This is a genomic window from Paenibacillus sp. 37 (genome assembly GCF_008386395.1).
Lineage (GTDB): Bacteria > Bacillota > Bacilli > Paenibacillales > Paenibacillaceae > Paenibacillus > Paenibacillus amylolyticus_B.
This window is the reverse complement of sequence record NZ_CP043762.1, coordinates 173,015-230,685: the sequence shown is the minus strand read 5'-3', so window position 1 is coordinate 230,685 and position 57,671 is coordinate 173,015. Positions and strand designations below refer to the sequence as shown.

Annotated in this window: 47 protein-coding genes, 2 pseudogenes and 5 CRISPR repeat arrays (2 of these 54 running past the window's edge); of the genes and pseudogenes, 39 read left to right on the top strand and 10 right to left on the bottom strand. The window is 38.6% G+C overall.

Annotated features, from left to right (window positions below; translation table 11 throughout):
• The 10 genes from F0220_RS31115 to F0220_RS31070 form a co-directional block, all read left to right on the top strand.
• Positions 1-420, top strand: the end of a protein-coding gene (locus F0220_RS31115; RefSeq protein WP_149847055.1) for a S1 RNA-binding domain-containing protein. Its footprint begins 459 nt before the window's first position; only the last 420 of its 879 coding nucleotides appear in the window; its start codon lies beyond the left edge, outside the window; it ends in the stop codon at positions 418-420.
• Positions 420-1,565, top strand: a complete 1,146-nt coding sequence (locus F0220_RS31110; RefSeq protein WP_149847054.1) for a hypothetical protein — start codon at positions 420-422, stop codon at positions 1,563-1,565. The genes F0220_RS31115 and F0220_RS31110 overlap by 1 nt, the downstream gene beginning before the upstream one ends.
• A gap of 186 nt (positions 1,566-1,751) precedes the next feature.
• A complete protein-coding gene (locus tag F0220_RS31105; protein WP_091036794.1) occupies positions 1,752-2,018 on the top strand; it encodes a hypothetical protein in 267 nt (88 codons plus the stop codon).
• Between the two features lie 199 nt (positions 2,019-2,217).
• Entirely contained in the window at positions 2,218-3,450 is a 1,233-nt protein-coding gene (locus F0220_RS31100; RefSeq protein WP_091036796.1) for a hypothetical protein, read from the top strand.
• Between the two features lie 677 nt (positions 3,451-4,127).
• Positions 4,128-5,621, top strand: a complete 1,494-nt coding sequence (locus F0220_RS31095; RefSeq protein ID WP_149847053.1) for a hypothetical protein — start codon at positions 4,128-4,130, stop codon at positions 5,619-5,621.
• A 789-nt stretch (positions 5,622-6,410) separates the two neighbouring features.
• On the top strand, positions 6,411-7,736 hold the full coding sequence (locus F0220_RS31090) for a CHC2 zinc finger domain-containing protein (protein ID WP_149847052.1): 1,326 nt from the start codon (positions 6,411-6,413) through the stop codon (positions 7,734-7,736).
• 1,176 nt (positions 7,737-8,912) lie between these two features.
• On the top strand, positions 8,913-9,092 hold the full coding sequence (locus tag F0220_RS31080) for a hypothetical protein (protein ID WP_101314339.1): 180 nt from the start codon (positions 8,913-8,915) through the stop codon (positions 9,090-9,092).
• The gene (locus F0220_RS31075) at positions 9,043-9,831 is read left to right on the top strand and encodes a GNAT family N-acetyltransferase (RefSeq protein WP_180361805.1); all 789 of its coding nucleotides are present in this window, start codon (positions 9,043-9,045) and stop codon (positions 9,829-9,831) included. The genes F0220_RS31080 and F0220_RS31075 overlap by 50 nt, the downstream gene beginning before the upstream one ends.
• A gap of 924 nt (positions 9,832-10,755) precedes the next feature.
• Complete coding sequence (locus F0220_RS32720; RefSeq protein WP_180361804.1) at positions 10,756-10,932, top strand: hypothetical protein; 177 nt, start codon at positions 10,756-10,758, stop codon at positions 10,930-10,932.
• A gap of 604 nt (positions 10,933-11,536) precedes the next feature.
• Positions 11,537-12,340 carry a hypothetical protein gene (locus tag F0220_RS31070; RefSeq protein ID WP_149847051.1) on the top strand — a complete coding sequence of 268 codons (804 nt, stop codon included), beginning with the start codon at positions 11,537-11,539 and terminating at the stop codon, positions 12,338-12,340.
• Positions 12,341-12,445: 105 nt separating this feature from the next.
• Here F0220_RS31070 and F0220_RS31065 read toward each other — a convergent pair whose 3' ends face one another.
• Positions 12,446-13,009, bottom strand: coding sequence for a hypothetical protein (locus tag F0220_RS31065; protein WP_149847050.1), 564 nt, complete (start codon positions 13,007-13,009; stop codon positions 12,446-12,448).
• Between the two features lie 215 nt (positions 13,010-13,224).
• Between F0220_RS31065 and F0220_RS31060 the strand changes: the two genes are divergently transcribed.
• From F0220_RS31060 to F0220_RS31050, 3 genes are read left to right on the top strand one after another with little or no spacing between them, the layout of a single operon-like run.
• Positions 13,225-13,416 carry a hypothetical protein gene (locus tag F0220_RS31060; RefSeq protein WP_144029810.1) on the top strand — a complete coding sequence of 64 codons (192 nt, stop codon included), beginning with the start codon at positions 13,225-13,227 and terminating at the stop codon, positions 13,414-13,416.
• 37 nt (positions 13,417-13,453) lie between these two features.
• Complete coding sequence (locus F0220_RS31055; RefSeq protein WP_149847049.1) at positions 13,454-14,173, top strand: hypothetical protein; 720 nt, start codon at positions 13,454-13,456, stop codon at positions 14,171-14,173.
• 55 nt (positions 14,174-14,228) lie between these two features.
• Positions 14,229-14,543: a hypothetical protein gene (locus F0220_RS31050; RefSeq protein ID WP_101314334.1), complete on the top strand. Its 315-nt coding sequence runs from the start codon at positions 14,229-14,231 to the stop codon at positions 14,541-14,543.
• An 857-nt stretch (positions 14,544-15,400) separates the two neighbouring features.
• Here the strand turns inward: F0220_RS31050 and F0220_RS31045 are convergent.
• From F0220_RS31045 to F0220_RS31025, 4 genes are all read right to left on the bottom strand, one after another.
• The gene (locus F0220_RS31045) at positions 15,401-15,955 is read right to left on the bottom strand and encodes a hypothetical protein (protein WP_101314332.1); all 555 of its coding nucleotides are present in this window, start codon (positions 15,953-15,955) and stop codon (positions 15,401-15,403) included.
• A 24-nt stretch (positions 15,956-15,979) separates the two neighbouring features.
• Positions 15,980-16,618 (bottom strand): hypothetical protein, encoded by a 639-nt coding sequence (locus F0220_RS31040; RefSeq protein WP_101314331.1) that lies wholly within the window; start codon positions 16,616-16,618, stop codon positions 15,980-15,982.
• Between the two features lie 1,764 nt (positions 16,619-18,382).
• The gene (locus F0220_RS31030; RefSeq protein WP_149847048.1) at positions 18,383-19,054 is read right to left on the bottom strand and encodes an SOS response-associated peptidase; all 672 of its coding nucleotides are present in this window, start codon (positions 19,052-19,054) and stop codon (positions 18,383-18,385) included.
• 164 nt (positions 19,055-19,218) lie between these two features.
• Positions 19,219-19,569, bottom strand: coding sequence for a hypothetical protein (locus tag F0220_RS31025; protein WP_091036819.1), 351 nt, complete (start codon positions 19,567-19,569; stop codon positions 19,219-19,221).
• A 531-nt stretch (positions 19,570-20,100) separates the two neighbouring features.
• Between F0220_RS31025 and F0220_RS31020 the strand changes: the two genes are divergently transcribed.
• Positions 20,101-20,514 carry a hypothetical protein gene (locus tag F0220_RS31020; RefSeq protein ID WP_149847047.1) on the top strand — a complete coding sequence of 138 codons (414 nt, stop codon included), beginning with the start codon at positions 20,101-20,103 and terminating at the stop codon, positions 20,512-20,514.
• Positions 20,515-20,635: 121 nt separating this feature from the next.
• Positions 20,636-21,850, top strand: coding sequence for an S-layer homology domain-containing protein (locus tag F0220_RS31015; protein ID WP_149847046.1), 1,215 nt, complete (start codon positions 20,636-20,638; stop codon positions 21,848-21,850).
• A 296-nt stretch (positions 21,851-22,146) separates the two neighbouring features.
• On the opposite strand, the gene F0220_RS31010 is transcribed toward F0220_RS31015, so the two are convergent.
• The gene (locus F0220_RS31010) at positions 22,147-23,226 is read right to left on the bottom strand and encodes an RNA-guided endonuclease InsQ/TnpB family protein (protein ID WP_149847045.1); all 1,080 of its coding nucleotides are present in this window, start codon (positions 23,224-23,226) and stop codon (positions 22,147-22,149) included.
• 5 nt (positions 23,227-23,231) lie between these two features.
• Positions 23,232-23,630 carry an IS200/IS605 family transposase gene (gene tnpA, locus F0220_RS31005; protein WP_101314323.1) on the bottom strand — a complete coding sequence of 133 codons (399 nt, stop codon included), beginning with the start codon at positions 23,628-23,630 and terminating at the stop codon, positions 23,232-23,234.
• A gap of 362 nt (positions 23,631-23,992) precedes the next feature.
• Between tnpA and F0220_RS31000 the strand changes: the two genes are divergently transcribed.
• The gene (locus F0220_RS31000; protein ID WP_149847044.1) at positions 23,993-24,475 is read left to right on the top strand and encodes a hypothetical protein; all 483 of its coding nucleotides are present in this window, start codon (positions 23,993-23,995) and stop codon (positions 24,473-24,475) included.
• 191 nt (positions 24,476-24,666) lie between these two features.
• Here the strand turns inward: F0220_RS31000 and F0220_RS30995 are convergent, their stop codons facing one another.
• Complete coding sequence (locus F0220_RS30995) at positions 24,667-25,854, bottom strand: M28 family metallopeptidase (RefSeq protein WP_149847043.1); 1,188 nt, start codon at positions 25,852-25,854, stop codon at positions 24,667-24,669.
• 478 nt (positions 25,855-26,332) lie between these two features.
• Here F0220_RS30995 and F0220_RS30990 point away from each other — a divergent pair, with 478 nt between their 5' ends.
• The 18 genes and pseudogenes from F0220_RS30990 to F0220_RS30910 all read left to right on the top strand — a co-directional run bounded on the left by F0220_RS30990 (position 26,333) and on the right by F0220_RS30910 (position 47,925).
• A complete protein-coding gene (locus tag F0220_RS30990) occupies positions 26,333-27,073 on the top strand; it encodes an AAA family ATPase (protein ID WP_411157712.1) in 741 nt (246 codons plus the stop codon).
• A gap of 172 nt (positions 27,074-27,245) precedes the next feature.
• Positions 27,246-27,551 carry a hypothetical protein gene (locus F0220_RS30985; RefSeq protein WP_149847041.1) on the top strand — a complete coding sequence of 102 codons (306 nt, stop codon included), beginning with the start codon at positions 27,246-27,248 and terminating at the stop codon, positions 27,549-27,551.
• A gap of 280 nt (positions 27,552-27,831) precedes the next feature.
• On the top strand, positions 27,832-29,043 hold the full coding sequence (locus F0220_RS30980; RefSeq protein WP_149847040.1) for an S-layer homology domain-containing protein: 1,212 nt from the start codon (positions 27,832-27,834) through the stop codon (positions 29,041-29,043).
• A 1,374-nt stretch (positions 29,044-30,417) separates the two neighbouring features.
• Positions 30,418-30,579 (top strand): aspartyl-phosphate phosphatase Spo0E family protein, encoded by a 162-nt coding sequence (locus F0220_RS30975; protein WP_149847039.1) that lies wholly within the window; start codon positions 30,418-30,420, stop codon positions 30,577-30,579.
• A gap of 601 nt (positions 30,580-31,180) precedes the next feature.
• Positions 31,181-31,477, top strand: coding sequence for a hypothetical protein (locus tag F0220_RS30970; protein WP_149847038.1), 297 nt, complete (start codon positions 31,181-31,183; stop codon positions 31,475-31,477).
• Positions 31,478-32,098: 621 nt separating this feature from the next.
• Positions 32,099-32,731: a DNA polymerase beta superfamily protein gene (locus F0220_RS30965; RefSeq protein WP_149847037.1), complete on the top strand. Its 633-nt coding sequence runs from the start codon at positions 32,099-32,101 to the stop codon at positions 32,729-32,731.
• A 39-nt stretch (positions 32,732-32,770) separates the two neighbouring features.
• The gene (locus tag F0220_RS30960; RefSeq protein ID WP_100528644.1) at positions 32,771-33,427 is read left to right on the top strand and encodes a DUF8453 domain-containing protein; all 657 of its coding nucleotides are present in this window, start codon (positions 32,771-32,773) and stop codon (positions 33,425-33,427) included.
• A gap of 71 nt (positions 33,428-33,498) precedes the next feature.
• Entirely contained in the window at positions 33,499-33,891 is a 393-nt protein-coding gene (locus F0220_RS30955; protein WP_149847036.1) for a hypothetical protein, read from the top strand.
• A gap of 321 nt (positions 33,892-34,212) precedes the next feature.
• Positions 34,213-34,539 (top strand): hypothetical protein, encoded by a 327-nt coding sequence (locus tag F0220_RS30950; protein ID WP_149847035.1) that lies wholly within the window; start codon positions 34,213-34,215, stop codon positions 34,537-34,539.
• A gap of 337 nt (positions 34,540-34,876) precedes the next feature.
• Complete coding sequence (locus F0220_RS30945) at positions 34,877-35,698, top strand: nuclease-related domain-containing protein (RefSeq protein WP_149847034.1); 822 nt, start codon at positions 34,877-34,879, stop codon at positions 35,696-35,698.
• A gap of 352 nt (positions 35,699-36,050) precedes the next feature.
• A CRISPR array of direct repeats spans positions 36,051-37,369; the repeat unit is 33 nt; unit sequence GTCGCACTCCGTATGGAGTGCGTGGATTGAAAT.
• A gap of 982 nt (positions 37,370-38,351) precedes the next feature.
• A pseudogene (locus F0220_RS33145) lies at positions 38,352-39,119 on the top strand (type II toxin-antitoxin system SpoIISA family toxin).
• 63 nt (positions 39,120-39,182) lie between these two features.
• A complete protein-coding gene (locus tag F0220_RS32715) occupies positions 39,183-39,332 on the top strand; it encodes a hypothetical protein (protein ID WP_176872959.1) in 150 nt (49 codons plus the stop codon).
• A 132-nt stretch (positions 39,333-39,464) separates the two neighbouring features.
• Complete coding sequence (locus F0220_RS33295) at positions 39,465-39,593, top strand: hypothetical protein (protein ID WP_262928165.1); 129 nt, start codon at positions 39,465-39,467, stop codon at positions 39,591-39,593.
• A 289-nt stretch (positions 39,594-39,882) separates the two neighbouring features.
• Positions 39,883-40,461: direct repeats of the CRISPR family, unit length 33 nt; unit sequence GTCGCACTCCGTATGGAGTGCGTGGATTGAAAT.
• Between the two features lie 1,673 nt (positions 40,462-42,134).
• Positions 42,135-42,323 carry a hypothetical protein gene (locus tag F0220_RS30930; protein WP_149847031.1) on the top strand — a complete coding sequence of 63 codons (189 nt, stop codon included), beginning with the start codon at positions 42,135-42,137 and terminating at the stop codon, positions 42,321-42,323.
• A gap of 1,315 nt (positions 42,324-43,638) precedes the next feature.
• Positions 43,639-44,460 carry a hypothetical protein gene (locus tag F0220_RS30925; RefSeq protein ID WP_101314306.1) on the top strand — a complete coding sequence of 274 codons (822 nt, stop codon included), beginning with the start codon at positions 43,639-43,641 and terminating at the stop codon, positions 44,458-44,460.
• Between the two features lie 738 nt (positions 44,461-45,198).
• Positions 45,199-45,488: pseudogene (gene cas2, locus F0220_RS30920) on the top strand (CRISPR-associated endonuclease Cas2).
• Positions 45,489-45,670: 182 nt separating this feature from the next.
• Positions 45,671-46,518: a CRISPR direct-repeat array (repeat unit 33 nt; unit sequence GTCGCACTCTGTATGGAGTGCGTGGATTGAAAT).
• A gap of 103 nt (positions 46,519-46,621) precedes the next feature.
• Positions 46,622-46,992: a CRISPR direct-repeat array (repeat unit 33 nt; unit sequence GTCGCACTCTGTATGGAGTGCGTGGATTGAAAT).
• A 271-nt stretch (positions 46,993-47,263) separates the two neighbouring features.
• On the top strand, positions 47,264-47,524 hold the full coding sequence (locus tag F0220_RS30915) for an AbrB/MazE/SpoVT family DNA-binding domain-containing protein (protein WP_091036854.1): 261 nt from the start codon (positions 47,264-47,266) through the stop codon (positions 47,522-47,524).
• A 2-nt stretch (positions 47,525-47,526) separates the two neighbouring features.
• Positions 47,527-47,925 carry a type II toxin-antitoxin system VapC family toxin gene (locus F0220_RS30910; protein WP_149847030.1) on the top strand — a complete coding sequence of 133 codons (399 nt, stop codon included), beginning with the start codon at positions 47,527-47,529 and terminating at the stop codon, positions 47,923-47,925.
• Between the two features lie 781 nt (positions 47,926-48,706).
• Here the strand turns inward: F0220_RS30910 and F0220_RS33290 are convergent.
• Positions 48,707-48,829 carry a hypothetical protein gene (locus tag F0220_RS33290; RefSeq protein WP_262928164.1) on the bottom strand — a complete coding sequence of 41 codons (123 nt, stop codon included), beginning with the start codon at positions 48,827-48,829 and terminating at the stop codon, positions 48,707-48,709.
• Positions 48,830-48,951: 122 nt separating this feature from the next.
• Between F0220_RS33290 and F0220_RS30905 the strand changes: the two genes are divergently transcribed.
• Together F0220_RS30905 and F0220_RS30900 are read left to right on the top strand one after the other, a co-directional pair.
• A complete protein-coding gene (locus F0220_RS30905; protein ID WP_149847029.1) occupies positions 48,952-49,236 on the top strand; it encodes a hypothetical protein in 285 nt (94 codons plus the stop codon).
• Positions 49,237-49,704: 468 nt separating this feature from the next.
• Complete coding sequence (locus F0220_RS30900; protein WP_149847028.1) at positions 49,705-50,724, top strand: DUF3298 and DUF4163 domain-containing protein; 1,020 nt, start codon at positions 49,705-49,707, stop codon at positions 50,722-50,724.
• Positions 50,725-51,148: 424 nt separating this feature from the next.
• Here the strand turns inward: F0220_RS30900 and F0220_RS30895 are convergent, their stop codons facing one another.
• Positions 51,149-51,361, bottom strand: coding sequence for a helix-turn-helix domain-containing protein (locus F0220_RS30895; RefSeq protein ID WP_149847027.1), 213 nt, complete (start codon positions 51,359-51,361; stop codon positions 51,149-51,151).
• Positions 51,362-51,720: 359 nt separating this feature from the next.
• Here F0220_RS30895 and F0220_RS30890 point away from each other — a divergent pair, with 359 nt between their 5' ends.
• The 3 genes from F0220_RS30890 to cas3 form a co-directional block, all read left to right on the top strand.
• The gene (locus F0220_RS30890) at positions 51,721-52,077 is read left to right on the top strand and encodes a hypothetical protein (RefSeq protein ID WP_149847026.1); all 357 of its coding nucleotides are present in this window, start codon (positions 51,721-51,723) and stop codon (positions 52,075-52,077) included.
• Positions 52,078-53,064: 987 nt separating this feature from the next.
• Positions 53,065-53,839: a CRISPR direct-repeat array (repeat unit 33 nt; unit sequence GTCGCACTCCGTATGGAGTGCGTGGATTGAAAT).
• 190 nt (positions 53,840-54,029) lie between these two features.
• Positions 54,030-54,917 carry a CRISPR system precrRNA processing endoribonuclease RAMP protein Cas6 gene (gene cas6 / locus F0220_RS30885; RefSeq protein WP_149847025.1) on the top strand — a complete coding sequence of 296 codons (888 nt, stop codon included), beginning with the start codon at positions 54,030-54,032 and terminating at the stop codon, positions 54,915-54,917.
• Positions 54,918-56,599: 1,682 nt separating this feature from the next.
• A protein-coding gene (gene cas3, locus F0220_RS30880; protein WP_149847024.1) for a CRISPR-associated helicase Cas3' crosses the window boundary here: on the top strand, positions 56,600-57,671 show its start. It continues 1,385 nt past the right edge of the window; 1,072 of the gene's 2,457 nt are visible here — the first part of the coding sequence; its start codon is at positions 56,600-56,602; its stop codon lies off the right edge, out of view.

The following is a 57,671-nucleotide window of genomic DNA, read 5'->3' as shown; positions in this document are numbered from 1 at the left end:
TATATTGAAGATATGCGAAGCGAATTCGAGATCGGTGATACTCTCGATATTAAAATTACGAAACTCGAAGCTCCTACAGAGGAAAACCCAAGTGGGCTTCTTGAAGTCAACGCGAAAGTTCTATCGAGAGATCCATGGGGACAAATTGGCGACTACAAAGAAGGCGGATCATACACAGCGGTTATTACTAAAATTCACCCAGAGCATGGTGTGTTTTTGGAGCTTGTTGGTGTATCTGGTTTAACTGTTCGCACGAACTTCCCACCAAACGCGAATCCGGATGTGTTGAAGAAAGGGAAAAAAGTAACCGTTAAAATCCTCGAGATTAATCACCGGGATAGACGAATTAAGGCCATCACTATCCTTCCTCAGAGATCCATCAATGCTGGAAATAGACGCGGCGTTCGTGTGATACACTAATGGTTACAAATTCAAGAGTTCTTCAATTTGAACAATCTGGATCTGATTTGCATGCGAAGCAACATCCTGCTTCATTATTCCAGACAGTACCTCCAGAAATGAATCCTTATGGCCAGGATTCCCCAGGAGACATTGGAGAAATGTTACTGCCAGACGGATCTGAGTTTGGATTATTTAGCGATCCGTATGCACAGCAAGTCTTCATTAAAGCAAATGAAGGGATACGAAATGGTCAGTACTGGTTAGAAACGAGGTTATCAGATGGCCATTTCACTGAAAAAGAAGTTAAACTACTTGATCTGCTTTCTACTATTAAAATAGCAACAAGAAGTCAGATACACAGATCCTTAAATCCAGGTCAAGAAGATGATCGGAGTACGGTTGATTTCATTAAAAAGTGCAGGAAGAATGGAGTTATATGTGCCTTTTCATGGGTTTCACCTTTAACTGGTGCTCAGCAGCGTAAAAAGCCTCAAGTATATGCTTTAACTAAAGCAAGCGCACAAGCAGCTGAACTTATTTTCCAAAAGAGACTTCCAGACAAGTTCTGGCTCCAACCGATCGTTTTCCCACCTGGGCGATCTCCATCTATGGATATTTTCTTTCTGGATTTAGCGGCAAATGAATTGTATAGCGAATTGGTGCGGATTGACCGCTTGGTTGAATGGACCAGACGTCCGCCTATCAAAATCCCCAATGCCCAGTCTAATCATTATCCTTATGCCTCCTTTAGAGTCATTAAAGATATAAATGATTTTAAATTGTTCTGGATAGAGGTATTTCGTCCATCTCGAGACTGGATCAACAAAGTCATTACGAGATTTCAGCGTATGGAACTCGCGTTCACGTTCTTACCCGAACATCAAAGACCAACCCGGGTTATTATGATTGTGGATGGAGATAGCCGGGTTAAGTTTCTTTCTGAATTGCAACGAAAGTATATGCCAAGTGTCGAGGTTCGCTACACTACGGATGAACGTTTACTTTCTGGCATTGGACCAGAAACGTTTATCAATTACCATATGGAAAAGGATTCTTTGATCGGTGTTTCCATACCGTATTTGAAAGCAGGATACAAGGGGATGACGGCTTCGGAGTATTATTCAAATTTGCAACCAGATATTGAAGATGATGACGATATTTAATATAGGCGAGATAGGGTGTCTTCAAAGACAAATAATTGCTTTTTCATAACCTGATGGTTTTAGTTGACAACTTATATTCATTTATTTAGAGTGTGAATATAATTGTTATGATTTGATAATTATTACTTTTAATAATGTAGATACAAGCTGAACTATATAAATAAATTAGAACGGGGACTGAAGAAGATGAGTGGTAATTTTGAGAACTTTCCGGTTGATTTAATTATTATTAGCGATAAATTGGATACTAGAACGAAGCTTAAGTATCTGAAGATGTTTTATATTGAGGAACAAGGTTACGTGGCAGCAAGCACAAGTGATACATCATATAACCTTTTTAAAGTAGTCGAAACCGAAGGTGCATCGTCTGAGCTACATGACATTGTGGATGATTTGGAATGGAAACGAGCGAATGACCATCTTCTTACATATTATAAAGATGTATTGAACTAATAGAAGTGTCCCCACTTTCCTGGCATTCAGCCAGGTTTTTTCATAATCACAATGTTTTGTGCCATGAATCTTAGGTAAATCTTGCGAATTATGTAATTTGGTCGACAGCACCAAGGTTGTAGGGTTTTAACCTATTAAAGATTCGGATAATAGACTTAATGCTGCCGAGCTATTACAATACAAAGGAGAATTCTGCGGAATGAAGGTGAGTAAAGATATGTCTAAATTTAAAGACCTAATATCCAATGAGATTTCTTCCCTTGCTCAAAAAACGGTTGCCATGCAAAAAGTTGGAATAGATTCCGAGAAAATTGAGAGTCTTACTCAGAGCGACTTGCAGATTATCTCAAAAGGGTTTATGAATAGTAATCTGCACGAGTTGAAACCCCTATTGGAGAAATATAGAGATAAAGAGAGGGAGCTATTAAAGAGGTACTTAACGATACAAAGCTCCGGTCAAAAAATTACAGAAGCAGATCGCTTAGAACAGGTGCATCATGATTTAATTATCAAAGCGATTGAACTGGCAATCCAAATGAAACGGGAATATAGAAAACAATATAACTCGCATTCTCATATCTTAGAGAAAAATTTAATTAAAGGCGGACTCTTTCTTAGTGGAACACCTCACGGGATGAACAAACTTACAGGAGGGGATATCCTGGAGTTAGAACGACGTGGTTTCCGTCCTATGATATACAAGAATGATAATGGGGCTTTATTAAATACGTATGATACAAGAGTGTTAATAGGGCTGTTTAAATTGTGGTTGAATCAAGGCAAGAATAAACAAATCAAGTTCGAATTTAAGGACCTTGCCGAGGCTATGATTACGAAACCTTCTGGGGGAGAGTACAAACTAATTCATAAGAGTTTAAAAAATATCGCAGCGACGTGGATAGAGTACAAGGAATATTTTGATCCTGCGATCTCTGAATACTACTCTGCTACGATTCAACATAGACCGATTAAGAGTTTAGCCTGGATTGCACGGACTCAAGAAGAGGAAGGAAAGGAACGAGCTGCAGTAATAACTTTCCATGAAGTACTACATGATTCATTACTGGCTGGCAATTATCTTTTCATTAATATGGTGATTTACAATGAGTTGCCCACCTCCTATGCAAGAATGATTTATTTAAATATTTTAGATGCTATTGAGAATGGGACTACGTCATTCTCGTTGGATCAGCTCATGGATCATATTATTCTGAAAGATGGAAATGATGCGAATTTTAATCGTGCGAGGACCATTCGGACGATCGAAACATCTTTTGCGCACCTGTTGGATGCAGATATCATCTCTGATTTCAAAATGTGCAAAAGCAAACGTAAGTTTACCCATATTGAGTTTACACCAAGTGAGTGGCTTCAGGGTCACCGAGGCAAGACGGGAGCAATTGAACTTGACTCGTCCCAAAAAATGCTTTGAGAGCTGTTGGTACAGGCTCTCTAAGTACAATTTTTGTTTACTATTTATTTCTGGTCCAATGTTCAACATACATTCTACTCCGTAAAATAACATACATTTTACTCCCTAACAAACCATACATTTTACTCCGTCATGGTTTATTTCTTGTTCTTGTTTTTTTACCCTCCAGAATGAAACGCACAAATAGCGAGATGGAAGTTTAAAAACTGTGGATTATTCGGTCGAATATAAAATATATTTCGCGAGAATCACGGAGTAGAATGTATGTTAATGAACGGAGTGGAATGTATGTTGGTGGGAGTAAAAGGTATATTGTAGGGAGTAGAATGTATACTTAAGGGAGTGGAATGTATTATTGAAGGAAGTATACATTCTACTCCGTCATTGATCATACATTTTACTCCGATTGACCAACAAAGATGGTTAATGATAATGTCGAATTAGGTAAAAAGGTAAATCATTCCTTAGACTTGTGGATAAAATTAGAATCTCCATTTTAAGGGGTTCTGCTTGAGGAAAATCATTGTCTTACTGCGTCAAGTTTCATGGTTAACTAGACCAAAGAAATTTCTTTAAAAGCTGTTTTAGTTTTTATATTGCGAATTTTAGCGATGGATCAATCCCATTCTACCACTTACATCATTGGAGTCCATTTATATAGAGAAAGGAGGCCCAACGTGACTGAGATTGTATTTGAAATCACCCAACCTAAAGATAAAGAATCCGGATCAAAGGATATTGCGCTAACCGATGGTTTTATTGATGCGCTTTTTTCAATCTCCGAAAAGATACACACCAGTGAAAAGTTTAGAACACGTTCTAATGGAGTTGGCCGGTTAGTGTGGCATGTGACAGAAGCAGACATCATGCTCATGGTTACACTACACGTGTGTTTTAATTCAGAAGGTAAGCTTGAAAATGTATCAAGACACCAAATCTATAAAAAGCTTTATGATCTCTATGAAGATCCGTGTTGCGATGATCAATTTTACATAGCATTTGAGAAATTTGTACGTTTGGGCCTCATTCAAGAAAAGCTATCTGGCGTCACAAGTGAGTTTTCTCTTACAAACTTTATTAATCCGGATACGAATAAGATTAGTCGTCTGGTTGTCGTAAACCCTTTTGTCTTTTCTAAGGGCTTTACGGATCTTCCTATTTCTGCGCAAAAGTTAGTTTTTGATCTGCTTCGTAAACAAGGTAACGAGAAAGAGAAAGAGGTCTTTTACTGGCTCAATAAAGATAAGGGGATATTAAAACAGCTCCATAAGAAGCATGTGTACGAGTTGAAAAATATACTCCATCTTCTTTCAACGACAACCATACAACATCAGAAGCCACTCATAACATCTTGGAACATCGAGGCTAGAAGAGGGACCACCTCACCAAAATTGACGGTAATCGTCAATGAAGCTTATACAAGCAAATATGTTCCTGGAACCCAATATAGAGATGTCTTGCAAGGCAAAAAGACATATAGAAGGGTTATTAGACATCTCAAGAATCTCCTCTCTAAAAATTTGATTGGAGAGTTTGAGTATCTTAATGATGGAAGTGACTTCTATCAATTAGTTCGCTTGCTGCGTGGGAAAAGTTATAAGTATATGGTTTATGTGATCGAGAAAATCAGGGAATTATATGAAAAGAATCGGATGTTCCCGATTAATATTATGGAATTCATAAGAGATGAGATGCGTCACAAAGGTATGGTGACTTATCTGGAAATCGCGAAGCAAACGGGGGTATATAAGTTTATATGCCCTCGTAAATTAGATGAGAATAGATTATACGAATTTGCAGCTGCAGCAAGTATGTTCAGCCAACGTGAATTTACTAAACTTTGTTTGGCTTCCGTCAGATCCTTAGAAGGTAGTTATACAAGGCCACCGGCATTTAGCCTATATGATTATACTCAATCTAATGAGTTACAGTATTATCTTGATGCGGTAACGATGAGGAATCACGCTTTCTCACTAAGGAAATGTCCTGACAAATATAAAGAACTTGAGATTCAAGCACTTATTCGCTTAGAGAATGAATATGAAACACGAGCAGTGCGAGAGTGGATGATCAACAAAATAGAGATGTTGCCAGCCTGGACTACAATTCCAGATGTTCCTCTCGACTTCAAACTTGAACATCATATTCTAACTAAAGAGCATACCGCCTAGCCTTCTTTGATCAGTAAAAAAAGAGGGCTATTCGTTTTGATGAAATAGTTATGTCTGTGAATTCTTACGACACAGACTATATTGTAATTGTTAAGGGAGAGAAGAGGGTAAACAACGGATCACTACGAACCGTTGTTTTTTTTGACATTGTTCATATAAATACAGAATAAAAATTGAAATCTAATCAGAAAGAAATAATTTTCCTCGTAGAAATACAGAAAGATACTGTAGATAGTTTGATAAGATGTATCATCATCATATAGTTTTCATATAAATACAGAGTCACTTAGTAGATTAAATTCTGTATTGTGGACAATTGCCAAGTGTCATAAGTCAGTTATATTCAAAAGTATTTTCCTCTCCAATATTTTCTGTAATCATATGACTGATTTTTAGTTATTCCTGTATTTATCAGATTCGTATTACCATAGTTCTGTATTTATCTGTTGATAAGTCTTTACACGTATATGGGACGAGTATGTACCCGGTTCTATATCGATCTTTTATTAAGTAGATCATTTAAAAATAGTTTCTCCTACAGTCTTCACATCATTTTATTTGCTTTCTCAAAAGGATTAGCTATGGTAAAATACAGATATACCAACAGCTGTTAATGCCTATAAGTCCTAGCTTGCGCAAAAGGACAATTCTATTTCAATGCACTTCTCTTTCGAGTGACCAACTATCTCATGCTGAGATACCTATTCCTTTTTAGGATGTATTGGTCATTGGAAAGAGTTAGTGTATTTTTTTGTCGTTTTACGAATTTAGGGAAGAGGAGAAACTGTGATGGCTAAATTTATAAGTGAAGAAACGATTGATGAAGTCAAAAATGTTACAGCGTATGAATTGGCTGTACAAATGGGTTACAGCGTAAAAAGTTCAGGCACTTCTTGGGTCACGTATTGTCCCAACCCGAATCACTGCTCAGAAAAAAGACCTAAAACATATATCTCCAAATATAAAGGTATTTTTAAGTGCTTTGATGGAGGAGGTTGTGGTTGTAAAGGTGCAGATGCGATAACCTTTTATTGTTGGAGTCAATTCGGAGAATGGGACAGAAAACACTTTTTTAATTGTATCTTAGGAATCGCAGAGATCATGGGAATTAATGTTGTGTATGAAGATGGTCAATCTAAGCGTTCTGATGAAGATAAAACTCCCAAATATCAGGTGCGACCTTTCATTGAAGAGGTTAAACCGCAATCGGATGAAATATGTGATCGAGTGTACCGCAGATTCCTTTCCTTGTGCCCGATATATGAAGAACATGTCCATGAATGGAGATCTAAAAGAAAATACTCTGATCAAGAAATTGTAGCGATAGGGCTCCGGTCAGTGCCTAAGAGTTACAAAGAATTGAACATAATTATTCGTACATTATTAAGTGAAGGCTTCTCTTTAGAGCGCGTTCCAGGATTTACAAAGAGGCTTCGGAAAGGCGGAAATCCCATTCATGAGGGAGATTGGTTCTGGACTATCTCTGCATCGGGGAAATACTTTATTCCTTTGCGAAATGCAAGAGGGCAAATGATCAGATTGCGTGTATCAACCGGAAGAGATGATAAAAAGTACATGTGGTTTTCTTCTGCTCCTAACATTGAGTATGTTGATGATGTATATGAAATGAGAAAGGCTGGTGCATCCTCTGGAGCACCATTAAACATCATTGCACCTTCTTCAATACTTCAAGCCTGGGAGACAGGAGTAGAAGTCACTAAATATCTTGCGTCAGATGTTGTTGTTTGTAGCGAAGGCGAACATAAATCCTATATATCTAGCAACATACTTCAAAAACTATTAATTGGTATACCTGGCGTAGGTATTTACAAGGATGTGATCCCCCTCCTTCGTCAATGGAGAACCCAAAAGCTAGTGATTGCTATGGATATGGATGCTCTCTTAGACGAAACGAAAGAAGCAGGAAAGAATAAGTACGTATTTGAACATCTGACAGAGTTTGCAAAGCAAGCTTTAGATGATGAGGGCATTGAAGTTGTCATTTGGTGCTGGGATCCACAATTGGGGAAGGGACTCGATGATATCTTATTGCAGTCTATTTTACCCATTGAAATAGACTTACGTACCAAAGCAAGACGTCTAGTTACTTTATGAGTGAGCGTTGTTAAACCTATTCTTTAGTATATGAGAAGGTAAACGCTCGTTGCGACGTTTAAAGTTATTAGACGCAACCGACGGTTGGTGTCACTCAGCTACTTTCTTCGGCCTCGACCTTATCTAACTCTCATATCATGCATAATCAATGTAATTCAATATTATAAATAGCTTCCAATGAAACCAAGAAACTTTAGCAGGCTAAATTCAAGCTCGGTCATGGTAGTGATCTTTTGGTAAAAACTTTTTTCTCTGACGTATTTCTACGATCTGTGTTTTGGAGTTGGGAAGCTGGAATCTACACTCAGTACGGAGCAACTACCGTATCCCAATTTAGAATGAGTGGCAAAATACTAGTACACATTACAGACCTATGTGGGATAACTTCCATTCGTTTTCGAAAGTGTTTGAAAGGACTTGGGAAATACTAAAAATCAATTGTTACTCGATGTTGTGACGCTTTTTGTGACGTTTGAGAAATGGGACAAGCTGTTGACAGGTATGAATTTATAGTATGGACTAATCTCTTTTTGTTGTTCTTTCCTCCTTGCCTCTTATCTTATCTCATCTAATCCTATAGCCCCACTTCTTTTGGCAGAGTATAATCACTTCAAAATTGGGAAGTGAGGTCTACATATGTTGTACAAAAAGAATTTCTATCTAGTCTTTGCACTTGCTTTATATTTTCTGGGATTCGCTTCTGTTCCTTCATTGACTAGGCTTCATCCAGCTCCAAACATTCAAATCATCTCTTTATTGTTGTTCTTTGGTTTGTACGCGTACGAAGCAATGAGATCAACTGATGTTAAAGCAAAAAATGAAGAAGCAGATTTCCACACTAGAATACTCACGAATGAACTAAATAATATGATAACTCAAGAAGAATTTGAAGTTAAAAGAGATAGTCTAAATGTGCAATATGCTAGTCAAGTTAATACCTACATGAATTTCTAAGCACTATTAGAGGAGGGCATACTTTTACATGATAAAAGCTCGCTTAACTTCAGCATTTTTAGTTCGTATAAGTCTTTGTATAGTTGGTAGAAGAGTAGCATATACATTGTATATGTTATATAATTGGTTTAGACCCACTTTTCTAATTTTGGGAATTTGGGTAATTGTCAATATAATAAATAATTAAAAAACTTAAAACACTTGTAGTAGGAGGGATTTAACATGCCAGAAATTAAAGTTAAACCCATTCGTCCAACAAAAGTTATTGTGAGTGACGAAAAAGAGTATAGTAATTTTATCGCTTTCGCAGAGGGTAGAGAAACTTCTAACATTGAAGCTATAAACAAAGTCCGTGAAAGATTGGCAAACCACCAAAGATCTCCTAAAAGAAAGCAGGCTTAACCTTTTGTTAAAATACGATGACATTTCAAAAGATTATCTGAAAAATATAGAAAATTTTAAAATGTTAGATACACCAGACGAAAGAAATGTCGAGAACTTTCTGCGAAATTATGCTTTGGATTTACATGAGAGTCAGACTGCCGTAACTCGACTTTACTTTGATGATGTAGGTAATTTAGTCGGGTTCTTCAGTTTACATAATGATTTAGTTCAAGTCTCCCCCAACCTCATTGTTGAAAGTGGCTGGAATTTACGTACAGAAGGGCAGAGTCATTTCCCTGCAATTAAGCTACATTATCTAGGAGTAGATGCTAGATATCGCGAACAGGGAACTGGGACACATATGCTTGATGAAGCTTTAATCATAGCTGGAGACATTGCTTCCTTAAGTGGGTGTAATTTTTTAACCGTAGAAGCTCTTCATAGTTCTGTATGGTTCTATATTGGACAAGGTTTCAAAATTGATAATAGAACTGATGAGTTTTATAATATGTTATTTCCTTTAGAGGCATTAGACAACCCCGACCTAAAAGAAACTCCATATTTGAGCAAAAAAAGAATACAAGAGATAAGGGATCAAATTAATAGCGCTTTTGCACAATCGGGTGTAAATCATGAAGAAATTGCTGCTTCTTCTGAAGTGAGTGAGGAAATACTAGAGCAAATTGAATATGGTTCAGAGGTTAATCTGGAGCATCTACAACTTGTTTGTAAAGCGTTAAATATTCCTTTTCCTTGAATTTTAATGATATACCGATTTACATAGAAATTAGCATCACAAAAGCCTTATAAATAGGGCTTTTTTTATTTGTTCGAAATACTATATTGGAAATAAATATGATTAAATTAACATGCAGCCCTGTAGTCTAAATTTAACGTGTGGCTTGTAATAACTATTTAATACATTGACAGATTTACTTTTTCGAATCTGACCAACCATCCATATCCTTTATATATTGATTGGCATTAAAATTAGATGAAGCAGCACATGAACAAGTTAAGCGTAACGTTTCAACCTTCATGGCAAATTTGGATGATCACAATATCATTAGACTCTATAATTCTATCGAAGAGTACTTAGCATTCCATAGACAGCATAAGACTCGCCTACCATATAAACGGAAGAATTCTAAACATCATGGAAACAAGAAATTGAAAGATCATATTGACAGTATGGAAGATATTCAGTGATGAGTTGGTTAATTATTTAGATATTAAGATTCAAAAGATTAAAGATTACCATCGAGCTGTTTTAACTCAATAATACGTAAGGATCAGAGGTATAGTTGAATGGAAAGTTGAGAATATGCGTTATAGAACAGAAGCTTATAAATAATACATAGAATATCATAGTAGAAGGCTGCCTCATGTTAGAGGTGGCTTTTTATATGCCCATGAAAGCATACTTTTACCTAGCAGCTTAGGGAATTCAACATCGTATGTGTTTTTAACACACAATTTGTATGAGACCTCAAACACATTATATGTGAGAGTCATCGCACATTCTGTTGCATATACATTGTATATGTTATATGGAAATGTTATATTATTCCTAGGAGACTAGTACTTTATTCAGCTTTCGTAAGTAACTAGTAGTCATATTATCAGGTGATCCAATCATAGAATGAACTGTCTATTCTAAATTAGATAGGAGATGATTGTATTGGCTGGCAAAAAAGTAGGAAAACGAATGGCCGTTAGTCTTCGTGAACGACCAACTCTTGAAGGAAAAGATGCAGAACGTTTTATTAGCAAAATGAAAAAAAATGAAGAGTTTATGAAAAAGCATGCTGCAAGAAAAATTAAGGAGTATCATGACAGACTTTCTAGAGGAGAATGAGAATTATACACTCACACACAAAATCATATCCATAGATGACCTAGCTCATTTAAAAAATTTTAAGTTTCTGGAGAATTAGTTACAATGCTAATAGACTTGTACGATCAAGATTTGATAGAACGATACTATGACGAGTAACAAATGAAATACCAAATTTACATAGAAATTAGCTATGGAAAAGCCTTATAAACAGGGCTTTTTTTATTTGTCCAAATTTTATATTGGAGTTGATTTTGCGTGACTGCCTGTAATTTAATCATAGTGTGTTTCGATAAGTGTGTAGTATATTGTGCAGATACTTTTTTCGTCAGTCAGTCCAACAAATCATAACTTTTATCATATTAATTTACAAGTAAGTAAAAAAGTATCTATGATCTCTTCTTGGACTAGGAACTAGTTAATTTGAAGAAGATTAGAGGCTTTTGACAGAATGTCATAACTGCTGAGTAAAATACAAGATTGATTAAGAAAGCGGGGTTTGATGTGTCCCATATTGTCATTCGATGATACTCCGCTCAATTGTTTATTAATAAACTTTCGTTGTGAGTATTGTCTTTCTATGCTAAAATTCCTTGTGGCATAAAATAACAATCGGAGGTTTATAATGAAACATCGAAAATCAATATCAACACTATTGTCTGTAGCTTTACTTTCAGTATTGCTAACTGCTTGCTCAGTCAACGTTGATGAAGTAAGTAGTGCAGCAGACGAGGCTTTTAAATCAAAGAACTATCAGGTTTTTAACGAGCAATATGGTAAACTGAGTAAAGCTGATAATGATGAAGCTACGCTCTATCTAAACAAAGTGAAGGAAAACCCGATATTCTCTCCTGATACCTACGGATCTAGCACACAACTGTCTACTGGTGTTAAAGAGTTAACAGTAATCGTAGAAGAAGTGCCTAGCCTTAGCGATTACGCTAAAGAGAAGTCTAAAGAATTAAGCAACAAGTTAACTAAGATTAAGACTATATCTAGCACCATAAGGTACATAAATGATTCTCAAGTAGAGGAACTAGAAAGCATAACATCTAAAGCAAATACTTTTGTAATGTTAATGAAGGAATACGAAGACGTAAGGGAGACCATCGCGGCTCTTGAGGATCTAAGTTCAGGTTTGAATTCCCACATTATAGAAGTTGAGTCTATTGAAGAAAAAGACAATAACATTAATGGACTTTTAGATGCAATGAACAGTTTGAAAGCGAGCTTAGACTCTAAGATAAACTATCTTAAAACTAATAGTGCATTGATTACTTCTTCGAACTCTTTAACAAGTGAAGGTAATTTTTATGGGATGGTTAATGTAACTGACATATCAGCTGAAGTCGAGTCTCTTGATAGTCAAATTTCAACCTCTCTCAATAACTTGAAACAGCGCGCATCCAGCTTATCCGCCCAATACTAAAGTTAATACGTGGAATACCTTTTCTTTGGGGTATTCTATTTGTTATAAAATGCATCTTTTACTTAGGATTGGGACTCACTTAAGAGTCCCTGTTCTACATGATGCCTATGTAGCCTTTACTTTTGATTGTAATTTGCTGAGAGTTTCGGGCTTTATTTTGTCCCAGTCAATCATAACTTTGATAAGTGGATTGATCTTTTTCTTGCTTAACTTTTTCTTAATTAAGCTTTTGTAGTAGTATCGATTTAAAACTAATTGAGCTAGCTTTTCATATCTTCCCGGATCGACGATTACTATGTCTTCCCCGAGTGTCGCTCTTAAGTATTTTGGGGTGAGATGCCAAGTATAAAAAGTAATTCTAAGTTTGTTTTCTACTCCAAAAACTAATGACTCACTGACAATCGAAAGGAAGTTTCTTATATCTCCTTTTGCTGTGTTATTCACATGAATTTCCATCTCTTTAGAACTAATTAGGATTGATCTACCAGGAACATTCTTTTTTCTGGTTTTTTGTTTGCGGCGTAAATGTGTCAAAAACACGAAAATGCCGCAAAAATAAAGTGAAAATCCTAATCCTAGAAACCCCATAAGTAGTAATGCTCCACCAATTATGACCAACATAAATGAGCTGAGATTAATTTCATTTGAGCTTATTGTTCTTCTTTGCATACTTTATTCCCCCTCTTTGATTTGATAAGGGAATTGTATAACGAACTTTGAAATTGTCAAATAGCTAACTTGCTTAATAGTGTTCGAGCTATGTTCTATGTAGAATATAAGTTTGAAATAAAAAAACACCACATATGGGTGCTTAGAAGTTTCTAGTCAACAAGCGTAATGCTGATATTGTTGCCTATAAGTCTTTGATCTCTGGTTCCATAAAGTTGAAGCAAGATGAGTGCGATGTTTATTTTCAAGGACAAATATCTTTTTCTAGTTATCCTGCTATGAAAATCGCAAAACTTAAAAATATCGGCTCACTAATGATTGAGTTAGCAAGAGGTATTGCTGAGGATATTAATGAGTCTGTTGCATGTCGTTTCATTACTTTAGAAGCGAAATGTAAACACAATTAACGATAAATGATTCTGTAAGAAAGGGGATATTAAATACATGAGTTATTACGAACTAGCTGTTGAAAGAATTAAGAATATTGACGCGAATCAATACATTGGAATCTCCAACAAAAGATACGAAGAGGTAAGGTCCAGAGGTGAATATGAAGCAGATGCTAGGTTGATTGCTGAGTATTATCGAAGAGTTGGTGTTTATTTACAGTTTATTTCCAAAGAAGTCACAAGTATCTATGTGGGAATGGATTTGTTATTGGGCTATAAAATGGCCGATAATGAATGGGACGAGCTATTGGTAACAGCTCCGAACTACAAAGAAGTCGATTTTTATCTTATGAAATTATTAATTATGCACTATCTACGATGGTGTAATCTGCTTGATAGTGGCAACAATATTGGACTTCAGTTTCCAGACATTTATGAACCCATGATAAAATTGTTCGAAAGAGGTGGCGGGCGGATTAGTACGCATCATCATGAGTTGGTTGTTGGATTTGGAGCTTTTTCTCGTTCAATTGACGCAAGAAGGGGAGACATGAAACCTTTTGATATAAGTGATAAAGCTCTTGAGCATATAATTAAAGAGGTAGAATTTGCAGAAGCCTATGTGGTGGAGTTTAAAAGAGGTAATTTATCAGAAAAAACATGTATTAGATGTGGGAACAGATTATTAATTCAATCCCACATAACTGAGCGTGGTTATCAATGGTACAAAATTAAATGTGAATCTAAAGGTTGCTTTGATAATAATTTCTCATAAGGTTACATAATAAAAAGAGTTTTTTTAACCATACGGAGATCGGAGATTGTATACAATGAGTCAAGGTTTGGTACGACTTGAATTGAATGAGAACAAATTAATATTCTTTGAGATCAATAAAAAAAAGGTGAAATTGATACCTGATATTATCCGCGAGGAATTTAATGAAGCGCAAGTGATTAATGAACACAATAGTGAAGAAAAAGTGATTTACCAGGTGTATCTAATTGAAAACAATATTGAATTCACAATCCGAATCATAATGTCGTTTTTCAATGATTCGATCACTATTATCGCAGATGAGGCGAATATAACAATGAGAGCATATCAAACACTGAATAAAAACCTTGTAAGGAGCTCATCGACTTAAAATATTCGTAGTTGAATGTGTAAGTGGAGTAAGTGAAGTTAGTCTTTCATTAACCATAAGTACAGGTAATTAATGAATATTGTAATCACAAAACATTTCAAATTATTTCAACGCCTGAGATAGAGCAAAAAATTGTTTATGAAAATAAAGGCTAGACCACGCTGGAGCAATTACCACCAGGCAGCCCATATAAACAGAACACAAGACTAATAGGAATGCGATTAATATATCAAGTTGTACTAATAGCGGAATAGCGCTAAGGTTTTTTTGTGGGCGAGTCGCACATCTTAACGAAAAAATCAATGTGTCCACAACTAGAAGAGTCATTGCCTCCTCTAAGGCTATAGGTGTTAGATGTATGAGCGGTTGCGCAATTGTCCGATAGAAATATTCATGACATCAGAAATGAAGGTCCAGATGTATTAGGTTCGCTGTTGGCTCTTTCTTGGATAAATCAGATGTCTACGAAGGAGGGTTTCAGTTTCTATTAGATAACATTCAAATATTTAGCAGATTCACAATTGACTGTTACATGTACCTTAGATTCTGAAAGATCAATAAAACCAAGAGATGTGCAAGTTGTCCCTGTAATTATCGATTTTGATAGATTGGAAATAACGGTATAAACAATATTAACCCTTGAATTACACTCAACTTTCATAAGGAGAGTGGAACAGGCGGGACGTGGACAACAGAAGAGAAATGAGAGCAGAGGAAACATTTGGCATTAAAGTCATAGAGACATTATCGAGTGATATCAATATCAATCGGGAGATTAGAAGACCTATTCGAAGGATTGATGATTTAACAATATTTAAAGACTCTACCAACATAGATTCGGTAGAGTCTGTTTGATTTCAGCGTGACAATTCACCTGAACCTACATATTTCTCCTTCTTACTATTCCACTTATAATGGGCTACAGCAGCATCCCATCCTCCTTCAGGCAAATGACTTTTCCACACTTGTCTGATCTCACCTGATTTTAAGATCTTAATACTTACATCACCAATTATGGAGAGTTTCTTTTTAAGTGTTCCATCATGATACTTAAAAACAAATAGTTGAGTGTTTGAAGGTGGATAATCTAACGTTACAGCAACATGTTTCTCTTTTGAGGAAATATTAAGAATATGGAAAGTAGGATCTTCTTCGTTGTAATAATTTGTATCTATAAGTACGATAACACCTTTAGAGTTGATGAGGTAAAAGTTGCCTGAGTCAGTGATTAATAAATGTTCCTTCTTATTGTCTCCGTTTAGATCTACTGATTTACTGACTGTTACACGCTCCCTAGGGAATTTCTTTTCTAACAATGTCTTTGGATTTACAGTAGCAGCATCAACCAGAGTTATTGGTAGTAACCCCAAAAAAATTGATATTGAACATATCAATAGAAAGACTTTTTTCATGTGGGTTCTCCTTTTTCACGAATATCATTTCACTTGCACAAATTCGTCAACAAACTTTTGTCGATCATTTTCATTAAAGTATTTACTACTTAATTTCGATTTCCAAGCTTCGGGATCAGAATGAAGAGTATTGAAATCTACATTGAAGTAAGTTTCGGCAACAGATTTCTTCAAATTAACAGAGTATGTCTTTCCTTCGAATGGAATAGTTATCACAATGTTATCTGCATCGGTGAATTGTTTTAAAAGGCGTACTGATTCTTCCATGAGTATCTTATTGATTTCATCATCAGTAGCGAAGTATTGAGTATAATCTTCTTCTGAGACTTCCGATTCAGGATTAGCTGACTTGTAGTTTACAAAAGTATTATGAAATTCTACATTTATGTTATGATCACCGACTAAAACTTCTTTTACAAAGGTACGCCCTCTAATGTTAGCTGTATATGCGAGTACAGCATCTTTATCCAGTGCTTGAGCCTTATCGTTAGCTTCGTTTACTTCGTCGACGCCTCCTTTATCTATTTGTTCCTCGGTCGCCACAGCTTGACTATCGAGTGCGGTTTCTTCGGGCTCTGGCTTTTTTTCCATGTTACCGATCGCTGCAATAACTACCACAATAACGACCCAAAACCACCACTTTTTGTAGAAAGGCTTTTTCAATTTTCTTCCTCCTGATATAGAAATAATTAACAACAGAACATAGTCTATCAGACCCAGGTGAAATATTCTATATAAATGTATGAGTGAGGTAGAAAGAGTACATTTATATATTTCACACAGATATAGAGTATCTCGCTGCAGCCTGAATACAATCTGGGGTAGCAATCTCGCATATATTAGACACCGAGAGCACATCGGTAACTATGTTAGACAGTAGAAGCGTATAGCACAGTATCCATTAAGATCATGGGGAAGAGGTACTTTCGAAATACATTTGAGTCTAGGGTACAAAAATAGGAGCCTTGTAAGGCTCCTATTTTTACTGAATATTCGATTAATTCAAGTATGTTCGGATAAAAAAAAGTACCTCCTCATCTTCAAAGAAGAGCTGGAGACCATAAAATGCCCCCAACAAAAATCCACATCCGGCCAATAAACAGTAAAATATAGAATTACCAACCCTTGATCTACCATAATGTTGCCCGCAGTGTGGGCACATGAAAGCGTCCGCAGAAATCACACTTTTGCAAGATTCGCAACGCATTAAGTTGTTAGCATTAGGTTTGAACTTTCTTTTTATATTTCTAAACATTGCTTTAAAAGCTAGGATTGCAAGTACAAACATTGCGATAATGATCCCTATACCGAATAAATTACCTATTACATTATTTATGCGCTCGAACATGACGTTCCTCCAACTATGTAATCAATCCAGCACAGTCTATCAGACCTAGATATAATTTTCTATAGAAATGAATGAATTTTAGAAAATGAATACTTATCGAGTATAAGAAAAGCATCAACTAAGTGCATAGACGGTAGGTACTTCCGTAACGCGTTTGAATTTAGGGTACAAAAATGGGAGCCTTAACTAGCTCCTTCTCACTTAATTACTTATCATTAAACATCTTCATAAGTTCAGCTAATGCTATAAATCCACCGCCAATGCAAATTACGAAACCAACGAATGACCCGAAAATTGAATTGAAAGCTCCATTAGATCTACCATAGTGGTGGCCGCAATTAGGGCAAATGATAGCTGATATTGAGATAGTATTACCACACGATTGGCATTGTTCTAACTTTCGGTTAGATCGACCTTTGATCAATCTGAAGATATTGATAAAAAATGCTATTAAACAAGCCATACCAAATATAAACAAACAAGTAGTGATGAGACCGGCAATACCCAGAAGTGAGTAAGATGCCATATTATCAAACATTTTATTCCTCCATCTATGTAATAATCCATTTTATTTTATCAAACTCGTTTATCTATTTCCATTTATTTCTTTACATCTAAAAGACTCTGTGCAAATGAGCACATATCCATGTAATTAGTTGGTCGTATATTCACTTATCTCAAAGTCAAAATATTACAAAATATCACGTAATCAGTACGCTTGTTGAATGGACCTTTGTTGTTGCTGTATTTGTTGATAGCAAACTTGGCAGGGCCAGTTCCAGCCTCGCGATCATCGTTCCATCTGAGGAATGCATTTACATCACTCATCGGAAGATCGTTTCTTTATCCCAACCTGTTGTCAGGGTTACTACAAGGATGGCGCGGTCTCCAGATGCTTGTACTGGATACTCTGGGCTCACTATTTCTTATAGCCCAGATTCATTACCACTAAAATCACCTGCCAGTCTATTTTTGTATAGGATTTTTCGATATGAATAAGAGTTAATTTTTAGAACAATAATGCACTTTTAAATATGAAAAAGCTTTACCAACCTAAATAAGTCGATAAAGCTTTGCCACTAAACTATTTCTTTCAATAAGTCCACGCTGTTATTTCTCACATTGCCCACTTCCTTCGGCACCTCATACGCTCGCATCTCAGATGCTTGATATGGCTTAAGAAAACCGATCAACGATTGGACATCATCATTATCTCTTCCAAGCCACTCAGCCTCATCCTCAGGGCGCAAGATGACCGGCATACGATTATGGATAACCTCCATAAGACTATTTGGTTCCGTTGTAATGATGGTGCAGGTACTCAGTCTGTTTCCATCTGGATCTGTCCACGTGTCATACAATCCTGCCAATGAAAAGATACTATCGTCTTTCATCAGAATTCGCATCGGTCGCTTTGTTGATTTTTCTTTCTTCCACTCGTAGAATCCGTTCGTGGGGATGATACAGCGTTTGGAGCTGATCAGACGTTTAAAGGATGGCTTCTCTGCTAATGTCTCTGCTCGGGCATTAATCATTTTATTCCCGATCTTATCATCTTTTGCCCAAGTGGGCACCAGACCCCAGCGCAGAGCGCCTAATCTATTACCGTTTTTACTTCCGATAATAGTTGGGATGTACTGCATGGGTGCAGCATTATAGTTAGGCTTGTACTCAAATCCATCAGCAATAGATGCATAGTACCTGTCCAAGATAGAGTCTAAAGGGTCAGTAATTGTAAATCTACCGCACATACAAAACACCTCCTGTATTGTGCTTACAAAATATAATCATACACTGGTGTACGGGGTAATCTTGAATTATGGAGATGTACATAATAACACCTCAACCTAATTATAGCGGTTTGCTATAAAGGATTGAGGCGGTAAGTTATGGAGAATACGACGACATGTGTTGATCAGTTCATATAAGTTCGTTCAAACCATTCAACGGACTCTGTTAGACTCGCAATTCCTAATACGAAAAGACCTACTCCAAAAAGAAAACAGATAAATATGGAATCACCTAATCCGTTCATTTTACCGTAATGTTCACCACAGTACGGGCAAATAATAGCAGTGTTTGAAATCGAACGTCTACATGTTGTACAAGGCGTCATTCTGTCTATTTTTACACCTTTTAATCTTCTATAAATATTGATAAAGCTCTTGATAATAAACATAATTGATAATACAAAAAGTGATAATGTTAAAGCACCTAAACAAAACACACCAACGTAGTCACTAATTTCGTTAATCTTTTTACTCATAGAACAGTTAACCCCTCATTCAAATTTAAACTCTTTTAATGGGTAGCAGCATCCGGAATTCTTCCAACTGGTTGTTTACCTAGCTACCAGCACCACGATTTTCTGATGGACTTATGTATTGGATATCTACACCTTCTCAGCCATTCAAAGCTCGACCTAAGTTTAATTATTCGGCAACTCCTTAAAATACTCCTTCAACTGACGCTCAACAAGTATTGGCGCTTGATTTACCACTCCCTTACTTTGTACGTTTCTCCAGAAGTGGTAACCGGTTTTGTATAGCGGTCTTTTGAAGAGAACTATGCCTAATGGTTAACTAAACCAATCATTATCGCTATCCAATAAGATCATTTGGTCCTCCGGGGCGCATTATCTCAGATGCGACAAATTTAAGTTTGAGATAAACTTAAAGGATAATGGTAGTGTGCAAAATGAAAGGAGCAGTTTGCCGTCGGCAGCTGCTCCACATTTCGTTGAGCTAGCAACATAAGTTACTTTAGGTGCGTCTGTGTAGCAAAAAGGAGGAGGAACATGAGGATAAAAATATGTATTCTACTAGTGCTACTCATGGGGTTTGCGATCGTTGCTTGCAGTAAACCTCAAGCTGAGAAGCTGACCACAATGACATTGCAAGAACTCTATCCAGGGGATATTGCGAATGTGGATTCCATTGAGATTACGGATGGTAGCTCAGGCGAGCGGAAAATGTTCTTTAACCAAAAACAAATCCTAGAGTGGATTGATCAAATAAAAGACATGAAATTCGAGCCTGATTCGAACCAAGAGGAGAGAAGTGGCTTCCTGTACTCGGTATCTTTGCGGGAAGGTCACATGAGTAAGTTGGGATTCACTCCGAATTCGCAGGGCGGACATTATTACATCCACAACGAGGAATTGACATTAAAAATTCAAAAGTTGTTTGGAAACATGGATTCCCATAAATGAGAGGTGAAGGCGTGTTACGAGTCTTAAATCGGTGCTATTTTACTATTATTCTATACATAATAAGCCAAGCACCCGATAAATAATTATAGTTACGATTAAATCCTAGAAGGACGGTACGATAATGAAAAGTATTACACGTATGACTGCTTGCTTGGTTTTAGCCGCATCACTATTGGGTTCTACAACTGCAATAGCCGAATCCGAGATGCAGGAGCAGAATGACAAAGATATAGCCACTTTGACGTGGAGAGGAATTCCAGCAGTAGACATGAACGAGCACTGGGCCAAGCGTCTCTTTCAATGGGGTATCTCTGAAAATATAATTAATGGATATTCGAATTACAACCTTAAGCCTGATCAAGTAATAACAGAGGCTGAATTCCTCAAGATGTTATACAGAGCAATGGGTATGGCTATTCCAAATGCAAGTGCAAATAGTGCATATCTACCCAGTGAGAGTTGGACAGAAGGTCTCTACAGGGTGGCTAAACTATACAACCATCCGACAACGGGAGAAAACAACTTTGCGATGAGAATGCAGCCCATTACTAAACTACGTGCTGCAGAAATTATCAGTGCAACTCAAGGCGTTCATTATACTGGCCAATATGCTGTTGCCTATCTGATCGGACATGGATTATCCAACAGTGAAGCTAATTCTCCAGAGCAGTTTGATGAGGAAAGTACGCTTACGAGAGCAGAAGCACTTCAATGGATACGTCAGCTTGCTTTTCATGGAAAACTTAAGATCGATGTGAGACCAAAAGTTCCTACAGATCTTAGTCTTCTTCCTGATCTAATGGACATAAATTCTGAAGTGATTCCTGATTTTAGTACGGAGCCCGTTACTGATGAGGATTTTAGTTTGTACATTCTTGGCGATGTTCCAGAACTTAGATTTGGAGACTCGAAAAAATCAATTGATGAACAATTCGGAGAATCTAAAGGAAAGAATATATTTGATTCTGATACATATCCGTTATTCACCGCACACTTTAACCAGAGTGGAGAGTTAGATGGTTGGAGTATTGACTCATACATGGATGATTCCCCTTATAGAGCTTCTTCACTACTCACAAAAAAAGGGATTGTGTTGGGTGAAAGCACCTTGTCAGATATTATAGATCGATATGGGTCAGCTGGAGTGAGCGGCAAAGGGATCATAGAGTATTTTTATAAAAGGATGAGCGATGGCACCTATGAGGATATTTCAATTTATGATCCGATCCAAAATATTGAAGACGTGTATACGATCTCGTTTATTGTCGATGATGAAACCCAAGTACTCTATCATGTAATGGTGACCTCTTTTAAGGTTGCTTTCGGTTATACCTAAATCCTTGTGTTATTAAAATCACGGAAAACCAAAGAAGCAGCTGATGAATATAATCGGCTGCTTCTTTGATTCAGCTAACAGGAAGATTAGCGTAACTCACCATTATTTGTTGGGGTTTAGGAGATGGAGCTCATAAAGAGTGAAGAGCCATTGACACTCCCACCCCTAAAGGGGCAAGATCACTAAAGTGATTGGGATTCTTAGCTAAGCTTAACGTCCTCATTTCATTTCTGCTTTGGACAGATGCTAAGATTAGGGTATGCCATTACCCCTCCTAAGACAGTGCATATAGCACCTTAGGCTGATTGACTGTTACCGCCAATCACAGTTGCGTAGCGAATATTCATCGCCCCAACGATATCACGATGTTTCTTGAATCCACATGGGCACTTATATCTTCTATCTTGCGCCTTGTTCTTTTTTGAACATGCTGGACAGGTTTGACTTGAATATGCAGGGTTCACATATTCCACTTTGATCCCTGCCATATTTGCTTTGTATTCAATGAATTGTGCCAAACGGTAGAATGACCAACGGTGTAGATTCTTTTCGTTTTTACGACTTGTTCTTGTCGTCTGCCTAATATTCGTTAGTTGCTCTAAGCGAATGACAGAAGTCTTATTTTCGACTGCGAAATTAACGATTTCACGACTGACTTTGTGGTCTTTGTCTTTCATCCATCGTTGTTCTTTATCATCTAACTTGCGAATAGCGTTCACTTTCTTTTGTTTTCCTAGCTTTTGACGAACACTACGAAACTTCCGTTTCTTGTATTTGTTTTCTCGCCCATTCCCAAAGAAGCGAGCGCGATCATGATCTGTTATGGCTACGGCAGGGATTTTCAGCCCTAAATCAACGCCCAAAATCCGCATCCCCGTTTTTTCAGTTGTTGGCATGGTGACAGCAATTTGGGCTATCCACTTACCTGAGCTTTTCGTGACACGGAGCGTACCAAGTTTATGCTTCAAAAGGTCAACGTTTCGATGGTCTTTGTCGATGAACAATGCACGAATTTTTAAACGCTTAGATTTTCCCTCTACCATGAATGGAATGGAAATGTGCGTGAAGTCCAGAGAATAATTTTGGTTATTCCATACGCAAATCGGTTTCTTTAGGATCGGTATGATTGCGTATTTACTTTTCTTAACTTTGGTAGAGAAGACACTATTCGCATCTTTAATCGCTTGATTTTTTACTGCACTTGGTAGATTAGCAGGAATGTCTTTTGTTGTCTTCTTCAACCTTTTCTTTTCTTCTACCATCTCGGCCACGAGTGTATTAACAACTCGGATATATTCATGACTACTTTGTTGCAATAGTTGGATCTGCTCTTTAGTCGGCAGCAGCTTTACCTTAACCGTTAGGGTCTGAGACAGTTACTTCACCCCCTTGTCTTTTGTTGTTCAACATAACGCTTGATGGTCTCACTTGATACATTTCCAGCGGTAGAAACAAAATAGGAACGTGTCCACAAACTGGGCAAATGCAGAAGGTGTGGAAACTCTTCTCGTAGTTTTTTTGATGTGACTCCTTTTATTTTGGCCATGATATCAGCAGGGCTTAATGTTGGAAGTGCATTGAGAAACATATGTGTATGGTCTTTGTCGCACTCCATGGCAACAATCACAATGTTAAGCTCTGCACATACCTCATGCACCAGTTCCTTGAAGCGCTGTTCTACCTCTAATTTGAGAAATATCTTTCTTCTGTATCGTGGGCAGAACACAAAATGATAGTTCAACAAAGTTACGGTTGTGTTTGTTCTTCTATATTCATTCATATCTATATTGTATCAGTTTAATAGATGAATTGAAACGAGCTAAAAAATTAAGAACGCAGACATTTCGGATACTTGAAGCATCACAATAGTGATACTCCGTATCCGACCTCACTTTTATCCCACATCTAAAGAATTGGGCTTTCTCGTTCGGGGTTTCTGTAAGTATACGAAGTGAACACTTGTGAAGATGTATTCTAAAGGAGTCATAATAGTAATTTTGTGGTTATTATGATTAGTGTATCGGCTAAGCCTGTTCTATCCCAATTTACAAATGCTAATGATACGATGAATCAAAGCCATCGTGATATAATTACGAAAATTCAACGCTATTAATGAGATATACATATGGAGTGCAGCCAAAGATGAATAAGAATCTAAAAGATATAATTTGCAGGTTAAAGATAAGCTTGAAAGAGGATCCAAATGGGATAATAGTTGGTGAGTTAAATGAGGGGATCTCTGGTATTCAGTTTGAGTTTAATTCTGTTCACCTCACTCAGTACATTTCATTTCTAGAAAAAACAAATGGTGCACGCTGTGGGGCGATTGATTTTTGGACCTATGAAGAATTACCTGATAATCAATTTAGGGTAAGCGAATTCCCTGAGTTTATAAATAGGTGGCTTGAGATAGGACAAGTAGTGTATAAACCGCTTTTTATAGACAAGTTTTCTGGTTCGTTGATTCTAATAGAAGAGGAGGGGAGGTTCCAAGAATTCGAAAATTTAGATACGTTTCTTTTAAGTTTTGTTTTCGGTAAGAGCTATCAATTAATAGTTCCATATGTTGAAAAAGAAGAATGGATTCAGTTTCTTATAAGAAATGAGCCTATGAGTTTTCTCTAATAGCCTTATGACAAGACAGCATACCTACATACAGGTTTAAAAGTAAACATCGTGACCAAACGTTCAATTTTTGGCGGCTAAAATTACATCTCAGAGTCGAGAAAAATCAAACAAAAACAGTTACAGGCGAACTAAGCTCCGAACAATTCGGAATCATAGCTCCCTGTAACTGTTTTTGATGTAGAGTACTTTTATTGACCAGGTCGGAGTATTTTGATGTCTGGCTCCATCAGCATTTTGTTCAACAATGGTCCGTACACATTGTAATGTGCCAATGAACGTCCTGGAAAATAAGCTTCTAGAATTTTCATCGTATCATGCTCTTTCCCTCCTGAAATGTAGAAATCTCGTTGAACGAAAGATATTAATCCTTCATTTTGAGCTTCAATTAAAGTACCATCCATGCTTTTTGCAAACCAGTTTGAGGCTTGGAAACTTGCATAAGGTATCCCTGCTTCTACAAAGAGCATATGACTTCTACTTATTCCATTTGAAGGAGAAAGTTCAGAATACTTTACGCCCGGAGAAGGATTTGAGCTTGTCCATGGGTTGGTATATATCGTATTTTCGCTAATTTCGGGACCTTTGCCATGTGTGTTGTAATATCCATCTAGCGCCTCTGTATCAAATACATTAATTCCTAATTCTAAGGCTTTGGAAACGGCTAATTTATATGCTTCCGTATGTTCAACAGAGTTATTATTTGGATCGGTTATGCCTCCATAAACATTGGGGTAATCACCACGGGCGATATTATCGATATTGAGTATGAAAAGAGTATTCTTCTTATCTGCTGCAGTCATTTTCTTTGCATAGTACTCTGATCCCTTGTCGAATCGCTCAATGTCAAAAAAAACAAATTTTACGGTATACGGCAATTTAACTGCGTGAGGAGATTTCTTGTCTACTAGCTCCTTGATTTGAGCGAGCATTAATGCTACCCCCGAAGCGTTATTCGAATAGCCTGATCCGTCATAATGGGCACTAACAATGATTTGTTTGCTAGGATCTTTCCCTTTCAGTGTGACTTCAATATTCGAGCCTTTAAAAAATACATGATGTCCCCACGGCGCAGAAATAACGCCAGTAGTGTCTTTTTGTGTGTTGAAATTTTGCTCATAAATATATCGAGAGTCTACGCCAATTTCTCTTAGCGTGCTCCTAATCCATCGTTTTGTCTGTCCATGAACTTTACCATTTCCCATGGAATTATCTGTAGGAGAGGCTGAACTATCTTTAAGGTGTTCACCCATATACTCCAGATATGTTTGTGCATTTGTTGCGATGGAAGAAGAGCCTGAAGCCAATGCATTTCCAGGAACCACAATAACCAGCAGAATAGCCAATAGAATACCCTGAACCTTTAAAATATTTTTCATATTTCCTCCTCAAATCAATTCGTTCTTCAAGTTCTACAAAAGCCTTACACCGTACGTTCTATTCATACTTAATTACCGTTAATTTTTGAGAGCGGCCTCCCAAAAACATACTCTATGTACTAGCAATGTTTAGTACCTAGCTTGTTACTCTGATAATTCACCTCACAATTTAGAAAATGTAATTCATCTTTTCATTAAAGATATCCATCTAACACTGGTAGGATTAGGAATATTGTATCACATATCATAGTTCTTAAGAATCACTGAATTAACTAAGAAATGGGGAGGACGGTGGAGAACTATATTAGATAGGCGATACTTGTTAAGCTAACGGGCAGAGTAGTTTCGGTATGTGGTATGATTTGATTGATGGAGTAAACTAAAGGTGCGACATGAGTCAGCGTCGGCCAACAAAGGTGAGGATAACGATTAAGGGAGTGAAACTATATTGAATGTACAGCATTCCTATTTACGACAAATTCAGCTCAAAAGGCACCAAGTCCCCACTTATAATCGTTACCCCTTTAATTTGGCAGTCATTCGAAGTCTAAATACTCTTGATTTTCACCCCAAGGTAACCTATATCGTAGGTGAAAATGGGATGGGCAAATCAACACTGATGGAGTCCATTGCTGTCGCATGGGGGTTTAACCCGGAGGGTGGGACGATCAACTTTTCCTTCTCAACCCAGGCTACCCACTCGAGCTTATATGAATATATACAATTGATCAAAGGTCCGCGACGCCCGCGGGATGGCTTTTTCTTCCGGGCAGAAAGTTATTATAATTTAGCCACGACGATCGATGAGTTGGACAGTCAGCCTTCATTCGGTCGCCCTATTCGCCCTATTAAAGATTCGTACGGTGGCAAGTCCTTGCATGAGCAATCGCACGGAGAGTCGTTCTTTTCCACGTTCATTCATCGATTCGGGGAGAATGGATTATATATACTGGATGAGCCTGAGGCTGCATTGTCTCCCCTTCGCCAAATGGCGATGCTGACACGAATCCATGAATTTGTTTTGCAAAACTCTCAATTTATTATTGCCACCCATTCCCCAATCCTTATGGCATACCCAGATTCGATTATTTACAATTTAAAGCCGGATGGTATCGAGGTCCAAGTATTGGAAGAAACCGACCATTTTATGATGATGAAAGAGTTTGTGAATAACAAGGATAGGATGCTCAGAGAATTATTTGAAGAAGGTCAAGATTAAATCCACTGCTATACCATGGAAACCTACAGCCTAAGTTAGGTCGCTTTAAAGGAAAAGATCTATTGTGAAGATTAAGCAACAGGCAGTATAGTTCTAGTTATGTGGTATATTTCGAACTAAGGTATGACTCGTCATGCTTGAAAGACTATTGTGTTTCAGGAGGGTCATTTGTATGGGAAAGACATTCCGCAAGAGAGCTAAAAAGATAATGGTAAATGGTTATCAGTTTCACTGTGTCATTAATGAGATTCCTAGTAATACGTTTGTTAATTTTAAGGTTTATTCATCTAAAACCTCATATTTTGAAGTGTTATTTACATGGGAAGGTAGTTGGCACTTTAACCCACACAAACCTAGGAATTGCGAACTTTTAATAAGGCACGCGAATGAAATTGGTTGGGCGTTTAAACAAGAAAAGAACTCATTGAAAATAGAAAAAGGTGATTTACTCATTAGTAAACTTGGACTAACTGTATGATTGCTTAATTCCTATTTATCGAAACGTTAGCTTAATAAAACTTAAGAAGGCAACACCGAGATCAACTACTGTTTTCACTAGCGGACTGACAATAGGGATCGTTGCGGAAATGCTCAAGATCTTTTTTTGTGTACCTTTAGGGATCGTTCAATCAAAGTTTTAGATACATAAAATCCAACTTGGTTTTTGCAGGTATTTAATCGCTAAGCCTATGGTGACGATAATGAATATTGAGGAGTTTTCTCCTAAATCAAGAGCGCCGAATCAAAGGAGAGAGTTCATGAAAAAACAGTTTATCAAAATCGCAGGAATCACACTGACAGCAGCGCTTATGTTAGGTACGATGAGTATCACAATACCTAACGCGCAAGCCGCTAAAACTCCATTTTCCGACGTTCAATCGACCCACTGGGGCGCCGGTGCTATTACTAATGGCGTTTCCAAAGGTTATGTCGATGGATATACGAATGGTACCTTTAAACCAGACGCCAGCGTCACGCGCGCTGAATTCATGAAGATGGTCGTCTCGGCCATGGAGCTTGAAACCACCCCATCCAGCGGTAAATGGTACACGGAATACGTTGATACCGCAAGCAAAGCAGGTCTTTTCGCAACTGACGATTTTAACGATAACGAAGCGGCTTGGGCGAAAGTGATGACACGCGAAGAGATGGCCCGTGTTGCAGCTCGTGCGATCGGGGAAACAACAAAGGAAGATGACAAATGGATGTATCTCGCTACGAAAGCCGGTCTCATTAAAGGGGTAGGTATAGGGCAGATCGCTCCGAAAGGACTGACCACGCGTGCGCAGGCAATCGTTGTAATCGAACGTATTCTTACCAAGAATACCGGCGCTTCCCTTGACGTCGACAGGTATGCGGTCGGTAGTGCAGAAATCGCATGGCATGGTACCAACATCTTCACCGTGATGCCAGAAATGTGGGTTACTCCGGAATCCGATTGGAAACAAGCCGGTAAGTCTTCGGTCGAAGAAATGTGGAACGAAAAGCTTATGACCATCACATCGAAAGATGGACTGTACCAAGCTAAACTGGACGCTCTTATCGCTATCGACTTGGCTGATCCTAGCGACCCGAACCTTGGACTGATTGCGCCTATCAATACGCTTAAGTGGTATAATAACCGCCCTTCAATCACTAATTTGATGATTAAAGACCAGAAAAACAGTTACGTCCTCTATTTCAAAGGTGGGCCGGTATTTAACAAAGATACAAAAAAATATAACCCTAACACAAAAATTCAATTTCGCGTTGATGGATTTAATAGTCCCGATCGGGAGGCCTTTTTCCAAAAAGGTGTGCTGAATACAGTTGCACGCGTTTATCGCAATAGCCGGACAGACACCACTGCTGTGATTATCCCTAAAACAGGAACTATTCAACTAACCGATCTTGTAATCAGACTTCAAACACCAGCAGCTGGATCGAACTTCAGTGAAAGCATTCCGCTCCGTCTCAAAGGTATCCAATAAAGAAAAAGCACTCAACATACTGCTCCTAATGAGCGAATGATGGGTGTTTTTTTTGGTTTAGTTATGTATCACAAACAAAGGTCACCTGCAAATTGCAGAGGGTCTCTTAAATACATTTACGTATACACGTAAACATATACGTAATGTATACGTGATTAATTAAGTGAATGTATTTAGCTCGTTGTGCCATAGGTTCAGCAAATTTTTGTTGTTTCATCACAATTTAATGTGTGGCGTTACGTCTCGATCTCGTTCGTGCTGATATGAGCCATATATGGATTGGAATTGATACTAAAGAGTACACGCTGAACATTAAATTGAATATCGTCTTATGCTGGAAATTTTGTGCTTGGATAGAGTTGAAAGATAAATACATAAGTATTGCCTTTACGAGAACTTATTTGTTATATATTTCTCGGTTCCTACTAATTCGTATCATTACCGCATGGAGACACGTCATAAAAGATAAAATGGCTATAGTGATGAGGCAATCATTCCTTCACACTGCCTTCTAGTAATTGTATAGCCAATATTGATGTTGTAGCTCTGTATACATATCATCTCTTCAGATTCAAGGTCAGATTAGATTAGTAGTTTAAGATACATTTAATTTCAATCAACAAATACCAGGGCAAGTTTATTTACACATAAAGCTAAGAGATGTAGATATAGCGGGGGTATTCCCGCAGTTCACCGTCCCTAAATCCCAAGCGACCCCAGATAAGTCGTCCGGGTTCCATTGGAATTCTTAACGGGACTAGCAAGGAAGCTAAAGACTTGGGGCAATGCTCATACATCATGGGCAAGACTTCGCTCTGTTTCACTCCACTTCACAATACCCACCATGTACTACGAAGCAAATAAGGAACCATGACTCCATTACGCTCGCTTCATTCCTTCATCGTTCCAAAACCGCCTGAGTAGACCTTTGACTCAAAACCTTTGTTGCATATTCGAAGAAGAAAAAAGTCACGTTCGCATACCTTGCGTGGAGCCTTACCCTATTCCGTTTTTCAAAGAGATTATTCGTATTCCGTAGCCATCTAACCGCATGGGATCATATAGAACCTCTCCGGGCAAGGCGACAAAATTATGTTGAGAAAATCATTCCACCTAATTTTGTCGTCCCTTCGGGCAGCCTTGCCCTGCGAGAACCTATATGATCTTAAATCTGCGACGGCTACGGTATACGAATAATTTGTTTCTTTGAAAACTTCATAAGGTAAGGCAGGTCAGCTAGTAAGATAACTGCTCATCAACCTTAAAAGATTCCGCTCATCGCCGCTAGGGCTAGACAGGCAAACGGTGCCGAATGAGGTTTAGGGTAAAAAAGTCTGTTCTAATTAAAGGATGTATAAAGGAGGAAAACTCAACATGGGTACGGAGGCGTTACGTATTCAAATTGAAGTGTTGCGAAAAGAGCTTATTGATTTAGCGCAGCGGATGGGTTTAACAGCAGTGGAGGTAGTGGAGAAATCGCAGAAGTTGGACAACATACTGAATGAATATACTCGACAACATCAACGAAAAAAATAAAGCCCGTTTGTCTAGGAAAACAAACGAGCCAGGGCGAAGATTTGGACCCCTTCGCCCCTTGATTATACCACATACAGGAGAGCTTAATACGAGGGGGATTAATGAATTAACGATAATCGTACGGTTTATCGTCCCTCTAATGAAATGGTGAGCAATGGGGACGGCGATACTTTGAAGAGTGGAATGCCTGGAGATTATCTATAGCCTATGGATAAGACTGATGAGGGCGGTTAGTGACGTAGGTTTAAAGATGAAATGAAGGTAGTCGTATAAGCAGCAGGACAGGCAAAAAAAGTTACAGTACTTAAATTAGGCATACTATTTCAAGACGCCTTTACGAGTAAATAGTACGATCTCTGTATTTTCTTTGTATAAAATTATTTTGATAAAGTGCCATATAACGGAGTATGCACGTACAATGTACGTTGAAAGGAAAAACAAGTGATTCCCATGTATACCCATAGCATGTTGAGAAATGGTAGACTATATAAGAACCCGTTGGGGGAATAGGATTCATTTGAGATTGTCTTTACTTGATTTATAATGATAGGATTCGGTGTGGTTGATTTAATCGAATCTATTTAATAGGAGGTTTGGGTGAATGGAAACTATAACAGAACTTTTTAAGAGATTGGAAAAAGAAAGAGAAGAAGGATTAAAGCTAAACCCTAGATACGATATTGATAAACTTGCAGATGAAAACGGCGAAGTATCTATCTACTTTCATTCAAGTATAGAGTACCAAATGTACTTGGATGGCAATAGTGTCATTGGCTCAACGGAGCGTTTTCTCCATTCAGATATATTTCGTAATGTACATAAAGATAGAATTGAAAAACTGACAGATGGAAGAACTTTGGCGCATATTCCAGCTTTATCTGCTAATGATGAAGTGTGAGCTTGTGATAAGGAGTGTACGATGAGTTCGTATTGAATGAACGTGAGTTAAGATTGGTGTTGAGAACGATGGAGAAAATGAGTATGTGAACGTGAACTGTAGTAAGAAAATGATATTCCAAGTATCTATATCACGCACTAAAAGCTATCTGAATCAGGATTTGCTTGCAGATTAGTTCCAGACATTGGGGAGTATCGCAACAGCCCGTTACAACCCGTTTTGATTGGGACGAAGGAATGTTGAGTGAAGGTGGGCAAACGAAGTACATATGAATTTGATTTCAATCGACTAAGGAGGGGGTGGAGATATTAAAAACACATTGGGGCAAATATGTAATTCTACTAGCCATTATTTTACCGATCTCCATTGTTGCTATTTTTACGCTCCCTTATGATAAACGATATATGGCAGTTGCTATATTCCCGTTACTATTCTGGGTATCGTATTACTCGTGGATCGCATTCGAGAAGAGAAAGAAAGATACATCAAACAAGGCTTTCTTTAGGAAGGGGTGAGGAATAGTGAAGATACATCATCGGGAAGCCGTATTGAGAACCGTTTCGGGAAGCATTAACTTGCAACTTAAATGATGAAGCATCAGATAGGGATGTCAAATACTTTGTGTTACCGAACTTCAATGATTTGTATACAGGATCTCTATATAAGAACTTTCAAACTTCAACGACAGAAGATATCGAAATTCATGATGTTAGAAAGTTAGAAAAACTACTGACCAATTCAAATCTCACCTTCCTCGAACTTCTATATTCCGTAGAAGTAGATACCTTTGGATATGCTGAGATCGAGCAACTTCTTAATTACAGAGATAGGATTTCAACAATTAACTTAAAGAGTCTGTTCAATAGTTGTTTTGGCATGTATAGAGGACAGATGAGGGATCTTACCAAACCAAACTCTGAAACACAGAAAAGCATGATCGCTCAATATGGATATAACACGAAAAAGGCGATGATGTCCTTACACTTTCTACTCTTCTTAATCCGTTTTCATAAGTCTGAGTTTAAGGATTTTAAAGGTGCGATTACATATGAAGGAACGGATAGAGCATATATGCTTGGATTGAAGCATGGTGAGCTTTCACTGGATGAGTTCAAAAAAATCACAAGTTTAAACGAGGAAAATGCTCTGAAATTGGAGCAAAGTTATTATGAAGTTCCGCTTGATAAGGAAGCGAGTTATTACCTGAAGACTCTCTTACAAACTATTGTTAAGAATCACATCAAAACAATGTGATGAACGTCTACATGTATAAATCATAAGGAGTGCCAAGGAATGAATTTTAACCAATGGGCTTCAGAGAATATCAACATCATTGGCGTATTTAATATTACACTCACTATCCTATTGACCGCTCTCAACGTATGGTTTGCTAGAAACTCTCAACGGTACAGTGCTGAATCATTAAAGCAAAACGAAAGAATTCGTCAAGAAAATAACACGCCCAATGTTATCGGTTATTTTCACTCAAACGATCTTCAGCTGGTTTCATTTTTGTTGACCAATAAGAGTGACAATGCGGCCAAGAATATTAAGATACATTTGAAACCAAGAAATGGGGAAGAAGTTCCTAAAGATTTAATAAATGCATATATGCTTAATGAAGGCGTTGCATTTTTAGCTCCAGGTCAAACCGTTAACGCTTTGGCAGGTAGTTTTATAGAAATCATGGATGAAAATAAAAACTTCCCTATTTTTGATATTCAAATTGATTATCAAGATATAGATTCAAATAATTATTCAAGATCATATGTACTAGATATGAACATGTATAAAGGGAATTTCATGATTAAAGAGAGAGGACTAAAAGATATCTATGTTCAGCTAGATTTAATGGAGAAACATATCAGAAAAGCTGTTCGTCTCTATGGAATGCAGGACAAAAGAGAACAAGAAAAATTGAAAAATAAGCCAAGAAGAATTAGAAGATGAATAAACTTGAAATCTAACGACACGTAGAATATCAGCATCAGAGACTAGTAATTAAAATTGGAAGTTCTAGCGTGCTGGATGAGACAAGTTTATCGGATTCAAGTTTAGATTATATCTTTCAAAAGGGTGGAATCAGGGTGGAGGACTGGAGGTTAAGTAAGGCAGAATACGATATATTACTTTCCTACATAGGTTGTGGTGATATTCTTAATGCAGATATTTTAGTTTTCGGAAATGAAGAGGGCACGGGTGGTTATACTGTAACAGAAAACGTTAAAGCCAGGACGCGATTGATTACAACTGATGAATCTTCGGATATAAGGAATTATTGTATTGAGGCAAACAACTGGCGAGAGGGATTTTATTATCCAGATTCAGCAAGTATTGAAAAAAAACAACCTAACGATTTTACTAAAGGCGTTTTTAATGGAGCTATTGCAAGGCTTTGCCTAGCACATGAATGAAGCACATACTACTGGTTTCAAAGTGCTACTAATACCGCTGCATTTGGTGTAATCAAGGAATACATTGGCGAGAAGCTCTACAAGCCAAATACGGAGGGAATTCAAACCGCTTTAATTGACTGGAGACCGCTTCCCAGATCAACAGAGAGAAAATGGTATCCAAATGAGTATGGAGCAGTAGCTCTATCTCCTGAAGATAAACCAAATCAAGACAACCCTTATTTAGCAGCGTTCAATAAATCAAAAGGTAGATTCAAGCCCCAAAAATACTCCACATCGAGTTTTAGTGACTTCAAAGAAGATACGAATCTCAGAGCTAGAATGATCAAAAATGCTCTAACAAAATCTAGGGCACAAATTCTCCTTGGAATTGGCGGAGCTGCTGGCTTTAAGAAGGATGCTCTTGAATTAATGTTTGGAAAAAATCTATTCTCATCCATCCCATTCTCTTGTGATATGAGGAACAGTAAGGGGCAATTACAAAAAGCCTTTAAGGCAGAAATTTCATTAGATAATAGGGTCTTATACATTTTCTTAATACCCTTCCCATCTGCAGGACTAGGATTTATTTCACAAGAGAATGCGTTAGGCATGCTAGCGGAATTATCGGATAAATATCTTAAACCAATATTAATGAACAAAAACTAAATTCTCTAATTAAATTTTATCGTGAAGTGATTTGCATAATAGAGTAGAGCATGAAAAGAAGGAGATGATTGATTATAACAACTGTTTAAATCGGGCCTAGGAACATAATGAATGATTGAATTCACGATTTATTTAATAAATATCCCTATTGTGTATGTGATGTGTACTGCACATACAAAACGATGAAGCGAATACTTCCTGATCGTAGAGCTAACAAATTCATATAGCGAGATGTGGTCCCTATAACTTGACTCATGTAGGAAGTAAGTTTAATTAGATGTACAGAACCATTCTATGAATAGGTCAAACTAAGTTTCTAAATGAGGGTGATAGATAGGTGTATTTACTAACAAGAACTGCAACCATTGTGACGTGGATTTTTGATCACCTTGGACTTGTTGTCGGGATTTTGTTTGGAATTGTAGCTTTAATAGGCTTACTTAGTGGGATATTCTCAAGCCGCACCCCCATGAATCGCTCGCTTACCCATGAAGAACAGAAAAGAAGCATAGACCGGGGTGTAGAAAATGACGAGGGATGGGAAGGCGAGCAAAGTAGCTCATTTGTAGATACGCCAGTAGTCTTTTTAGATAAGGGGCAGCAAGGAGAAGCGATTGTACTTGATGCTCTCCGAAAAAGTCACCCCCATATCAAATGTCTTTCATCTCTTTATGTACCAACAAGCAGTGGACAATACACTGAAGTGGACTTAGTTGCCATCCATAGTACTGGAATCTATGTAATTGAATCCAAGAACTATCGGGGAGTAATTGTTGGGAATGAAGATGAACGCATATGGAATCAAGCGTTTATTGAGGATCGAAATGAATTTTACAATCCAATTATGCAGAATGCGGGGCATATTCGAGCTATTAAGCTTTTTTTGGGTGAACGCTATAAAGACATACCGTTCCATTCCATTATCGTATTTAATAATGATTCAAATATCGATTTGATCAAAGTAAAATCAAAAGGCATTGTTATTACGAAACATATGAATCTAACAAGCCAATTACAGGGTTTATTTCACATCCTTCCTGATGTTTTAAATGAGGAAAGTACGACAGTCGTTTATGAATCTCTGCTGCCACAAACAGAGGTGTCTGAGGACATAAAAAGGAAGCACTTGGAATTCGTTCAACATCGTAAAGATGCGTAGTGTAAAGTTAAATCAGCTTGAATCCAGTTTGCGAAGGATTCACGTGATGGGTTCCAAGGTATGAAATAGTATGCGGAAAGGAAGTATGCTTTCTATTGTTTGGCTCGAGGGAAGCTATGTTATAAGCTACTTGGATAATCGCCAGGTAGAGGTGCGAATGCCAAGCTCACATGATTTCCCTGGGAGATTCGCACCTCGAAATTTGTCGAAATCTTCAATTTTGTGACCTTTTGGTAACAAGAATATTGAGTTTATATACTGTTGTGGGATATAGTGGAGCTATTATGTGGAAAAAGTATCGGAAATACGTATTAAGGTATTTTAAACATAACTTGATACGTGTATTTCCGCTGTCGCACTCCGTATGGAGTGCGTGGATTGAAATTTAACAATTAAACAATGCTGTTTCAATATGTATGGTCGCACTCCGTATGGAGTGCGTGGATTGAAATTGATCTGAACCTTACGATGAACTTGCGGTGCGATTGTCGCACTCCGTATGGAGTGCGTGGATTGAAATTAATACAGCATAGTGTGCTTCTCTTTCCTCTGCGTCGCACTCCGTATGGAGTGCGTGGATTGAAATTCGTTACGAGTCCGGGTAATACTTGCCCACTACCTTGTCGCACTCCGTATGGAGTGCGTGGATTGAAATTGCTGATGAGATTATACAGGAGGGCAAGAGCCTGAGTCGCACTCCGTATGGAGTGCGTGGATTGAAATCGTCCAGGTACACCCTATATCCGTCCAAATCATTTGTCGCACTCCGTATGGAGTGCGTGGATTGAAATAAGCCAAAGCTACAGAAGCGCGGCAAGAGACACTGGTCGCACTCCGTATGGAGTGCGTGGATTGAAATCCGCCAGATTAAACGCGTGTTTATCGTCGAGGCAGTCGCACTCCGTATGGAGTGCGTGGATTGAAATTCCCGCCAGGTATTCGAAGGAGTCCGTAACCTCGTCGCACTCCGTATGGAGTGCGTGGATTGAAATCGTGACCCGCAGCGCGGTTTCATTCCAGTTCGAGGGTCGCACTCCGTATGGAGTGCGTGGATTGAAATTGATAAAGGTATGACGTTTGAAGAACTTAAAGATGTCGCACTCCGTATGGAGTGCGTGGATTGAAATCAAGCACCGGTGAACACGCTCTTGACGACATTGAAGTCGCACTCCGTATGGAGTGCGTGGATTGAAATTTTGAAGAGATCCCGAGTGCCTGCGCGATGCTGGCGTCGCACTCCGTATGGAGTGCGTGGATTGAAATACGTTAAAGTTTGCCTTATCTTTTGGAGCACACTGTCGCATTCCGTATGGAGTGCGTGGATTGAAATACCGCGCACATCAGATGCAAGAGAAGCTGAAGCGGTCGCAGTTTGTATGAAGTGCATGGATTGAAATGTGATGTTGGCCCGTTTGGACTTCAGGTTGTCATAACGTCGCACTCCTTATGGAGTGTGTGGATTGAAATTTCTGGATCAAGGTCCATCAGGTCATAGTCGTCAAGTCGCACTTTGTATGGAGTGCGTGGATTGAAATCAGGCTTCGTTGTATTCATCCGGGTTTTTAAGCTCGTCGCACTCTGTATGGAGTGCGTGGATTGAAATTGCTGCTTGCTGGGATTGAAGGTGTTGGTGTCGCAGTCGCACTCCGTATGGGGTGTGTGGATTGAAATAAACCACCGATGATTAGTCGCCTAATCTTCTGCAACAATTGGGCGTCTGATTCTGCTTGGAACGTTGGTGGACGGGGACAAGTATTACAGAACCTGTGCTTTATGGTAATTGTCAAAGCATCAGTGAACTGGTGTTTCTGATTTATTGATGGTTCCCCCAGAACAAGACTAACGAACAGGTCTTCGCTCGGAGAGCTTGGCTTTTGGTCTTCAACAAGATTGCCTTCGTCCGCTTTGTTCCATTTGAGGATGGGGAGCATTATTCCTCAACGATAAATTCATCTACAGAATTATTCAGAACAAGGATACGGTCGTTCAGTTCTTGCCAGTAATTATAATTGCTAAAAGAAGGTGTTTTCTTCCAATCCAAAGTATTCTTCGCTAAAAGCTGATTCAGTAGATATATTTTTAACTGTACTATCTCCTTTAATGTAAGGCTTGTAAGGTATTTACTATGAATATATTTGAGAGCGGGGTAGCAAGTATCGACACTTTTTTAAAGAAATCAAAAAAAGACCAGATGCTTAAACACTTGGTCTTTTCAAATGAGATATTAAATTGAGTGGTCGCCAGTAGCAGTATTGCCAATAGCGATGCTGTGTCTATACAGACCAAGATTAAAACAATAATCAAGTCTGCTTGAAACAACAGCCAAACTTATCCATAAATTTGGAGTTGTATTGACCAGCAGTAGGCATTTAAGCAATAAATCCTCTCGTCTGCGTTTTGCTTTGGTTGATTTCATTTGTTCTTCTGTCAATCTCTTAATAGGCTTAGGTCCAGGTAAAATAAAAGCTTATAATTGGTCTGGTCATGAAATTGTTCGTGATGAAACGTTTCAGCAAACTATAGTGTCCGACCAATAAGTAACAGGAGAATGGTATGTTGTATTTAAATATGATTTATGAATTCAATAGAGTTTATATGTTGTATACCATTCTGAAGTCTACAGTGTTTGGAGAAACTACATGTTTTATTTCGGATGGATGGCTATTTTATGGCCATAGCAGGACTCGCAACGGCAATACACTGGTACAATCGTGGTTGGTATGAAAGCAATTTGTTGAACATCCGTAAAACGTCCTATGCCATTATGGCACTTATTTATTTTGGGATGATTTTAGCCGGTCACATTCTATTATATGATTGGGTGCAAGCCGTACAATTCGCCAGTATAGCTATCTTTATTGACCTGGCTATTTTAGAAACGCCAAGTATTCAAAAGATCGGAAATACTGAATTCAAAAAAAATGATCAAATTATTGAAAACACAATACGGGATAATGAACTGATCATTCTCTCTAGTTTTCAGAAAACAGCTCAGTTTACTGCAGTTGTTCAGTACTCACAACATCATCTAACCGAGCTCACAGATGAGCAGAAGGATCAGTTGCCAGAGTAGGATTTGTACTCGTCTATGTTAAAAGAGTATCTTCGATATTACACGGATACCTTCGGCTTACAGATCTCTACTACATTGATTCAATTCGACAGCGACATAGAAATACGAATGACTAAAATAAGGAATTCTCTCTCTCAGATTGAAAGAAGCAACAGTATCCTGATCCCTGAAGAGAACAAAGAGGAAATGAGTAAAGAATTAGCAGAAGCAGCAGTTTACGTGGTAGAGGAAGGAAATACAATTTGTGTACCTTTCTTCGGATCTACCAATAGTTTCATTATCACTATCCAAGCAGCGGAATCTGGAGCCATATTGAATGGGATTGATCTAATAATATTGTTAATCTAGTCCAGATATTTGATTGGTTCATAGATAGGTAGTGTGGTATATTAAGTATATGAGGTGATAGTTATGACACTTTTTAAACAGTCTAAAAAAGTTGATGCAACCCCGGATAAGGTTGTTGTTCGTCGACCTAAGACCACGATTGAAAAGAATATGGGCCTAGAGAAAATTTTGAAAGCAAACGATAACGTGCTGAATATCCTTAAAAATAGATAATTACTGTTTATGTGCTCCAAGATGCTCTATGAAATATCATAGAGCATCTTTTTTTATTTCTTCTTCTGATAGTTTAAAAGTCTACAATAAGGCCAACCCTTGTTAACAAAATGATAGGGGAGCTGGATTATTGTGAGAGAAAAAACACTTATAAAACCTGCAGGTAATCATAAACCTAACACCACAGTGCCCAACTGGGGAATTAAAAAAATATTAGACCAAAATAAAAAAGTATTGGATCTTCTCAAGAAACGAAAATGAGAAACTTGTAGGACGGGGGAGAGGATAGTTCATCCTTGATCCATTGGTAGTAATGAATTGCGAAAGGCCATGAAGTCAGCTGAAACAGGTGCGAACCCAAAGCGCACATGAATTCCCAGCGAGATTCGCACCTCGAAATTTGTCGAAATCTTCAGTTTTATGACCTTTTGGCAACAAGGATATTGAGTTAATATGCTGTTGTGGGATATAGTGGAGCTAATATGTGGAATAAGTATCGGAAATACGTATTAAGGGATTCTTAACATAACTTAATACGTGTATTTCCGCTGTCGCACTCCGTATGGAGTGCGTGGATTGAAATACCAAATGTCGGATTATAACCGTAACCGACTTAACCGTCGCACTCCGTATGGAGTGCGTGGATTGAAATAATCAATCATTTTGCAGACCAAGGATTGGGGTGTAGTCGCACTCCGTATGGAGTGCGTGGATTGAAATACGGAAACGGTTGTCTCCTGGTTCTGAGTGACGACAGTCGCACTCCGTATGGAGTGCGTGGATTGAAATTTACCGATTATGATTACAAGCGAAGCATTGATGAGTCGCACTCCGTATGGAGTGCGTGGATTGAAATCCCGCTGCATTGCCGTGGGGGAATCCTGGAATTATCAAGTCGCACTCCGTATGGAGTGCGTGGATTGAAATTTCTCCAGATACGCATCCTCGATCTGCTCAAGGGTGTCGCACTCCGTATGGAGTGCGTGGATTGAAATAACTGATCAGTGGAGAGAAGGGTAAGGAAAACCGGTCGCACTCCGTATGGAGTGCGTGGATTGAAATATCGCAACAGTTAACTAATGCGGAGAGGTTCGCCGTCGCACTCCGTATGGAATACGTGAATTGAAACTAGTCTTAAATGTTCGCATATGTAATGGGCACCTTGTCGCACTCTGTATGAGTGCGTGGATTGAAATTAAGTCCAGTATAGCCAATGGAGCTGCCTTACAAAGTTGCAATCTATATGGAGCATGAATTGAAATTCTTGGCTTTATGCAGTTCTTTCCGATAGTAGCGTGTCGCACTCTGTATGAAGTGCGTGGATTGAAATTCCTCCTTCAGCATGTAGCTCTTTCCACCGTTGACGTCGCACTCCGTATGGGGTGTGTGGATTGAAAATATCAAAGTTTGTGTTTCTTATCTGATGGTATGCGTCGCACTCCGTATGAGGTGCGTGGATCGAAATTCGTCCTGGTTAATGCCGAGTATTGAGTTACGATATCGCACTCTGTATGGAGTGCAAGGATTAAAACTGTACATTGATATTATCTCTAGTAAAATTTTTGATGCACTCCATATGTAGCGACTCGGGTTAATTCCGAATGGCTTGCCGTTAGTTTTGTGATCTTTGATCTATATCGGTATCGTATAAATAGACAAACACCTTTTTTTTCGCTAGAATACCTCCCGTTACTTATTCGACTTAAACGTAAGGAAACGACACGTTTGCCCGCATTTCCCTGCTCTACGCTTCATGGGGTGGGCTGCACAGGATATCGTCAACCCTTATATCATTGAACCACCTCGGCCAAGGCATTTTATGATAAAGGTGATGCATTATGCTTCAAGCTCATCTTGATCGGAGATGCGGTTCGTTACGCCAAGAATATTGCGGCTTCGTTGACCCAGGCACAGACAGGTGGTATCGGAGCCTAACGTAAGGCGTTCGAACTAACAGACATTTTTCATGCAGATCAGTATGGACCCATTTGGAAACAGGGGTACTTTGAGATGAACAGAGCTATACCTGAAAATAATTCTTTCCGTCCGTCCGCTGCAAGAACAAGCTTCATGGTGCGCCGTGCATTGGTGACTCCTGTTCAGATACGTCGAGGTTGGGCGCTGATACAGATGATTGTGTTTTTACCGCAATCATTCGGGGTATTACGAAAAGAATTCAGTTGTTGACGAAGTGTTACGGAGGAAATATAAACACATATGTAGCGATGAGGGTCTGTAAATTGGCAAATGAGATTAGCCTACTTCTTTCGGATTTATATCTGAATGAGATGCATCGATACTCCAGTCGAAGAAAAGAATCTTAGTAACAATGAGTCAAGCGGCGGCAGGGTTAACCGAAGAATAACTAATTTTATTTAACACTCCCTTGACAGGAACAGAATACCTTGATATAACTTTTCTTGCAAGAGGTGTTGCTATATTCCCCGCCAACGGTGTTGGTTGTGGCGATTATCTGATGTTTATACAAAAACGCCGTTACCTTATGGTAATTGTGCTTGAAAGGCCTCCTTTTGGAGGCCTTTATTCTTTTTATTATAGAGATTATATAATACAAGCTTAAGAAGTAAATTAGGTGATTTAAACATTGTTATAGTAAAAGAATAGAACATGAAAATGTTGAATGAGGTTCAGTAGATATGGAACTTTCACATTGATAAATCAAATGATAGAGCGTTGTTACTGATGCTTCGAAGTGATATTATCGAAGTAAGAGAAGTATATATTTCATGGTTTTCTGTTTAATTCTTCGAAAAGAACTTCTAAAAAAGGAGGTAACACTCCATGACAGAATCCATAAAACCACAGAAGGTTGAATTACATTCACAGCGTGAGATACTTACCTCAAACCGAAAAAAAAGAGAAAATATGGTCAAAATATTTCAACATATAAGAAGAACGAACAAAATGATTGATGATTTCACGTTAGTGAGTACACATTTTAAAAAAGGTAACTCTAAAGAAACTCGGTGATTATACCGAGTTTTTTATTTCAATTTTTTAGGTTTAAAAGCAGGATAGAAAAGAAATGATGTTACTTGAAACTCGATATGTGGAGGCGAGTACATAATAAAAACAAATAAAATTTTACCGTTTCTGAAGAAACCTCAGAAGGTGCCTCATAATGATCAAGAGCAAATCTTTAGAGAGAACCGAGCAAGAAGAGAAAAATGTTAAAGCAATTTGATCAAAGTAAAAAAAATATTTTAGATTAGTTTAGATGCTCTCTGAATGATGATTGCTAAGCCCGTTACTAATGGTGGTGATTCATTGTCTTTCTCTCAATACTCCTCATATATAGGAACCTAGTTAAGCGCATATAGTATGCCTTACGAGGTTAATTCTTCTAAGCATACAGGTGTTGTTCAATTGCTCTAATTCATGCTGTGTGGAAGGTTCAAACAAAAAAGTGGAAGAAAAAAGATGTCGAGGTAAAAGAACTTGTACCGATTACCGGAATGGACAAGAACATAGTCTAATTTCCAATTAAATATATATCTAAACACATTTAAGGAATACACTAAAAACACATAAATTGCATAATAAATTGTTCACTTGGTTATAGAACAAATGAAACGGTGAGAGGTTTAATACCAGCGGATAGGTATTAAAGCAGCGTAATATTGTACTGTAACTTGCGGTTGAGAACAAAAACTTGTACCCGTTTCCGAAATAGAAAATAACATGTACGCATTTCCGATTAGATAAATATCTAAGTGTGGGTAGTGAGTCTCTATTGAGCGACCAACAGGGTAAAGCCTGGATTATGGACAAGAGAGCAGATCCAACGCTCGGAAGTAATCCCACTGAAACAGTAATCCCATTTGAAATGGATAAAACAATCTCGTCAATAACCATTGAACCGTATTGGATAACAACATACTCCTATTAAGAATAGGCGAATATCTAATCGTTATTTGCGCTAATTCATTAAGCTACACCAGCTAATCGCTTGTTTAGGGACCAGGATCCATCACCGATCCATTGGGAACATATCCATACTGGCAAATCACTGAGAATGATTTTGGATGAACAAGGACAAAAAATCGAGTATGAGGCAGCGGAAGAGTTGGAATAGAGTCCTAAGCTTTCAAATTACACGAAAAATGGTAGGCAATTATCTGGCCGTTTTTTATCGTAATTATCGATTGGAATTAAAATCTATAATTAACATTAAGTTTACGCAATGAATACAATTATGCATATTTAATGTTATAAAATAGAAAATATAGTCATTTAGGGAGTGTTTCTCAACTAAACACTTGAAAGTCGAAGGGAGATTCTATCTGTGAAAAAATTAATTACAGCTGCATTATCCATCGCACTGTGCCTTGAAGTTGTTGTTCCTACGGTGATGCTTGCAGCTCCAAATGCATTAGAAGCTAGCGTAAGTCAACTTTCACAAGAAAAACAAGACTTTATTTTCTTAGAAGGAAAGCCGGGAGACGCATATCTTGTATATACGTACGAAAGTAATGGAGATACGTATAAAGTTGAAGAAAGAGCTAATAAGGATTTTACTGAGGTTAATAGTACAATATATGTGAAGAACGCTGAAGGGGAATTTGTTGAGCATGCAATTCAAACTGCTATTATCGATACCCAAAATTCTCTTTTCCAAGTTACTACTAATGAGAATGGAGTAATTGAAACAGAAACACAAAATTTTGGTGTCGATACAACCGATCTCTCAACTATCCCAAATATTCCTGTGCGTCCTGATAGAGGCGATTTGATAACCCCTTTTGATAGCTATATGGGAGGTGCAGTATCTGCCTGGTACTATGGTTCCTGGACGAATGGTAGCAGCAAAATAGAAAGATATACTGTCACTGCCGTGACAGCATTACTTATTGGGTTAGCAACCGCTGCAAATCCTTCTGCTGCAGTGGCGACATCAGTTATAGGTACTATGGCTCTTACCATTGTTCAAGATCAATATCCACTTGTATATTATAAACGGCGGTATGCAGAAAAAAAATCCTTGGTCGCTACAACTGTCATTGTCGGATCTAAATGGGATACTATTTTTTATAGTGATTCATCCCGTACGAATGAATTAAATCGTACAACCGCAACAAAATTTTTGAACGGGTATGTGGCGGATTAAAATGAATTTAAAAATTTTCCTTCAAAACTTCTTAGGATTCTTCATACTCTGCAGCTTAGTATTTATTGGATTCAATATGTTAATACGACATAAATCGTGGGATGAAATCGATCATATGTTAAATTTATTCAGCGCAATTATCATTAGCTTAGTAGTAAGTCTTTCAAAGGCGAGGAAGTAACTTTCTCTACGTAATCTCTCTAAATGACTATAAAACTCGTGACTTCACTCATTTATTATGCGCCTTCGGCGCTTTTTTATTTTATATGTGGGCTTTTATGTATGGATACTTGAGTACTCGTATGCCACCTCTACTAGTGATATGTTAAAATGGAAGGACATGCAATACCAAAGAAATTCCACAATGAACATAACCTCACTCTAAGTGGCTTATTTTATAAACCAAGGATAAACAAATTATTTAATCGCTTGCAGACATAACTTGAAGTCATTAGATGGTTCCGTAAACAGCGAATAGATTAATGAACACTTTTGATAAAAATACTGCTGCATTTATGTCCTTTAAAGAATACAAAATGATAGTCAATCGATATATGTGGAATAAGGAATAAGGAAATAAATGGTAATGGGGTAGGCCTTCCTTTATCTATTGGGGCTTCCCGGGATTTTAAGTGGCTAAAAACAACTTCCGTAATTAGCTGCTCCTATTCAGCCATTATTATTTGCCAGATATATACGCGGGGGACATCGATGAGTATGTGGAAGTAGGTGCAATGATTGCTTATTTTGATTAAGTACGATGTAAACACGATAGATAGTGAGGGCAGAAGACGGCTATCTAAAGTGGCAAAGAAGTGTGTAGATCACGGACAACGTGTACAGAATTCCGTATTTGAATGTATATGGACGTTACCCAGTTTAGACGATTAAGATTTGAACTGGAAGAATTGATTGATAAGGATTCAGATAGTCTTCGATTCTATAACTTAGGTGATAAGTACAAAAGTAAAGTCCAACGGGTTGGAGCCAAAGATTCTTATGATATCGATGATCTATTAATACTCTAGCAGGTGCGAATGCCAAGCTCACATGGTTTCCCTGGGGGATTCGCACCACGAAATATGTCGAAAAGGTCTTTTTTGTGACCTTTTGGCAATGATTTTATGTCATAAGAGTTTTAAAGTAGTAGAAATATCGAAAATACGTTAATAGCTATCCTTGAAAACTAGTTTTTACGTCACTTTTCGCTGTCGCACTCTGTATGGAGTGCGTGGATTGAAATCGTCTGGCGATCCGTTAAGCCGGCGCTGTTAATAGGTCGCACTCTGTATGGAGTGCGTGGATTGAAATTCCCGGAGGATTGCGTAAAGCTGCAGCGTAGCCTCGTCGCACTCTGTATGGAGTGCGTGGATTGAAATATTGGTAAATAATGAATCGGTGTCACAGTAGTAGTCGCACTCTGTATGGAGTGCGTGGATTGAAATAGTACAAGATAGATACCGATAAGGATACCGATACCGTCGCACTCTGTATGGAGTGCGTGGATTGAAATCGGTTCGCGTCCCGGTGGTAGATATTCGAATGTGAGTCGCACTCTGTATGGAGTGCGTGGATTGAAATTCTTGGGTGTTGTTGCACTGTGATATTGCTTACAGGTCGCACTCTGTATGGAGTGCGTGGATTGAAATACTCTGATCAGCATGAACCCGGATACGATAATAACGTCGCACTCTGTATGGAGTGCGTGGATTGAAATTCTCGTAAAGACCGCAAGCCGGAGACCGTACCAGAGTCGCACTCTGTATGGAGTGCGTGGATTGAAATACAAAAAGGAAAGTACTTTGCATTGAATGAAGGTAGTCGCACTCTGTATGGAGTGCGTGGATTGAAATATAAAAAGGGGAGCAAGAATGAATAGTATTCAGGTCGCACTCTGTATGGAGTGCGTGGATTGAAATTCCGAAGTGACGGGCAATGAATGCTGAAGCTATGGGTCGCACTCTGTATGGAGTGCGTGGATTGAAAAATCCCTGAACATGATCTGATCAAGCATAGTAGGCATGTGTCGCACTCTGTATGGAGTGCGTGGATTGAAATAGTAAAGCAATACTTGCCCTTTTGGGATCAGTTACGTCGCACTCTGTATTGGAGTGCGTGGATTGAAATGGAAAACGGTGCAGCGTAATCGCTCATGAATTCCAGTCGCACTCTGTATGGAGTGCGTGGATTGAAATAGCACGACAATCATCACGATAAACAGTACGAAGATGTCGCACTCTGTATGGAGTGCGTGGATTGAAATATAGTAAAAGAAGCCACAGATTCAACGGTTGCACTCGTCGCACTCTGTATGGAGTGCGTGGATTGAAATCAGTACATGACGCCGCCACTCAAGACGCTAAACGGGTCGCACTCCGTATGGATTACGTGGGTTGAAATCGTGATGGTGCTAAATTGTCGCGTCTACGAATAGTCGCATTCTGTATGGGGTGCGTGGATTGAAATCTCGCTGTAGTACTCACGAGTCTTCTGAGCACCGTCGCACTCCGTATGGAGTGTGTGGATTGAAATATTGTCCATAATGACCAGTATAATAGGAAATAACTCACATTGAAGAAGTACATTGGAACGGTGAATACCTACTTGTGAGTGAGAAAGTTATAGGACACATGAACATGTAAAACAGCTCTGGGCTTACATGCTGACGCTGAAATCACTAAGCATTAGAAATGCAATTTCAAATAACTTTACTTGGAATGTATATTACCTGATATGAAAAGTAATACTTGAATATTAAAGTAATACATTATAACATAGGTAATAAAGTAGGAGGTAGTAGTGTATGAGTGTGTATGAATCAGGTAAGGTAACTTCAAAAGGACAGGTTACAATTCCAGTTGAGGTAAGGAAACAACTGGGTATAGCTACAGGCGACAAAATCATTGTGATTATCCAAAATGGGGAAGCAAAATTAGAAGTTAGGAAACAGAAAAAGTTAACTGATCTTGTAGGGATCTTAAAGACGGGTCAAGAACATGATCTTCAGGAAGCTAGGAAGTCAGTGATAGACATGGTGGGAGTCAGTTACAAAAAAGGGGAATAGCAATGGATTTTTTGGCTGATACAAACATATTAGTAAGATTGTTCACTCAAGACGATAAGGAGCAGATTGAAAAAGTTTCTGAAATGCTAGATAGCGGAGATATTCAGATGATGGTTTCATCACCAGTAATTATCGAAACATGTTGGGTACTGAAATCACATTACAAGCATCCTAATGTTGATGTAGGAAATGCCCTGCTTAATCTATCGCAAATTGATAACATTATCTTTGAGGAAGTTTACATGAAAGATGCGTTAAGGCTGTTTGTGGAAAAGGGTAACGTTGACATTGTGGACTGTTATCTTAGCGCAAAGTCAAAAACAATTAACATGCCAGTCGTAACATGGGACGGTGATTTTAAGAAGCTTGGGTGCGAGTATTACAAGCCAGATCAATTTTAAATGTTTGGGGTTATATGCGGGGACCTCAGGTAAGTGGAACCAGCAGAAGCAGTAACATTACAGGTAAAGAATGATGGTACAAGTAATCTAAGTTGCACTTTATGGAGTGCGTGGATTGGAACTGTTTAGCAAGTTTCCAATACCAGAATGCGTTTTGGTCGAAATCTGTAAGGAGTACGACCAAATAATATTCAGCAGCAATAAAAAACGTTATTTACAACTACTTACACTCGCCAAAAGTTTGGTGCCTGAAGTACATGGAATCGTTCGATCAACTGCTTCCCGAATTATTTCTAACCTAACGATGTCTATGTTTTACTGTGTCACTATCTATAAAGCTTCATAGGGACGATAAAAAGAAAGCGAACGATTTGTTTGCACTCTCGTCTGATTAACCCTCTACAGTTACTCCTTTCCCCTAATTATTCCATGTCTGCAAGAGCAATTGTCTTCTTCCTGCTATAAAATTGAACTTTCTCTATCCACATTATGTATAACGATATTCTCCGTTTGCTTACTGATTGGTTGCACTAGTAGAGTGATGCTCTCTATAAACATATGCCTGCATGACTGCTGCCTCTCGCCGATTGAAACCGATCTGTCGGTACTACCGAAAAGTCTCAGTATATTCCTCCAAAGCGCGTAGAGCATTGCTCCATTGTTTGAACTACCTTACCCGTGTGAATCCCCGATATTGATCTTCGATAAGATATGACTTGCCACGCGGAACAAAATTACTAGGTTCTACTCGCAGAATGTCGTAACCCGTCTGGACCGATCCTTATTTCACTAATTCCTTAGCTGCAGCAAATACTATAATGATCTGATGGATGCGGCAGCCGGTCCGGATCAACGGTGCAAGCTTCTGATCGATCAGTTGAATTACCTTCTGTGAGATGGCCATTTCATAAGCTCCTTTTTTTCAGCTGCCGGTGATAAGACAGTCCACGTAAGATATGCCCCGTCTCAGCATCAAATCTTGAATCTTCTAATCTCATTAGACGTAATAGATATTGAGGTGAAGAAATGAAAATAAAAACAGTGTGGAAATGGACAAAGATTAGTTGGGGATTACTGTACATAGGCTTTGTTGTAATGTTTGTCATAGTCCTAGGTTTTTTTATGGCTGGAATGCTTCAAGATCCAAAAGCATTAATTGATACCGCCGCAATGAGTACAATCACTTTGTTACTTGCTCTGATTTCACTACCAAATTTATTAGTCCAGCTGTTATCCCTTCTCGATTTAAATCAAAAAAAACATTTACTGCAACAAAGAAATGTCCCAATTGCAAACATACTATTGTCCTGAAGATGACTGAAGATTAGTAGATTAAGTACATACGTTCTGTTCGATGAATGTAGTAGGTCACCCCGGCCAACTTTCGACTGGGGGATGCTTCTATTTGGATGTCTAAGCTATCCCGCTACCTGCCATGGATGAAATGACTGCAGCGGTAAGCTACAGAAAGAGCTGGATCTGGTAACACTCCCTATGAGTGCGTGGATTGAAATCGCCTACCCAAACAGCAGCTCCACAATATGCAATTTAAGGGGCGGGACAAGGAATCCCTTGATTATTAGTCGCACTCTGTATAGAGTGTGTGGGTTGAGATATTTAGAGAAAGTGTGGTGAGGTAATGGCAGATGGTCTTACTCCGTATGAGTACGTGCATTGAAATATCAACATCATCACTAAGGGTTTTGTAAACGATGGGTCGCACTCTGTATGAAGTTACCATTACCGCAGCCGATGTGGAGTTAACCGAGGAGAATAGAAATGAGAAAGTATTTATTATCTATACTAGTAGTGTTGTTTTCGTTATTCATCGTTTTTCCGTCCAGCACAGCTTCAGCAGCCAATGGTAAAGTCACCTTGAAATCTTACAGTTATAAGGGACAACCATATGTACAAGTTGTAAACCACCCAAACAAGAATGCTGCATCTAAAATGAACAAAGCATTAAAAGCTCATGCTGTTAATGCTGCTTCTGTAGCTAATAGTAGTGATATCAAGCAAAACAAAGATTACTATTACAAGACGAGTGTCCAAACCGCTTACAACAAGCAAGGTGCCTTGTCTGTTGTTTATTATTCTTACGTCTATACCGGAGGTATACATGACATGCAATGGGTAGAATCTTTCAACTTCAATTCCAGCAATGGTAATAGAATATACATGAAAGACTTCTTAGACAGCAGAACAAAAATAGTAAGAGCGAATGTGTATCTCCAATCAATTCTTGAAAAAAGAAGTCAAGCTAACCCTGGATCAATTTTGTACACAGATACGATTATAGACATCCAAAAGGGGACGTTTTTCTATAATGACAAAGGATTCACATTAAGATTCAATCCGTATGAGGTTGCTCCATTTTCAGAGGGTTTTGTAGATGTATACATCCCTTATGATATTATCGTAAACGGACAAAACACAGCACCAGTAAAACCGCAAAAGCCACAGATTACTCAGGTTTCCGGAGTGTTAGCATCTGATATACACGTATACTCAAACGACCTCAAAACTTTCTTAGGAACCTTATCAACCAACACTTATGACAGAGACTCTATCTTCAATGAATACGGAACCTACGGAAGCCAGTACAACAGATTAAGCATATGGAACAGTTACGGAAATTACGGGAGTTCATATTCATCAGAGAGCGCGTTTAACGAGTACACTTCTACTCCGCCAGTGCTCGTTTATAAAGGAGAAGTTTTTGGATATGTAACATCAAATACGTATCTCACTAATGGGATTTTACCTTCAAAACTTTTAACGTTTGCTGAATCGTTATAATTCGTAAGCACCCTTCTGGGTGCTTTTTTCATTCATTAAGAATTCAATTCCAGTAAACAGCATAACCGTATAGCCCTGGCGGTCGCACAAGATTCGGGGGCATTGTATTTGTAATCTGGGCGGTCGGGGGAAAATAAAAAAGACACTCGTCGTAGTATCTGTATACTGGTATACTTTTTTAAAGCGGATTTTTGATGGGGATGTTCATCTGCTGAGGGTTGTGTTTGAAGAACTTCACTTTCTAACAAGTTATTTCATTCTAATAAACACCTTTATCGCAAACTGTCTATTCGTATATCTTAACTAGTTGTCAGGTAGAATCAATAATCTAAACAGATGTGCGGCAGGGAATCTTAATACCCTTATGTAAAAGAGTTTTTCAGAGAATTGCAGCATAAAAGTGTCTTATAAATAAAGGTTCTTTTTACTGAATGTATTCCAAGAGGTCACCGGGTGTAACATTAAGTCCTTTACATAATGCACCAAGAGTTTCGTAATCAATACGCTTAGTTGCGTTGCCTTTCAGAGAAGTAATAGTATTTCGACTTACACCAGTCAGTTCTACAACGTCTTTATTTTGTAATCCACGTTCTTTCATGATGTCGCCAAGTCGACAACGGATAAGTAATTCGTTCATGGTAATGCCTCCAGTGAAAAAATATAATGCACAACATGTTGACATATAGTCAAGAAGATACTATGATGAGTGTAATGAATGCTAGTCAACATGTTGACATTTTGAAAAAAATCCGATTATTATGCCAATCCTAGCAAAAGGGGCTGTCTTTAGCAACTACAAATAGTCTAATTAAAGAGTGTAATTGATTGTGAAAAGCTAAATTATTCGCAATGTACCTCGATTACAGGAACTGAGTACAAATAGGAGGATAATGCAGTGATCCTACATATTGATGCTTTTTATTCGTATAACAACGTGTTTATGAATTATGAATCGGGGCTTATTTCAGATTGTAGTTCTTATAAGGTAGGGAAGCAATGAGACCATCAAAAAAATTAAAACTTGCTTCGTTGATACTTGGCTCTATTGATGATGATGAGAATTTTAGCTTATTTCAAGGATACGTTATGAATGAAAGTTATTTCATCTTTCTTGACGAAGGTGCGTTATGGTTGCGCCATGTGTACAAGGTCGATCGCGTAGGGAATATATACATCAATGGAGATGCTGGAGGGATAATTCTCGCCGAGCAAACTCAAGGAGATGCCAGGGTATTGATTGAATCCATTGTGGATCAATTGTCTGAAATGGATGCGTTGACCTTTCTTACGGATGTCCTGTTATGGACTCCAGAACGTGTTGATATGAATTTAAGGCTTGATCGTTTCCAATAAGAGTGCGAAAGAGAAGCTCACATAAAATTCCTGGGAGAATTCCATCTCTAAGATGTTGTTTCCCTATTTTGTATCATTTTGATGACGTCTTCTAGAAAGTAAATATTAGGATGAAGATATTATCTATAGTAAGATAGCGGAATAACACTTTATGGTCACACTCTACGATTGAAATAGGATCTGAATCCGGTAATCCTGGTACTGGATCGTCGCAACCGTATAGAGTACGTGGATTGAAATGGAACAAACACGGTAATGCCGCAATTTTGTGCCTGTCGCACTCCACATGGAGTGAGTGGATTGAATTGGCGTGGATCGAGGAAGCTGAAACCAGTAATAATGTCGCTCTCTGTATGGAGTTACCATTACCCAGCGGATACGGGGTTAACCTCGGAGAATAGAAATGAGAAGTTATTTACTATCTATATTTAGTAGTGTTGTATTCGTTTTCATCGTTTTACCATCTAATACAGCTTAAGCAGCCCATGGTAAATTCACCCTGAAGTCTTACAGTTGTAAGGGACAACTATATGTACAAGTTGTAAACCATCCAAACAACGTTGTTTACATATCAATCTACGACGTATACGAGGGGGACATAAGAAGAAAACGACTAATTATTCAACAAATATCCAAGTAGAGAGGTGGTTATCACCGAGGTAAGGAAAAGGGTAGAAAAGATGGATGTGGATGCCCATTATGTGATGAGTATCTCATCCTGCTGCAGGGAGCAAGAACGAACCTCAATTTGCCCTTTGCGAAATGTTACGAAGTTATCTGAAGCAGGTGCGAACCCAAAGCTCACATGATTTCTCTGGGAGATTCGCACCTCGAAATTTGTCGAAAACTTCAGTTTTATGACCTTTTGGCAACAGGGATATTGAGTTTATATGCTGTTGTGGGATATAGTGGAGCTAATATGTGGAAAAAGTATCGGAATTACGTATTAAGGTATTCTAAGCATAACTTGATACGTGTATTTCCGCTGTCGCACTCCGTATGGAGTGCGTGGATTGAAATTGTCCGTTCTGCGGCACCAAGTTGGAATAGAAAAGTCGCACTCCGTATGGAGTGCGTGGATTGAAATCTACCATACATGAGCTAATGAACAAGACAGGTAAGGGTCGCACTCCGTATGGAGTGCGTGGATTGAAATTGGTAACTCAGTCACATTGAATCAAACGACACTTGTCGCACTCCGTATGGAGTGCGTGGATTGAAATAACCGTAGGTGATGAAGTGTCGTCTATAAAGATAGTCGCACTCCGTATGGAGTGCGTGGATTGAAATGAGTGTTATTCGTGGTGTTTTTGGTGCGGATTGTGTCGCACTCCGTATGGAGTGCGTGGATTGAAATACTGATGTATCCAACGTCTTCTACTCTTCCATTGTGTCGCACTCCGTATGGAGTGCGTGGATTGAAATATCGATGTCCGGGCCAAAAGCGGTCGGATCGGAGTGTCGCACTCCGTATGGAGTGCGTGGATTGAAATAGACTGTGACACATATCTGCTAATCGTGGACCCGGTCGCACTCCGTATGGAGTGCGTGGATTGAAATCTCTATTTGATTAGCTCTATTTCCATCAATACCAAGTCGCACTCCGTATGGAGTGCGTGGATTGAAATAATTGTTGGATGCAGTTCAGCATGCGCTTAAAGGTCGTACTCCATATGGAGTGTGTGGATTGAAGTAGAAGAGTAAAAACATTGTTTCATGGAATAGATACTTCGCACCTCGTATGGAGTGAGTGGATTGAAATTCGTCCTGGTTAATGCCGGGCATTGGGTTACGATATCGCACCCTGTATGGAGCGCGAGGATTAAAACTGTAGATTGATAGTATCTCTAGTAAAATTTTTGACGCACTCCATATGTAGTGCCTCGGGTTAATCCCAAATGGTTTGCCGTTAGTTTGTTAATCTTTAATCTACATCAGAATTGGAGCATCGTATGAATAGACAAGCACCTATTTTTTCGCTGGAATACCTCCCGTTACTCATTCGACTTGAATGTAAGGAAACGACACGTCTGCCCGCATTTCTCGGCTCTACGCTTCATGGTGTGACTGGTTGGGCGCTAACTCGGCATTCGGAATCCTATAGGTATATATTCGAGAATCGCCGATGGGGCGGAGCTGCACAGGATATCGTCAACCCTTATATCATTGAGCCACCCCGGCCAAAGCCAGTTTATGATAAAGGTGATGCGTTATGCTTCAAGCTCATCTTGATCGGAGATGCGGTTCGTTACGCCAAAGATATCGCGACGTCGTTGACTCAGGCACAGACATTTGGAATTGGAGCCGAACGTAAGGCATTCGAACTCACAGACATCTTTCATGCAGATCAGTACGGACCCATTTGGAAACAGGGACAATTGAAGATGAACGCAGCTACAACCGAAAATATTGCTGTTCATGCGCTGCAAGAACAGGCTTCATGGTGCTCCGTGCATATGGTGACCCCTGTTCGGATACGTCGAGGTGGGGCGCTGGTACAGACAATTGATTTTCCTACGATCATTCGGAGCATTACGAAAAGAATTCAGTTGTTGACGGAGCGTTATGGAGGAAGTATAAACACGGATGTAGCGATGAAGGTATGTGAATGGGCAAATGAGATTAGCCCGACGTCTTCCGGATTATATCTGAATGAGATGCATCGATACTCCAATCGGAAAAAAGAATCGATAGATTGGAGCGGCATGCTGGGTTCACTAACATTTAAGGGGGAGCTGTCTCCATTTATCCCTTGGCTGAACGCTGCCCGTATTTTGCATATCGGAAGGAACGCCACTTTTGGTTGTGGACAGATCGATTTGGTCTACAGGTCCATGTAATGTGAAGCAGTCTTATCCATTTAAAGAGGAGTTTGATGGGATTGACGAGGATATGGGCTAGGAATCCTTTGGACGGAGGGTATCGTTCATCCTTGATCCAGTGATAGTAATGAATTGGGAAATTCCATGACGTCAACTGAAGCAGGTGCGAACCCTAAGCACACATGTTTTCCCTGGGAGATTCGCACCTCATAATTTGTCGAAAGCTACAGTTTTATGACCTTTTGGCAACAAGGATATTGAGCTTATATGCTGTTGTGGGTTATAGTGCTAATTTGTGAAAAAAGTATCGGAAATACGTATTAAGGTATTCTAAACATAACTTGATACGTGTACTTCCGCTGTCGCACTTCGTATGGAGTGCGTGGATTGAAATTCAAGCACACCCGCGTTCATGTCTTGCATGGAACCGTCGCACTTCGTATGGAGTGCGTGGATTGAAATTTCCAATAAGCCTTTTGCTCCAGTGCGTCAGCTTCGTCGCACTCCGTATGAAGCGCCAAGTCATCTTTTTATGGGGCTAAAAAGAAAAGCTACGAGAATTTTAGACAAACTATGTATATGGAAGTACCCTTGGGCAGAAACATAAAACCGTATCACTCACCGTGAGAGGAACAAGTGATGGCTAAGAATGATTCCTGGAGTGCGTAGATTGAAAATGCCAAATTGTCATTGTGAAGTTTTGTTGTAAAAGGCGCATCCTTTAAGAGGGCGCGCAGGTTATCATTAGAATAGAATTGTGAAGTACATAAATTAGAGGAACACAAAAGAATATATGTTTTACTATCCTATTAAGAAATCAAGGAGGAAAACATGATCTGATTCTAAAATTCCGAGTATTGATCGGTTTAAGCTTGCTGAAGAAATGACAGAGTTTATTGATAAACATAGGGGTAAAGTGCTTGCATCTAATAATACGTATAATCAAAATACAGGTGATACAGGCTATACAACATGCACCAGCTTGGAATGATTAATTTAATACAATTAATAGAAAAAGAACTCGTTCAAAGGAATGAAACAGGAATTGTTATTCTCAAAGGGCGCGACGAAGAGAGAGCTTTTATAGTTCAAGCTCTCCGACAGGAGAAGACCAGTGATCGTATATATAATAGCTCTTTCCTTCAGAACCCATTCAGTTAGATGAAAACGGTCTTTTTCCGATTTAAATACGGATATGCAACTCGGAAAGCAAATAATAGAGAATTAATAGACCTATATCAAAAATAGTTAGCTCCTTTGTCCCCAACAGCATGGGAATATAGGTGAATAAAATTAAGGGAGCATACCAATGTACGCTCCCTTAAAGTGGTCGAACCAATGTGCGGCCACATATATATTTCATTATGCACAATACAAAAAAGGGGAAATTCGTGTTATGTCCGACCAATGTACTAGTTAACATGAAGTTTCCCTTATCGGAAAGTTAATTGGGTCGAACCAATGTGCGAGTCAATTAACTTTATCTAATCAATATTATACTCTGTAACTAAATTTGAGTCTATGATATAACAATTTTAACACAGCTTAATGGAAATAGAAATCAAGAATTTTCTTGAAAAATAAAAAGGAGTTTGTCGCCTGAAGTCGAAATGTTAATAATTAAGTATTTTTCCTAATTAATGAGTGTAGAGAAGGAACCGGATTGGGATCTCTTTTCTGAAAGGAAGAAGTGAACTTGTATGACCTATATTGCTCATATCCGTCAGAAAGATGGAGAAATTCAGACCGTTCAAGACCATTTGTTGGAGGTTCAACAAAAAGCGGAGCAGGCTGGAGAGAAAATTGGTGTCAGATATTTGGCGGGGATTGCTGGCCTATTACATGATATGGGGAAGAATACGGATGCTTTTCGAAATTACATTCAGGAAGCAGTAGCTCATCCCGATGCCCCTCCCCGTAAAGGTTCTGTAGATCACTCAACTGCCGGTGGCAAGCTACTGCATCATCGTTACCATGTCAGTGGTGCAACGGCTCAGGACAAGTATACCGCAGAGTGGATTGCCAACTGTATTATCTCGCATCATCAGGGTCTAAGAGACTATATCTCGCCTGATAAAATTTCACCATACCTGGAGCGTGTTGTTTCCAAGGAATTAGAACACTATGAGCAAGCAAAAGAAGAGTTTTTCAAGCTGAATCCTCCTGAACGTTTGGACAAGTTATTCGAATTAGCCACCTCAGAGCTTCAACAATACATACAAATTATCAATAAGCATAAACTTCCACGCATTGCGGGTTCACTGCTCATTAAATATATCTTTAGTTGCCTGATCGATGCAGATCGAACCAATACAAGACAATTTGAAGAAAATGAACCATTCACAGAAAAATTAGATTACAAGTCTTTCTTTCAAACAAGCCATGAGCTGTTATCTCGACATTTAACCAGCCTTGAGCAAGGAAGTAAAGCAAACACACCCATTAATCGATTACGACGGGAAATGTCCAGCCAATGTGAAGAGTTCGCCCTTCGCCCTTCCGGCGTATACACCCTTTCTATACCAACGGGAGGGGGGAAAACACTTGCCAGTATGCGTTACGCCTTAAAACATGCCATTGAACATAACAAGCAACGGATTATATATATCGTTCCGTATACGACCATTATTGAACAGAACGCGGCAGAGATTCGCAGCATTTTGCAGAACGATGACATGATTTTGGAGCATCACTCTAACGTTGTAGATGACATGGATGATGAACGGAAAGAGGGAGCCGAAGGGGAAACCTATGATGCGCGCAAACAGAATC

What these genes read in the sequence shown, in the direction of transcription:
- F0220_RS31110 (WP_149847054.1), top strand. Translation starts at nt 420, where the DNA reads ATGGTTACAAATTCAAGAGTTCTTCAATTTGAACAATCTGGATCTGAT.
- F0220_RS31105 (WP_091036794.1), top strand. Translation starts at nt 1,752, where the DNA reads ATGAGTGGTAATTTTGAGAACTTTCCGGTTGATTTAATTATTATTAGC.
- F0220_RS31100 (WP_091036796.1), top strand. Translation starts at nt 2,218, where the DNA reads ATGAAGGTGAGTAAAGATATGTCTAAATTTAAAGACCTAATATCCAAT.
- F0220_RS31090 (WP_149847052.1), top strand. Translation starts at nt 6,411, where the DNA reads ATGGCTAAATTTATAAGTGAAGAAACGATTGATGAAGTCAAAAATGTT.
- F0220_RS31080 (WP_101314339.1), top strand. Translation starts at nt 8,913, where the DNA reads ATGCCAGAAATTAAAGTTAAACCCATTCGTCCAACAAAAGTTATTGTG.
- F0220_RS31070 (WP_149847051.1), top strand. Translation starts at nt 11,537, where the DNA reads ATGAAACATCGAAAATCAATATCAACACTATTGTCTGTAGCTTTACTT.
- F0220_RS31065 (WP_149847050.1), bottom strand. Translation starts at nt 13,009, where the DNA reads ATGCAAAGAAGAACAATAAGCTCAAATGAAATTAATCTCAGCTCATTT.
- F0220_RS31055 (WP_149847049.1), top strand. Translation starts at nt 13,454, where the DNA reads ATGAGTTATTACGAACTAGCTGTTGAAAGAATTAAGAATATTGACGCG.
- F0220_RS31050 (WP_101314334.1), top strand. Translation starts at nt 14,229, where the DNA reads ATGAGTCAAGGTTTGGTACGACTTGAATTGAATGAGAACAAATTAATA.
- F0220_RS31045 (WP_101314332.1), bottom strand. Translation starts at nt 15,955, where the DNA reads ATGAAAAAAGTCTTTCTATTGATATGTTCAATATCAATTTTTTTGGGG.
- F0220_RS31030 (WP_149847048.1), bottom strand. Translation starts at nt 19,054, where the DNA reads ATGTGCGGTAGATTTACAATTACTGACCCTTTAGACTCTATCTTGGAC.
- F0220_RS31025 (WP_091036819.1), bottom strand. Translation starts at nt 19,569, where the DNA reads ATGAGTAAAAAGATTAACGAAATTAGTGACTACGTTGGTGTGTTTTGT.
- F0220_RS31020 (WP_149847047.1), top strand. Translation starts at nt 20,101, where the DNA reads ATGAGGATAAAAATATGTATTCTACTAGTGCTACTCATGGGGTTTGCG.
- F0220_RS31015 (WP_149847046.1), top strand. Translation starts at nt 20,636, where the DNA reads ATGAAAAGTATTACACGTATGACTGCTTGCTTGGTTTTAGCCGCATCA.
- tnpA (WP_101314323.1), bottom strand. Translation starts at nt 23,630, where the DNA reads ATGAATGAATATAGAAGAACAAACACAACCGTAACTTTGTTGAACTAT.
- F0220_RS31000 (WP_149847044.1), top strand. Translation starts at nt 23,993, where the DNA reads ATGAATAAGAATCTAAAAGATATAATTTGCAGGTTAAAGATAAGCTTG.
- F0220_RS30995 (WP_149847043.1), bottom strand. Translation starts at nt 25,854, where the DNA reads ATGAAAAATATTTTAAAGGTTCAGGGTATTCTATTGGCTATTCTGCTG.
- F0220_RS30985 (WP_149847041.1), top strand. Translation starts at nt 27,246, where the DNA reads ATGGGAAAGACATTCCGCAAGAGAGCTAAAAAGATAATGGTAAATGGT.
- F0220_RS30980 (WP_149847040.1), top strand. Translation starts at nt 27,832, where the DNA reads ATGAAAAAACAGTTTATCAAAATCGCAGGAATCACACTGACAGCAGCG.
- F0220_RS30975 (WP_149847039.1), top strand. Translation starts at nt 30,418, where the DNA reads ATGGGTACGGAGGCGTTACGTATTCAAATTGAAGTGTTGCGAAAAGAG.
- F0220_RS30970 (WP_149847038.1), top strand. Translation starts at nt 31,181, where the DNA reads ATGGAAACTATAACAGAACTTTTTAAGAGATTGGAAAAAGAAAGAGAA.
- F0220_RS30960 (WP_100528644.1), top strand. Translation starts at nt 32,771, where the DNA reads ATGAATTTTAACCAATGGGCTTCAGAGAATATCAACATCATTGGCGTA.
- F0220_RS30950 (WP_149847035.1), top strand. Translation starts at nt 34,213, where the DNA reads ATGATCAAAAATGCTCTAACAAAATCTAGGGCACAAATTCTCCTTGGA.
- F0220_RS32715 (WP_176872959.1), top strand. Translation starts at nt 39,183, where the DNA reads ATGACACTTTTTAAACAGTCTAAAAAAGTTGATGCAACCCCGGATAAG.
- F0220_RS30930 (WP_149847031.1), top strand. Translation starts at nt 42,135, where the DNA reads ATGACAGAATCCATAAAACCACAGAAGGTTGAATTACATTCACAGCGT.
- F0220_RS30915 (WP_091036854.1), top strand. Translation starts at nt 47,264, where the DNA reads ATGAGTGTGTATGAATCAGGTAAGGTAACTTCAAAAGGACAGGTTACA.
- F0220_RS30910 (WP_149847030.1), top strand. Translation starts at nt 47,527, where the DNA reads ATGGATTTTTTGGCTGATACAAACATATTAGTAAGATTGTTCACTCAA.
- F0220_RS33290 (WP_262928164.1), bottom strand. Translation starts at nt 48,829, where the DNA reads ATGGCCATCTCACAGAAGGTAATTCAACTGATCGATCAGAAGCTTGCA.
- F0220_RS30905 (WP_149847029.1), top strand. Translation starts at nt 48,952, where the DNA reads ATGAAAATAAAAACAGTGTGGAAATGGACAAAGATTAGTTGGGGATTA.
- F0220_RS30900 (WP_149847028.1), top strand. Translation starts at nt 49,705, where the DNA reads ATGAGAAAGTATTTATTATCTATACTAGTAGTGTTGTTTTCGTTATTC.
- F0220_RS30895 (WP_149847027.1), bottom strand. Translation starts at nt 51,361, where the DNA reads ATGAACGAATTACTTATCCGTTGTCGACTTGGCGACATCATGAAAGAA.
- F0220_RS30890 (WP_149847026.1), top strand. Translation starts at nt 51,721, where the DNA reads ATGAGACCATCAAAAAAATTAAAACTTGCTTCGTTGATACTTGGCTCT.
- cas6 (WP_149847025.1), top strand. Translation starts at nt 54,030, where the DNA reads ATGAATAGACAAGCACCTATTTTTTCGCTGGAATACCTCCCGTTACTC.